Here is a 57,671-nt window from a genome sequence, read left to right as displayed (position 1 = left end):
TGTAAACGAAGAAGATCTAGCTTCGGTAACGGTTGATGATTCAGGATCTTTTACATTTCTGACTAAAGCTGGTGCGTCAGGTGAAGTGACAGCTTTGGTAACGCAAGATGGCTATGTGTCGAAAAGCTTTTTAGTTGATCTTGATGCAGTTCCGGAAGGAGACGCAAAAGATATTCCTCTAACCTTTGGTCTTGTGTCACTTACTGAGACTCAAGGTGTCGTAGCAAAAACAACACCAGCTACTGTAGCGAGCAGCACAACAGAAGTTATCTCAGCGGGTGCTACTGAAGGCAGTGCCGGGGCTGACCTTTCAGTGCCTGTGGGTACTTCACTACAAGACGCGGATGGAAATGTTATTGAAGGTGAAGTTGCAATTAGTGTCTTAGCGGCAGATTCGACCAATACAAATACTGGCTTAATTATTCCTGAAGGTCTAAATTCAGCTGACTCTGACACGGTAGCCGATGTACAGGGTGTTACGAGTATTACGATGACGGCTGGTGATACTAAGGTTAAACAATTCACAACACCTATCGATGTATCTATCGCGTTACCTGCTGATAGCGGTCTTAACGCTGGTGAAACACTGAATGTTTCTTCTTACAATGAAGATACGGGCGTTTGGAGTAGCGAATCACAACCGGCGACTGTTGTGATGAATGATGACGGCTCTCACAAAGCAACTTTTAAAACAGATCACCTGACCTTCTTTACAGTGAGCAAATCTGCGGATAAATGTACTGACGGTATAGCGGTAAGCATTAATAGTGGAACGGTTCCCGCTGGTGGCTTAAGCATCACATTAAGCTCAGCCGATGGCTCTGCAGGTAGTTACATCCGCGGTGGCCAAACTAGCAAAACAGTTATTCCAGCGTCAGTCACAAGTCGCTATGGCATTAGCGAAGATGCAACAGCTAACGTAAGATTATTCGACCGCTCGGGACGTGATTGGTTCACAGCGACAGATGTTCCTATTTGTGGAACCATTCCTGTGACTTTAGGTAGCCCAGTAACATTGATCGAGAAAACACTAGTTCTAGATGGGACATGTGCGCAAAAGCAAGACGTTTCTGTAGACCTTTCTGGCTCAATCGTTACATATGCTAAAGAAGGCAAAGCAGCGTCAATTGCTCAGGCTCTTGGAGAGTCTAAGTTCAGACTTGATGGTCTAGAAGATGGCGCTAGTTATAGAATTCGCACAACAATCCGTGGCGCGAAAACTGCTCAGGGCGGTCAATCTTCAGCATTTAATACAACAGTTACTAATGATGATGCTGATATAACTCAACCGGTTTCGTTAACTTGTCGTGAAGTTCCGGTAACTGGTACTGACTAATTATTTTTAATAATTAAGCAGTATTTGAACACCACCCACTTGGGTGGTGTTCTTTTTTCTGGAGCAGATAAACTGAGTATGAACTCGCATCTGTTATAGATAAAGTGGTATGTACAAACGCCAAACAATAACAAGTGAATTGAGGTCACGTTACATTGAAATCTCATTTGGGCCGTAGAGCCTTTTCAGCTATGGAACTTCACAGTCTCTATAATGGCTATATCTACTCAGATGAAAAGCAAAAGCGAGAGCAACCTAAACACTGGCATTTTTGGGTTCCACTTATCTGTTATTTTACAGGTGCCTATAGTGATGAAGTGGGCTCCCTACTGCTAAATGATATTGTCACACATCAGCATATTCGCTGTTTTCAATTTTCGACCCACGGCAAGCTTCAGCCAAGGTTTGTGCCCATTCATCCCGCACTTTGGCACGCAGGATTAGAAGATTTCATTAATTTCGTCAGCTCACAAAAACAAACACGTTTGTTGTTTGACCTACCTTCAAAAACAGGGCGATATAGTGAAAAAGTCAGGATCTGGTTTTCTGGGGAAGGAGAGCGCCTGGGGTATTTGCAAAAGTGTGGTTTGCCAAATGTAGATAACCAAGGCGTTAAAACGGCTATTAGTAGTTTGCGACTAAACTTTGAGCAACAGTTGCATATCGCTGCGATACAAGCACAGTACCGAGTCGCGTTGCCCTATTTACTTGGGTTAAAGATAGAAGGGGAGAAAGCGACTTCTCCCGATTTTATAAAACTTAAGCAGCTTGTTTCACAGGTACGAGTGATAAATCCAAACGCAAGTTGGCAACGTTTTATTGAACGGCATAATTAACCTTAGTGCAAAGGTTAATACCGATAAGCGTAGGGTAGAACCCGTATAGCGCGGTGCACTTACGGGATAACATGGAAATCTACTTCAGATCCAAATTTAGCTGCTGATAGTCCCGTAAAAATGCGCTGAATGCCTCGCCTAGCACTTTGTCTCTGGCTGCATATTCAACAATCGCTTTAAGATAACCAAGTTTATCGCCACAATCGTGAGAACGTCCGCTCATATGAAATGCTTCAACGGTTTCTTCTTCCATGAGCATATCGATGGCATCGGTCAATTGAATTTCGCCGCCAGCACCGAGTGGAGTGCGCTTTAGCAGGGGCCAAATTTGCTTTGATAAAACATACCTACCCACCACTGCAAGGTTGGATGGTGCATCTTCTATATCTGGTTTTTCTACCATGTGCTTGATTGGCGCACTTTCACCTGGATTTAACTTTGAGCCGTTGATATCAGCAATGCCGTACTTGTTTACATCTTGTTGCGGCACGGGTTCAAGCATAATTTGACTCGCCTTGCTTTCTTTAAAGCGCTTGATCATTGCAGCTAAGTTTTCAGAGGCTTGATCTGCGGTGTATTCATCCAAGATAACATCCGGCAGTACGACTACAAAGTCGTTGTCGCCCACAATAGGTTTGGCACACAGTACAGCGTGGCCTAAGCCCTTAGCTTCGCCTTGGCGAACATGCATAATGGTCACATCATCAGGGCAAATCGAGCGAACTTCGTCCAGTAGTTTACGCTTAACCCGTTTCTCAAGGGTTGCTTCTAACTCAAAGCTCGTATCAAAATGGTTTTCTATTGCGTTTTTCGACGAGTGGGTGACTAATACAATTTCTTTAATACCCGCCGCAACACATTCTTTTACTATGTATTGGATTAACGGTTTATCAACCAAAGGCAGCATTTCTTTAGGAATAGCTTTGGTCATAGGAAGCATGCGCGTGCCAAGGCCCGCTACAGGAATAACTGCTTTCATAAAAAGTCCATATTTTGACTAGGTCCGAATAACTGTGAACATTGTAACTGTTGAAGGCGAAGATGAAAATGTTGAATTACTAGATTATACCTTGGCTAAATTAACTCTCATTGATGAGAAAATCATAGTACTTAGGTGGTTTTAAATTCAATTTTAATCTGGTTCTCTTGCAAGTTTGCATGGCAAGGCGGATAGCTACGGGTTGTTTTATATTTTCTATCGAAAATATGAATTTCTACTCCAGAATGCAGCGCTTTGTTGGCTGAGAGCTTAGCGGTTTCTAATAGCTCATGCAGTGTTTGTTCTAGCTCCGCTAAGCGCTTTTCGAATTGTTCGGCCTGTTGGCAATGGTGTTGCTGTGTCGCGCCGATTTTTGCGACCAGTAGCTTCTTCTTTTCTTGATCTTTTACCAAATCCGCTTTTTCAATTGCTTGTTGAAGCTGGTCGAGTTGTTTGTAAACACCGGCGAGATCTTCTACAACTTTGTCATTTTCCGCTGTTATTTCAGCGCCTGATTTGGCCAAATATACGTGCATCTTTGCACCAGATTCACTGCCAACTTCACCTGCCACGACCATGACAGCGTCTAATACAGTGCCACCTATAAGTTTGCCGTTCGGATGTTCACCGGTGCCAACCTGAATAAGGTTTTTGGCTTTTAAGTCACAGTGGTTGCTTTGCTTGGAAATAAAAATATTGGTGGCTTCAACATAGGTGTATTGACCATGTGCAATTTCCACATCACCTTCTGCGATGATCTTGCAGGTCAGGCCATGATCGTTGTTACTGTGGTCAAGATGGCCGATAACTCCGCCTTTTACTTCAATATTCCCACCAGCAATGACTTCGCCAGACTCAACGGTTCCCATGACCGTTATGTCGCCTTTTGCTTTGACACGCATACCAGGTTCCACATTGTGCGTGACAACAACACTGCCATTAAAATCAATATGTCCGCTTTTAACTGAAACGTCGGCAATCGTAAATACATCATCCACGCGCATACCGTGCGTTACCTCGGAAGGACAACCAGACATAGTCGCAATCAGTTCCAATGGGTTGTTGGGATTGATTTCCGTGCCTTCACCTGCAACTAGAGAAAAGCTGTCACCTGCTTTGGCAGCAATTACTTCACCCGTGACGGTGTAGCCCTCTTTACCGGGTGTGGCAGGTTTTTGAGTGACCAGCAAATCACCAGGAGCTACGCTTGCAAGTTTACCAAAATCCCGCATATCAACCGTACCATCTTCGCGAAGCCTTGGCTGTTTTAAGCGTTCTTTCAGCGTTTGTACATGATGGTGCAATGAGGATGGTTTGCCATCTATCGGGTTACGACCAACCGCCACTATACCTGAAGTTTCACTACCCGGAGTCAGTTCAAACTGCTTGCGTAAGATCTCTTCTAGATAAGTCTGTTTGTAACCACGACTGACACCAGCTTTGACGAGAGCTTTTTTAGCGTCTTCGAGTGATATTTTTTTACCACCTTTGGCGGTGATTAAGTGTCCGGTAGCTTGCATTTTGTCGTCACTGAGCGTTACGGTAAATTCAGCATCCACCTTTTTGGCGACTACAATTTGCATTTCAGGGAAGTCACTATCAAAATACGCAGCAATAGAATCGTGATCGATTTCACAGTCGGCATAAGGGGATTGTTCTAGCGCTTCCACAATAAATGCGGCGCTTGGCGGCTGATGTGTTTTCACATCCATTAAAATATTGCCATTGTGCGCGAGTTTGAACACTCAGTTATACCCTTAAGAAACCTAATGCTGTTAGTATCAGCTTGCAAAATAAACACCAATTGGTCAAGTGCTTAGCGTCATATTTATTATTCTAAAACAACTTATAGTTTGTTTTCTCGAGCCAATGCTTGTTCAAATAGTGTAGTGATTGCAGCAGGAAATGTCTTCTTATGTGTGGATATCGCGTAAAAGAATTCATCTATTCCCTCTAAGTCTTGGTACTTACACAAAACCCCTTGTGTGATTTCATCTTTAACTACGACGCTAGGTAATACCGCCAATGCACCGCTATCTCGGGCTAACAGTCGCATCATCGCCATATCGTCCACCTCTGCCATGATGTTAGGAAAGTATTGATAGCGAGCACAAAGGGCATTAAATGCAGTACGTTGATCAGAATGGGTTGGTGGTAGGATCCAGCGCACCTGTTCATAGCCGCTCGGAAAATCGGTGGTAGGTTTGAGTTCTGGTGGACCTACAATGGCGAGAGGTTGCTTGGCAACTAACTGACACTGCCAATACCTGTCAGACGAATCAAAGTTAACGGTGCGATTGGTTAATACTAAATCTAATTCGTGGTTAGTCAGTCCGTTGAGTAACTCGCCAATGCTGGCGGACTTCAACTTAAACTGTACATCGTCGTTTGTCATTAAAGGGGCAATAAATGCTTCAACAAAGTTACGTGACAAGGTGGTGAGTACGCCAATTGATAAACGTGTAGTTGATGTAACCCCTTTGCTGAGCAGGGCTTCTAGCTCTTGGCCTTTGGAGAAAATATCTTCTGCGTAGTTTAATACTTGCTTGCCTTGCTCTGTAAGCACCAGCTTTCTGCCCACTCGTTCAAAAAGTACGGTGTCTATGTTGTGTTCAAGCTGTTTGATCTGTGCAGACAATGCGGATTGAGAGATATGCAGAGCCTGTGCGGTTTGGGTCAAATTGCCTGTTTTAGCCACTCGCCAAAAATAGTAGAGATGATGATAATTCAAACGGCCCATATTCATATGTAAAATAGAACGAATGCATTGATTATATCTATTTTAATTCACTTTTAAAGGTTGCGATAATCAGTTCAGCATTTGAACCAGGAGAAAGTCATGTTAAACAGTGTTGTGCTTGCGTTACTTTTACAGTTTCTCTTTGCCGCGTTTGTATTTTCGCGGCCGTCATTAAAGCCCACGCAGTATCGCTCCAGAAGTAGTGTTTTTACGCTGACTGTGGTTGTAACGCTCATCGGTGCATGGGGGCTTTGGAGTGTCTATGGTGATCTATCCGGTGGTATCTTTACCGTTAACTTTTTTAGATTATCCATCGTCTCGTTAGTTGCCTTTATGGCAATCGTATTAGCCCGCTTTTCTATCGCTTATCTTGCAGGTGAGAGACGTCAAGGAGTTTACTTCCAATCGCTTTTTCTTACCTTATCCTGTGTACTTTTAGTATTACTGAGTAACCACTTAGCCATATTCTGGATTGGTTGGGTCGCGATTAGTTTGAGCTTTCATCGACTGCTGGTGTTTTATCCTGACAGACCAAGAGCAGTACTTGCAGCACATAAAAAGTTTATTTTGGCACGAGTTGCTGAGATAGCATTGTTAGTCGCGTTCATCTGTTTGTACTCAACTCACAATACGTTCAACGTTCAGCAGATTGTGGCGCACTACAGTGCAGGGGCTAATACAGTTGTCGGGGTAGAGCAATTAGCTGCTGTGTTACTGGCTGTTGCAGCTTTAATTAAATGTGCTCAACTTCCCGTACATGGTTGGTTGATTCAAGTTGTCGAATCACCAACGCCAGTAAGTGCGTTACTTCATGCCGGCATAATAAACTTAGGGGGCTTTTTAATCATGCTATTTGGCCCTCTTGTACTACAGGTCGCTGTAGCCAAAGCCTTGTTGTTAATTGTTGCGGGTTTAACGGCCGTATTAGCGGCGCTTATCATGACCACCCGAATTAGTTTAAAAGTGCGCTTGGCTTGGTCAACCAGTGCGCAAATGGGGTTAATGCTGGTGGAATGTGCACTAGGGTTGTTTGAACTGGCCTTGTTACATCTACTCGCGCACTCTGCATACAAAGCGCATGCGTTTTTGACATCTAGTCAGTGGATCTATGAGGATTTGTCACGTCGTCTTGCAATGCAAACAACACCATCTTTACTTAGTTGGATTGTGGCATTGGGTTTGTCTGCAATATTAGTTTCCAGTGCAGTGTTTGTCAGCGACTATCAAGGACCAATGAGTATTTGGGTTTTACTCGCAGGTGCTGTATTGCTCTGGTCTGTTTTTAAGTTCTCTGGCTGTTCAGTTATTGTGGGGGTAGCCAATACTGTTTTTGCTGCTGCTATTGTTGGTGTTTACTTACTGCAAAAAACACTACTTTCAAATTTTGTTACGTTACCTGAGTTTTTCATCGCACCTACTTGGGGGCTGGCGGATAGCTGGGTATTGGTGTTAATCCTCGGTCTAATGGTGCTGAGTTATTTCCTCTATTATCGCCCCGACTTCGCATGGACACAGAAGCTATCAAGACTGCTTTATGCGGGTTTCTACCTTGATGAATGGTTTACTCGCGCAACCTTGATTATTTGGCCGGTGCAGTTACCTGTTCAGCAAAAAATCAAAACCTTTAAGCGCCAACTTATAACTCAGAAGAAGGAGTGCTAATAATGCATGCAAAACAACATCATGTTGAATCATCTCTTACTAGCACACAAGATGGTCAGCTCCTGCAAGCAGAATCTAACATCGCGCCGACGTGGCCTTTAGATCAACTCATCGCTGTTAATCCATTTTGGGGAATGCGACATCAAGCTTTTGGACTAGTGTCCGCCAAATTGTCGGCCTTGGCGAAGGTAAATATGCTGATGTCGAGCCATTGGTATCTGGACTTATGGCAGCTGGGGGAAATTTCTGAGTCAGGCTTGCTAGCTGCATTAGCCTTACATAAGCAGGAGGAATCGCCTGAGTCATTTTTGAATGAGCTTAGGCGCTCAAGTCAATTGGAAAAGTCGCACTGGCATACCTTAGCTGAGTTAAATGACCGGTACCGCTCACGTCACAAAATGTTGTGGCAAGATGAAATAACACATCAAATCAGCCAGTTTTGTGCCGCACATTATCAGCGAGTTCAACCTGTGTTACAGCAAACTCAGCAAGATAATAATTTAGGTTTGTATCAACATTGGTTACAAACCGTGTCAGCGGATAGAGGCATAGCCATAGTGATGGGGGAAGCAGATCTGCGTCGATATTTTAATGCCCTTCCACAAAACCCAGAGCAGCTATTGGCTGTGGCTATTAATGAGTTACAGATCAATGAAGATATCCTGACCGACTATGTACACTTATTATTGCTCGATATTAACGGCTGGGCTTCTTGGGTTGCCTATGAAAAGTGGCAAGCGGATTTAGAAGGTAAGTCGCACAATGAGATGCGCGAACTGCTGACTATTCGTATGGCTTGGGAACTGGTTGTTTGGCGCTACACACAAGATAAAGACGCAAATCTATTTGCGCAGATTAAACATGTCTGGAACCTACAACAGCAACAGCTCGTTTCTTTGTATCAAGATCACGCAAAAAAACTCGAACCAAGACTGATAATGCAAACGGCGCTAGAGCTGAGTTATCAACAATCGCTAGCAAAAGCGCTTGCTAGCACTACTGACAGCGCATCCGAAGTGCCAGAGCTGCAAGCTGTCTTTTGTATTGATGTGCGTTCGGAGCCAATTCGTAGAGCACTGGAGGCACAACACAAGGATATTGAAACGCTAGGTTATGCTGGATTTTTTGGGCTGCCTATTCAATATCAACCCAAAGACAGTAGTTATTGTCGTCCGCATTTGCCGGGCCTGCTAAAAGCGCCATTCACCGTCACCGAGTCTGACTCATCAACAACGTTATCAGCAAAGCGAGCACAAAAAGCGAAGTGGCATCATTGGTCGCATTCAGCTGCCGCGTCTTTTTCTATGGTTGAATCGTTTGGTGTGAGTTACTTCTATAAATTATTAGCAAGGACATTTTCACTGTCTCAACCTGTGCATCCAGTAGATAGCAACTTAGCGAACGGACAATGGCAACTTTATGATGCAGAGCGACCATTAACCACGGTTGAAAAGGCAGAATTAGTAGCGGGAATTCTGAGCAGTTTAGGGCTAAAGCAGTTTGCGAAAACCGTATTATTAGTCGGTCATGGTGCGCAAACCACCAATAACCTTCATGAAGCTGGGCTACATTGTGGTGCGTGTGGAGGGCAGTCAGGCGAGCTGAATGCCAAGGTGTTGGCACAACTATTAAATGACGTAGAAGTACGCAACGCGCTGAAAGAAAAAAATATTGAGATTCCAAAGCAGACTCAGTTTATTGCAGCGCTGCACAATACCACAACCGAAGAAATTAAGGTTTTTACCGAGCTAGATCCAACTAGCATGGCGTGGATAAGTGCTGCCAGTGCACAAGTAAGGCGAGAACGTGTAAAGGCACACAATCCTCAGCTTGCAAATGATACAGACAAAACACTTGCTGCACACTTTAACGCACAGGCTAGCGATTGGTCTCAAGTACGTCCTGAATGGGGATTAGCCAACAATGCTGCTTTTATTGTGGCTCCACGCTCAACCACTAAGCGGTTCACGCTTGAGGGCAGGGCATTTCTACATAATTACGACGCTGCACAAGACACCACCTTTACACTGCTTGAAGCTATTCTTACAGCACCAATGATCGTCACCAATTGGATCAACATGCAGTACAATGCCTCGGTTACTGAGCCCCTTAAATACGGCAGTGGTAATAAGGTGCTGCATAACGTTGTTGGCGGTCATATCGGGGTTTTTGAAGGTAATGGTGGGGACTTAAGAATAGGTTTGCCGAAACAGTCACTGCATGACGGTGAAAAATGGATGCATACACCGCAGCGATTGTCAGTTTTCATCCAAGCACCCACACAGGCGATAGAGCACATCATTAAAAAGCACGAATCTGTAAGCAGTTTAGTGAATAATCAGTGGTTGTATATGCTGGCAATTGATGCTGAGACAAAACTGATCTCTCGATATCAACATGGCCAATGGGTTGAAGTGAGTTAACTCCAAAAACGGTGACCAAGAGAGTTTCTCCGTCACCGCGTTCGATGACGTTACTTAACGATATGCAGCAAAGAGCTAAAGTTATCGCTCCAAAGCACTTCTTCTGCTTCGGCAATTAGCGATGGTTGATTATGTTTTTGAAGTGTTGGGTTTTGCAGCACAGATGGATCACGGGTAAGCAACACCCAATCCGCAGTGGTACCGTCATCAGCACTGGTGCCTTGACTAAAGTACATCATTTCCAGTTTGTGGGCATTGGCTGCCGCTTTTACTACCGGTAGTAAATCTAGATAGTTATTGGAGATATGCAGCGCTAATACGCCATCGTTTTGCAAATGTGCTAAGTACAGCTGAAATGACTCTATAGTGAGTAAATGCTTGGGAATAGCGTCACTTGAAAAGGCATCAATCACTAACACATTGTAGGCGGGTTGAGAGGTATCTCTGGCCGCAAGTGATAGTCTCCCGTCTCCCAAGATGATATTGGTGCTTGCTTTACCGTCACTAAGATAGCTGAAGTATTCTTTCGCCACCCGAGCAACATTGGGGTTAAGTTCGTAGTAGTCGATGCGATCTTTAACATCACCATACACCGACAGTGTACCCGCGCCGAGTCCTATAATTCCCATATTGAGGGCTTGTTTTGCTTTTAACTCGGTTAGCAGTAATCCGATCCCACTTTGATAACTGTAATAGGCAAGTGGAATATGCTTTTTGGTTGTATCTAGGCTTTGAGCGCCGTGCGAGGTCATGCCATCGATTAGGCGCCGTTCATGGATAGCTGCAGCATCGATATCTTTTACACTTAAGGTGCCATAAAAGTTTCGGCTGGTATGAATATCAAACTGAGAAAAAGTACTATTTAAATAGATAAATAAGCTAGTAAAAATACCTAAACCAGCCAAAATCCCGAGTTGCTTTATTCGTGCAAAGGACAACCAAGTCACGTTCTGAGTCGTCATGTGAGAGCCGATTAACGCCAACAACATGGTGGCAGCAATACCGAGTGGAAATTCAAAGTATTCGTTAAATACAGTCGGGGCGATGACCGAAACAAACAACCCCCCAAAAAAACCGCCCAGGGAAATATGTAAATAAAACTGCGTAAGGTGAGCTTCTTTCGGTGTTGATTTAGCCAATTCGCCATGACAAATCATGCAGCCACTTGCCAAGGTTATGGAGTAAATAACTAACTGACTATAAACGTCAAATAACGCATTGCTATGATATAAAAACGCAGTACATATCGCACTCAAGATAAAAAAGCTGGTGGTGATCCCGCGATGATAAAACGTTTTAAGGCTGAAACTTAAAATGTAGGTCAGGAGGTAAATCACTAAGGGCAGAATCCACAAAAAAGGCACGGGTGGAATGTTCTGTGTGATTGCATTGGTAATTGAAAGTAACAGCACGACACCGGTTGCCGACAGTGCAAGCCAGTAAAACTTTTGAGTCCATGCAGTGGGAGGTGTTGAATGACTGACTGTTTGCTCGGTAAGAGCCGCAGCCTTACTGTGTTTAAATACTAAAAACGTAATGCTCAATAGCAACACACTGTAAGCTAGAAATGAAACACTCCAGAGCAGCTTTTGGCTACTTATTGCTAGATTTGGCTCAAAGATAAATGGGTATGATAGAAGCCCAACTAGTGCGCCTACGTTGGAAACCGCATAAAAATAGTAACTTTCTCCGCTGTTTGCCGATTTCAATTGGCTATACCACTTTTGTAACATGGGTACGGAGGTGGCGAGCAATAAATAGGGCATACCAATGGCAAAAAACAGTGTGACTAAAATGCTTATAATTGGTGAGTCGGTATTATCGTTTAGCTGAAATACCTCTACCGAGACAGGTAAAAAAAGCAAACAAACGAACGTCAGTAAGGCATGAATAGTCAGCTGCTTTTTAATCGCCAATTTACTTAAGCTGTGTGAATACAAATATCCAACTAACAGAAAAGTCTGGAAAAAGAACATGCAGCTAGTCCAAACTGCGGCTGAGCCACCAAAAAAAGGCGTGGTAATTTTACCAACCAAAGGCTGGATCTGAAAAAGTAAAAATGCGCCGAGCAGGATCGTAAGCAAAAACAGCTGTTTCATAACAAATACAATAGTCCAAACAAAAACGCGCACAGCTTACCTGCTTTGTAAGCATCGAAGCAACTTGATAATAAGAAAGGCTTGTTTGGCGATTTGAGCTGCCCTCGGTGTATTGTCACAAAGCATGGGTGCAATTGCTATAAAACGGCAGTGGACAATTAGAGCAGATCAGGACTTCTGTTAACGAATAAATGCGGCAAGAAATTATATGAATCAACTTTTCAACCCAAAGTACTTTCTGAGAGAAGAATTCATTGTCTCGATTAAACTCCTGACGCTTGCTGCGGTTTTTTCGTCATCGATTTTTATAGGTTGCATAGAAAGTTTTATCTGTTCTTTATCCAGAAACAGGTAAGTTAAGGTCATGTCTATAAAAATTATAGAGAAGTAAAGCATGGCTCCAGAGGAGAAAGCAGTTGCGATAGAGAGTATGGCAAAACTTAGCTTTGATATGACAAAGTTCTTATTTGTTTTTGATGGTATGTAATATGTGACGTCTTTTGATAAACCACTAGAGCTCATTTTTTCAATAAAGTAAAACTTCTCATTATCACTAATTTCTGTAGCTTCTAGAATTTTTGCCATTCTAGATGAGCTTTCAGCAAAGTAACTACTAGCGGTTGCAGATAAAATTGTAAGAATAAAAGTTACTAAAAATAGTACGAAAGGGATCCAAATAACTTTTCTTCGCATTTTTAAGCTCGGATTATCAGGGAAATCCTTGATGAGGAGGTGATGTTTCTTCCATGTTTCAACTGCCCGAACAGGGTCGGAAAACTTGCCTAGCTTTTTGAAAAAATCTTTATTTCCTTGATATTCGGTTAAGATTCTTAGATTAGAAGATTCGATATATGATTTGGAAACATTATCCATATCACCTGGTAGAGATATTAATATTTCAGCAGCTTTTTGCTTAGCATCGTCCTTTTTATGTTTTCTCGAAAACCATAAAGGTAGAATTATCGCAAGAATAGCGGTCGAAATAGTTAGGGTTTGTACTAGTTCATTAAACGTCATTGATTGTAAATTCCATCTTTAAAGGCAATTTAATCATCTCTTAAGGACTTAATACAGCCGACTATTAGCCTCAAGACTTTGTGTATATATTAAATAGTTTTAATTGCTTGTTAAATAATAGGGGGAAATGACTTGATTAATTTTTTCCTCACATCAAAAATATGCTTGTTATAAATTTCATCTAATATACTCATTTTATGACTCAAGTAACGCTTCAAATGATCATCTTGAAACTTAAGCTCTAACTAGCCTACTTTTAGTAAGTATGTTGACTTGTTTAACTGTTAAATTTGGCATTTTCCACCTCTTGTACTTACCAGTATTTGGAGACTAGCAGTGAAAAATACTCACCACAATACTCACCAGTTGGATGAAACAGAATGAAAAAATACGGAACCATAAAAACAAAACCCCGCTATAAAGCGAGGTTTTTCAATGGGTTGTGAATATTTTTGAGCGCTAGTGAACATTACTCAATATTCTGGATCTGCTCTCTCATTTGCTCAATCAACACTTTTAACTCGACCGCTGCATTGGTGATGTCGGTGTTGATAGACTTTGAGGCTAGGGTGTTTGACTCGCGGTTAAACTCTTGCATCATAAAGTCTAGGCGTCGGCCACAGGCACCGCCTTTTTTGAGGATTTTATGGGTTTCTTTAACGTGTGACTTTAAGCGGTCTAGTTCTTCAGCGACATCTTGCTTTTGAGCAAGGTAAATGAGCTCTTGTTCTAAGCGGCTTTCATCAATGTCGGTTTTTAACTCTTCTAGTTTTTGTGAAAGCTTTTCACGTTGCCACTTGTTCACTTCTGGCATGTAACCTTCAACAATTGCGACTTGCTCGACTATTGAATCTAGACGCGTGGTGATCATGTCTTCTAGGTTTGCGCCTTCGCTAGCGCGGGCCGCTTTGAAGTCTTCTACTAATTCATCAAAACCGGTAAGTAGGGAGCTATTTACAGTGTCTAAATCTACTTCTTCTGCTTCCATCACGCCTGGCCAACGCAGAATATCAACAGGGTTAATATCACCACCGCTTTGGCTTTGCACCCACTTTGCGCTTTCGATGAGTTGCTTGGCTAGTGTGTCGTTCACATTGAGCTGACCAACGTGCGCGGGGTTCGCGGTAAACTTTAGGTAAACTTCCACCTTGCCGCGTTGTAGATGTTTGCGCAGGCGTTCACGTATTACTGGCTCTAGGCCTCTAAATTGTTCCGGTGCGCGGATGAAGGTTTCAAGATAACGCTGGTTAACTGAGCGGATCTCCCAAACCCCTGTGCCCCAATCACCTTTAACTTCTTTTCGGGCGTAGGCGGTCATACTGTGGATCATATAAAGTCCCTAAATTGGCTTGTTGTAACTGGGCCATTATAGCTGATAAAAAATTCAGCTCTAGGGGAATTTTATTTTTGCCGTAATCGCGTGGCATAGTGACAGCGATCCCTTTATAATATTGAAAATTTTTTTGATGGAGAAGGTGGATGCGTCCAAGCGAGAGAACTGCAAATCAGATCAGGCCTGTTACATTTACACGTAACTACACAATGCATGCTGAAGGGTCAGTGTTGGTAGAATTTGGAAATACCAAAGTATTGTGTACCGCTTCAGTTGAGGCTGGAGTACCGCGCTTTATGAAAGGTCAAGGTAAGGGCTGGATCACAGCAGAATATGGCATGCTTCCGCGTTCTACACATACGCGCAATAACCGCGAAGCTGCAAAGGGTAAACAAGGCGGCCGTACGATGGAAATTCAGCGCCTTATCGCACGTGCATTAAGAGCAGCCGTTGACCTAAAAGCACTTGGTGAAAATACCATTACGATTGATTGCGACGTAATTCAAGCCGATGGTGGTACGCGTACCGCTTCTATCAGTGGTGCTTGTGTGGCATTGGTTGACGCACTAACCCATATGCGCGCTAAGGGTATGATCAACTCCAATCCACTTAAATTTATGATTGCTGCCATTTCGGTGGGTGTTTATAAAGGTCAGCCAATTACCGATCTTGAATATCTAGAAGACTCTGAAGCCGAAACTGACATGAATGTGATCATGACAGAAACTGGCAAGTTGATTGAAGTGCAAGGTACAGCCGAAGGCGAACCGTTCTCTTTTGAAGAATTAGACGAGCTACTTGAGCTGGCAAAACACTCAATCCGCGAGATCATTGATCAGCAAAAACAAGCATTAGCCTAATTAACTCTGACAGGTAGAACATGAAACAGTATCAAAAAGATTTTATTGAATTTGCTCTAGAGAAGCAGGTACTCAAATTTGGTGAGTTTACGCTGAAATCAGGCAGAACCAGTCCGTACTTTTTCAATGCTGGCTTGTTTAACACTGGTCGTGATTTAGCGCGTCTAGGTCGCTTTTATGCGTCTGCATTAGAAGATGCGGGCATTGAATTTGATGTGTTGTTTGGTCCAGCTTACAAGGGGATTCCTATTGCCACAACAACCGCAGTGGCGCTTGCAGATCATCACGACAAAGATGTACCTTATTGCTTTAATCGTAAAGAGAAAAAGCAACACGGTGAGGGTGGCAACTTAGTGGGCTCTGCGCTTGAAGGCCGTATTATGCTGGTGGACGATGTGATCACCGCAGGTACTGCAATTCGTGAATCAATGGAGATCATTGCAGCAAATGGTGCTGATCTTGCTGGTGTATTGATTGCACTTGACCGCCAAGAAAAAGGCAAGGCTGAACTGTCTGCAATTCAAGAAGTTGAGCGTGACTTTAACACCAAAGTGGTGTCGATTGTTAAACTATCAGATCTTATCACTTACCTTGAGCAGCAAGGTGGTATGGATGAGCATTTGGAAGCGGTAAAAGCTTATCGAGATGCTTACGGTATAATGTAACGCTTATCGTTTTTGAAAAATACCAGTCATGTGACTGGTATTTTTTTGCCTACAAATTCAGTGTGATGATAAATAAAGACTCTATTCTTAATACGGTTATATGTTAATCCGCAACAGTATAAGGTAGCGCAGCAGAGCGGCTTGAATTATTACCTTTTAATAGCATATCAATTGAACAACAAAGTCAGCCGATTATCAGCTGAGTGTGTTAACCTAATTGCAAGATTATAAAGTAGAACAAGACTTATGCATGTACATATTTTAGGGATTTGTGGCACCTTTATGGGTGGTATCGCGGCGATAGCAAAATCACTCGGTCACAAAGTAACAGGCTCTGATCAAAACGTGTATCCACCAATGAGTACGCAGCTTGAATCTTTGGGGATCGAACTGACTCAAGGGTATGATCCTGAGCAGTTAGCATCAAATCCCGATGTGGTGATCATCGGTAACGCCATGAGTCGTGGCAACCCGTGCGTTGAATATGTGCTTGATAAAGGATTGCCTTATACTTCGGGCCCTGAGTGGTTGAAAAAACATGTATTACAAACTGCGTGGGTGCTCGCTGTTGCGGGTACACATGGTAAAACCACCACTGCAAGTATGCTCGCGTGGTTATTGGAGTACGCAGGGCTAAACCCGGGTTTTTTGATCGGTGGAATAGTGCAAAACTTTGGTATATCAGCGCGCACTTCAGATACCCCTTTTTTTGTGATTGAAGCAGACGAATACGACACGGCATTTTTTGATAAGCGCAGTAAGTTTGTTCATTACTTGCCACGCACTTTGATCCTCAATAATTTAGAATATGATCATGCTGATATCTTCCCGGATCTTAATGCCATTCAGACGCAGTTCCATCATTTAATCAGAACCTTACCCTCACAAGGTAAAGCGATTTATCCTGCACAAGATGAAGCACTTAATGATGTGATTGAACGTGGCTTTTGGAGTCAAAAAGAAACTCTAGGCGGTGATTGGAATTATCAGCTGTTAGCAGCCGATGGGTCGCATTTCACTGTACTGTTAAACGGTGAAACTCAAGGCGAAGTCCGTTGGCAAGCCATTGGCGAACATAATGTGAAAAACGCCATTATGGCGATTGCTGCGGCTCGTCACGTTGGTATTCCTGTATCGGTTAGTATCGAAGCGTTAGCGCAGTTTAAATCTCCAAAACGTCGGATGGAGTTAAAAGGTGTGGTAAATGGTGTCACCGTATATGATGACTTTGCCCATCACCCCACAGCGATAGAAACCACCCTTGCAGGGTTGCGTGCCAAAGTCGGAAACGAGCGTATCGTTGCGATTTTAGAGCCGCGTTCTAATACCATGAAACTAGGTGTTCACCAACAAACACTCATGGCTTCACTGGCGGTGGCTGACGAGGTGTTAGTATACGAACCTGAAGGATTAGCTTGGTCACTGAGCAGTGCCGCAGAACAGGCCGGCAGGCTGTGTTTTAACTCAATTGAAGAAATCATCTCGCAGGTGGTGACCAATCGCACCGATAAACAGCACGTATTAATAATGAGTAATGGTGGATTCGGTGGAATTCACGACAAATTATTAGCGGCATTGGAAAACTAATCGATGAACCAGCAAACCTTTAACGGAAAAATCACCCTCGCGTTTAGTGGGGCATCAGGTGCACCATACGGGCTGAGACTATTAGAAGTCTTAGTGTCGTTAAACTATCAAGTTTATGTGCTAATTTCGAGCGCGGCGCGCGTGGTGTTAGATACAGAATCAAACGTCAAGCTTTCGGGTAACGAAGAAAAAGCTTCTCAGCAGTTATCTGAGATGTTTTCTGCCAAGCCTGAACAAATTCAAGTGTTTGGCAAAGAGAATTGGTTTAGCCCGGTAGCGTCTGGTTCAGCGGCACCTAAACAAATGGTCGTTTGCCCGTGTAGCGCGGGTAGTGTTTCAGCCATTGCGATGGGCGCATCGGATAATCTACTTGAGCGTGCAGCAGACGTGGTGATCAAAGAACGCGGACAATTGATTTTAGTCCCAAGAGAAACGCCGTTCAGTTCAATTCATTTAGAGAACATGTTAAAGCTCAGCCAGCTTGGTGTGACGATTATGCCAGCGGCTCCTGGGTTTTATCATCAGCCACAAAGCATTGCAGACTTGGTCGATTTTATGGTGGCAAGAATATTAGATCATCTCAACATAGCGCACACTTTAGCGAAGCGTTGGGGATATGGAGAATAATAAAACGATGACAGTTGCATTAAATATCAAAGGGTTAACTAAGGTCTATAAAAACGGTGTGGAAGCCGTAAAGGGAATTGACCTTGAAGTTCAAGAGGGAGACTTTTTTGCATTGCTTGGACCGAATGGGGCGGGCAAATCAACGACCATAGGGGTGATCGCTTCGTTGGTAAACAAAACACAAGGCCAAGTTGAAGTGTTTGGACATAGCATCGACACGGATCTAGAAGCTGCCAAGTCACACTTGGGGTTAGTACCACAAGAGTTTAACTTTGGTCAGTTTGAGACGCTAAATCAGATCCTCGTGAACCAAGCAGGTTACTACGGTGTGCCGAGAAATATCGCCCATGAGCGTGCTGAAAAGTACCTAAAACAACTGGGACTATTTGATAAAAAAGACAAACAAGCACGCACCTTGTCAGGTGGTATGAAGCGCCGTTTGATGATAGCTCGTGCGCTTATGCACGAACCAAAACTGCTTATTTTGGATGAGCCAACCGCTGGCGTGGATATTGAATTGCGTCGCTCTATGTGGGACTTCCTGCGTGAAATAAATCAACAAGGCGTAACGATTATTCTTACTACGCACTACTTAGAGGAAGCCGAGCTGCTGTGCCGTAATATTGCCATTATCGACAAAGGTCAAATTGTAGAGCACACCACCATCAAAGCGTTGTTGGCTAAACTCGACAAAGAAACGTTCGTTCTGGATATGAAAGCGCCAATGCAACCGGCTACGCTCGACGGATATACCTTCAAGGTAATTGATGATCACACCATTGAAGTTGAAGTGGCAAAATCACAAGGTCTAAATGGTGTGTTTAATCAGCTGTCTGAACAAGGCAATCAAGTATTGAGTATGCGTAATAAGGCGAACCGATTGGAAGAGTTGTTTGTAGGGTTATTAGAGCAAGGGCGAGGTGCATAACGTGTTTAAATATGGCGTAGCGTTAAAAAGTATTTGGATTAAAGAGTGTATTCGTTTCTTACGTATTTGGGTACAAACTCTGGTGCCACCTGCGATCACCATGACCTTATATTTTGTGATCTTTGGTAGTTTGATAGGTTCTCGCATTGGTGAAATGGGGGGCTTTGGTTACATGGAGTTTATTGTGCCTGGTCTTATCATGATGTCGGTGATCACCAACTCTTACTCCAATGTGGCGTCTAGCTTTTATTCCACTAAATTTCAAAAAAGCATCGAGGAGCTGTTAGTCGCACCTGTCCCCAACTATATCATTGTGCTTGGCTATATGGGCGGTGGTATGGCGCGAGGCATGTTAGTTGGCTTAATCGTTACTTTGGTCAGCTTGTTCTTTGTTGATATTCAAATTCATAACCTTGCTGTGATTATTTTGACCGTGGTGCTGACCTCTGCAGTGTTTGCATTGGGTGGTTTGATCAACGCCGTGTATGCCAATAGTTTTGACGATATCAGCATTATTCCAACTTTTGTGTTAACCCCACTGACTTACTTAGGTGGCGTTTTCTATTCAATCAGCTTGTTACCTGAGTTTTGGCAAGGAGTTTCTCAAATCAATCCAATCATTTATATGGTTAACGCCTTTAGGTTTGGCTTTTTAGGTGTGTCCGACGTTGATATCTTCGTATCGTTTGGCGTGTTGTTAGTCTTTATCAGTGTGTTGTTCATGACAGCGCTCACGCTGATTAAGCGTGGTATTGGTTTAAGACACTGATCTCTTTCTTGCCATTGGTGAACAGGCAGGTTCACTAATGGCAAACTTCCCTCAGCAGTGTACTCTTGAAAGATAGCGGTTATAATACGCGCTTTTCAGTGGACAACAGGCAGCTACAGATTTTTAGTGGTGCTGCATTTGTCAGATTTAAGTGATTTCGAGAACGGTTATGACATCAGCAACTCGCGGTAATTTGTTTATTCTTTCAGCACCTTCAGGTGCAGGAAAGTCTAGTTTAATCAAAGCGCTTTTAGACAAACATCAAGATATTAAGGTGTCAGTGTCGCACACTACGCGCAATCCTCGTCCGGGTGAAGAAAATGGCGTTCATTATCACTTTGTATCGGTTGAGGAATTTAAACAACTAATTGATAAGGGTGATTTCTTCGAGTGGGCGCAGGTTTTTGAGAATTACTACGGCACTTCCAAGCAAGCAATTGAAACCCAGCTAAATGCTGGCATAGATGTATTTCTAGATATCGATTGGCAAGGTGCTCGTCAGGTTCGTGAATTAATGCCAGAAGTGAAAACTATCTTTATTTTGCCGCCTTCAACCGCTGAATTAGAAAAGCGTTTAAATGGTCGTGGTCAAGATTCTCAAGAAGTCATTGCTGGTCGTATGGCTGAGGCGAAATCAGAAAGCTCGCACTACAACGAGTTTGACTACTTATTAGTCAATGACGATTTTGACACCGCGTTAGCAGAGCTTGAGCATATTGTGATTGCGGCGCGATTAGAATTAAAGGCGCAACAGCAACGTCAACAAGGCCTGATTGAAGATTTGCTGAAGTAACTATCTTCTAATTTTTAACCATCCCTACTTGGCGAAAGGCGACACATGCAGTAAACTAGCCTCTTGCTTAATGAACTGAATTTTGGAGTGCTTCGATGGCTCGCGTAACTGTAGAAGATGCAGTAGATAAAATTGGTAACCGCTTTGATTTGATCTTAGTTGCAGCGCGTCGCGCTCGTCAGATCTCTGTAGGCGGTAAAGATCCTATGGTTGATGCTGAAAATGATAAGCCAACCGTAATTGCACTACGTGAAATTGAAAAAGGACTAGTGACGACTGATTCACTAGACACAATTGACCGTGAAGAGCAACAAAGCCAAGAAGCAGCAGAGCTTGCGGCTGTTGCAGCGATTGTAGGTGGTAACCGCTAAACATCGCGTTTAAGTTTGATGATAATGCCAGCGTAATGCTGGCATTATTGTTTTTGGCGTTTAGTAATATCAATCCTCAACATAGATCACGGTATTAAGACAATTGGTATTTAATTGAATTTGTCCCAAATTGAGACAAATTGTGGATTGGCTTACTTCGTGATTCATCGTATATTTTAATTAACAAGTTGTTATGGCGAGTAAGGCTTATAGAATCGCGAGTAACACGTGTTATCGACTGCGCTAATGAGGTATTGATGCAGTATTATGGTGCGCAGATCTGAGGTTCTAAATCGTCTGTTTTTGCATTGATGCAAAATAATGAATTAGGCACTTGCCGCATGTTAATTCTATGCTGATGTGGGTATCACATTGGTATATTGTCACTAAAACATTGGAGTGTGAATGTATCTGTTTGAAGGGCTGAAAAAGAAGATTTCCGAGTACTTGTCACCGGAGGATGTGGAGCTAGTGCAAAAAGCCTATGTGGTTGCACGCGAAGCACATGAAGGACAGACTCGTTCAAGTGGTGAGCCTTACATTACCCACCCAGTTGAAGTGACACAGATCTTAGCGGGCATGAAACTAGACCATGAAACCTTAATGGCCGCGTTGATGCACGATGTGATTGAAGACACCGATTTTAGCCAAGACGACCTTGCCGAAATCTTTGGTAATACAGTGGCAGAGTTGGTTGAAGGTGTTTCCAAACTAGATAAGTTGAGCTTCAAGGACAAAAAAGAATTTCAAGCAGAAAACTACCGTAAAATGATCATGGCAATGACGCAGGATATTCGCGTCATTCTTATCAAGCTGGCGGATAGAACACATAACATGCGTACGTTGGGCGCGTTACGTCCGGATAAACGTCGCCGAATCGCTAGAGAAACGCTTGAGATTTATGCGCCAATCGCTAACCGCCTAGGTATTCATGATATTAAAAACGAACTTGAAGATTTAGGTTTTCAAGCACTTTATCCCATGCGCTATCGAGCATTGAAATCGGAAGTCGCGAAGGCGCGTGGCAACCGTAAAGAAGTGATCAGTAATATCCAAACAGAGATAGAATCACGGTTAGAAGAGGCGGGGATACAGGGATCAGTTAAAGGTCGAGAAAAACACTTGTATAGCATTTACAAAAAGATGCTTAGCAAAGAATTGATGTTTAACGAAGTTATGGATATTTACGCCTTTAGGATCAATGTTGATAGCTTAGATACCTGCTATCGCGTCCTAGGCGTTGCACACAACCTTTACAAGCCTATCGAAACACGATTCAAAGACTATATTGCAGTGCCAAAAACCAACGGTTATCAGTCGTTACATACCTCACTCGTAGGACCTCATGGTATACCCGTAGAAATACAGATCCGTACGCATGATATGGATCATATGGCGGATAAAGGCGTTGCAGCACATTGGATGTACAAAAAAGCGGGTGATTCTGCGGGACATACCGCTCAGCAGCGCGCACGTCAATGGATGCAAAGTTTGCTTGAACTGCAGCAAAGTGCAGGTTCGTCGTTTGAATTTGTAGAGAACGTTAAAACAGAGCTGTTCCCAGAAGAAATTTACGTGTTTACGCCTGATGGTCGTATTGTTGAATTGCCAATGGGGGCAACAGCTGTAGATTTTGCCTATGCAGTGCACACCGACGTTGGTAATACCTGCGTTGGTGCAAGAGTTAATCGCAAACCTTACCCACTAAGTAAAGCACTCGATACTGGCCAAACTATCGAGGTAATCACCAGCTCTGGCGCGCATCCTAATGCGACTTGGCTTAACTTTGTGGTGACAGGTAAAGCGCGTCTTGGGATCCGTAATTACCTTAAAAGTCAGCAGGAAGAAGAGGCCATGCAGTTGGGTCGCAGATTATTGGACTCAGCACTTGGTGAACACAAACTGGATGATGTGCCACAGGCACAAATCGACAAGGTTCTAGAAGAAAATAACCTAAACACATTATTAGAGCTGTTAGTCGAAATCGGTTGCGGCAATATTATGAGTTTATTGGTCGCGAAGCGCTTATTGCAAGACGATAAAGCAATTGAAGATATTGCTAAGCGAGCCAAAGCTGCAATAATCGGTACGGAAGGTATGCTGGTTACTTATGCTAAATGTTGTCGTCCAGTACCAGGTGACGCGATTACTGCCTATGTAAGTCAGGGCAAGGGTCTGATGGTTCACCGCCAAGAGTGTAAAAATATACGAGGTTGGCAAAACGAACGGGCTAAGTATTTCGTAGTAAAGTGGGAAGACAATCCTGAAAAAGAATATATCGCAGCGATGCGGGTGGAAATCATTAACCATCAAGGCGCGTTGGCGAAATTAACCAATGTGGTGGCGAGTACTCAGGCGAATATTGTCGAAATTGCCACCGATGAGAAAGAAAGTAATTTGTACGTGATTGATCTGGGGATCACAGTGAAAAACCGTGTCCATGTTGCAGATATTATGCGCCGGATCCGAGTTATGCCAGATGTTCAACGCGTATATAGAAAGAAATAAAAAGGAATCACAATGAACAAAGCAATTATTTCAACAGACAAAGCGCCAGCGGCCATTGGCACTTATAACCAAGCGGTTAAAGTAGGCACTGCGGTGTATCTATCGGGTCAAATTCCATTGGTACCAGAAACCATGGAAGTGATCTCGCAAGATTTTGAAGAGCAAACTCATCAGGTGTTTAAAAATCTGATCGCGGTATGTGAAGCGGCAGGCGGTGAGCTACAAGATATGGTTAAAGTTAATATTTTCCTAACTGACCTAAGCCATTTCGCAAAAGTAAACGAGATCATGGCACAGTATTTTAGAACACCTTATCCTGCTCGTGCAGCGATTGGCGTTAAAGAGCTACCAAAAGCGGTGCAAATTGAGATTGATGGGATCATGGAATTGCCATCAACAAATTGATTATTTCTGCCTTGGGGCGAAAATTAAGCTAAATAATCTCAGCTTGAGGTTAAATAGGGAGCTTCGGCTCCTTTTTAAGTTCTAACCATTTATATAATAAAACATTAGACCACACGCTTTGTCTTAAGGCGTTAACCTTTCCTTGTTTATGTCCTCTGTTAGTTAATCCGTAATCTTAATTTGAGAGTGATACCAACCTGTTTACCATATGACGTATCTTGATACGAGAAAATATTGCTACTTTATCGATTAAAGTTTGCACTATTTGTTTCTGTAATGTAGCTTTTTGAATTGGTTGTATGTGAATAAAAGGAAATTTAAAATGAAATTAAAGGTTAGGAAGTTGAAAAGCCTAACTAACACTGCGGCATTGCAGCAGCATCAAACACCACAAATTGCTGGTGGAAAACATGTCGATATTTCTAACCGTGATCAATGTCGTTACAGCAAGCAAATTTTAGGCTGCACTGGTAGTGCGTGCCAAGAGTAATGTTTTTCTCGCTGAAAGTTTATTTGCACGCAGAGCTTTTCTGAGCGGAATTTTTAGTGAGTAAATCTAATTCGGATACGATGACATCGATATTTGTTGATATATAAGCATTACAAAAAACAACATGTTAAGGAAATTCAAAATGAAAGTAAGAGTTAAAAAACTGAAAAACTTAAATAGCGCAGCGGCTCTAAAACCTATGCAGACTCCACAAGTTGCAGGTGGTAAATATATAAAAATTAGTAATTACCAACAGTGTGTTGTAAGCAAAGATGTTTGGGGTTGCACTGGTGGTGCTTGCCAAGATACTTGAACAGTCAAAATTATTTAAAAGGAAATTCAAAATGAAAGTAAAAGTTAAAAAGCTAAAAAACCTAAATAGCGCCACGGCTCTAAAGCCTATGCAGACACCACAAATTGCAGGCGGAAAGCATATCGAAATTACTAACTATAGACAGTGTGTTATAAGCATGAATGTCTGGGGCTGTACAGGCGGAGCATGTGAAGACTAATTAAGTCTTTGACATTAAAACCCTCTGCTTAGAATTTACAATAAGCTGAGGGTTTTTAAATACAAAAACTAAAACATTGGATATAAGCTTAGATTTATCACAATTATCAGCAATGTGTTTTTAGTAAGGATGGTTGGTTGCTCGCCAAGATACCTGACAAGTCAAAATTATTTAAAAGGAAATTCAAAATGAAAGTAAAAGTTAAAAAGCTAAAAAACCTAAATAGCGCCACGGCTCTAAAGCCTATGCAGACACCACAAATTGCAGGCGGAAAGCATATCGAAATTACTAACTATAGACAGTGTGTTATAAGCATGAATGTCTGGGGCTGTACAGGCGGAGCATGTGAAGACTAATTAAGTCTTTGACATTAAAACCCTCCGCTTAGAATTTACAATAAGCTGAGGGTTTTTAAATACAAAAACTAAAACATTGGATATAAGCTTAGATTTATCACAATTATCAGCAATGTGTTTTTAGTAAGGATGGTTGGTGTTGCTCGCCAAGATACCTGACAAGTCAAAATTATCTAAAAGGAAATTCAAAATGAAAGTAAAAGTTAAAAAGCTAAAAAACCTAAATAGCGCCACGGCTCTAAAGCCTATGCAGACACCACAAGTTGCAGGCGGGATGCCCATAGAAATCACTAATTTCAGACAATGTATTTTAAGTCAGAACGTTTGGGGTTGTACAGCCTCAGCCTGCAAAGATTTTCCTGTATAGTGGTACATTGCTCTAGTTTAATGAAATAAACCCTCCGCTTAGAACTTACAATAAACTGAGGGTTTAAGTAATAACCTACGACATTAAAAATAAGTTCGTTTTATCACAGTAAGTCTTCTACTGAGCTTGTTACTTCTTCAGGCCAAACCCCAACCTGTACTTGACCAATATGCTGCTTTTGTAACAACAACATAGTCAATCGAGACTGACCGATACCACCGCCAATAGTTTGTGGTAGTTCGCCAGCAACCAATTGCTGGTGCCAATCTAAGCTTAACCTGTCTTCGTCATCAGTCAGTTTTAGCTGTTTAGCAAGTGAGTCTGGGCAGACTCGGATCCCCATTGATGAGATCTCAAAACCGTCTTCTAATACCGGGTTCCACACTAAAATATCACCGTTTAGTCCTTGATACTTATCGCAAGTAGGTGTGGACCAGTCGTCGTAATCTGGTGCTCTTACATCATGAATTTTACCATCGCCAAGCTCACCGCCAATACCGATTAAAAACACTGCTCCATACTCTTGAGCGATGGCTTTTTCGCGCTGTTTTGCAGTAAAGTCTGGGTACATGGTTCTAAGTTCTTCACTGTGTACAAAAGTAATTTTTTCAGGCAAAAATGGTGTAATTCCAAACTCATCTGCAACGACTTGCTCTGTGGTTTTGATCGCTTGATATAAGGTTTCGACGGTTTCTTTAAGCTTGCTTAGTGAACGCTCACTTTTTTCGCAGATCACTTTTTCCCAATCCCATTGATCAACATAGACAGAATGAATCGGTGAGAGTTTATCTTCGTCGGGTCTTAACGCTTTCATGTGCGTGTATAAGCCTTCACCAATTGCAAAACCATATTGTCCTAAAGTTTTACGCTTCCATTTTGCCAAAGAGTGAACCACTTCAAATTGCGCATCTGGCAAAGTTTTTACTTTCACCTGTACCGCTTTTTCATGACCACTTAAGTTGTCCTGAATGCCGTCACCCACTTTGGCTAAAATCGGTGCTTGTACTTCAACCAATCCTAAACGCTCACTCAGCTGTTGTGAAAAAACCTGTTTAACACGTGCGATTTGTTTTTGTGTCTCTTGATACTTGCTCAACATAATTAGGTCCTCATTCCCAATACCGTTTGTTTGATGTGGTTATATTTAAAGAAATGGAGTTTTATTGCAATAACCCACAACAAAAACACCTTTACTTTGTTTTTTTATTTAAAAAAAGTCGTTAATATTTAAGGAATCAATAATTGTTAATGGTTTTTTGAATGAATAATTATCAGATCGACAATTTGGACCGCTCTATCCTTAACGCATTGATGGAAAATGCTCGAGTTCCCTATGCTGAACTTGCTAAACGCTTTACGGTGAGTGCGGGTACTATCCATGTGCGCATAGAGAAAATGAAGCATGCTGGCATTATCGAAGGCACTCAATTGAGCATCAATGCTAAGCAACTTGGCTACGATGTATGCTGTTTTATCGGTATTAACTTAAAACAAGCAGGGGATTATCCTGCCGCACTTGCTAAGTTAAAAACTTTTGAGGAAGTCGTTGAAGCCCATTACACCACCGGCAATTACAGTATTTTTATCAAGGTGATGACACGTTCTATTGATCACCTTCAAGATGTATTGATCAATAAGGTACAAAGCATTGATGCGGTACAATCTACTGAGACCCTGATTTCGCTACAGAACCCAATTCAGCGCACAGTTATGCCCTAGTCGGATTTTTGCTATAATCGCGGCAATTTTGTGAATTGAGTAGTAAATAGATGGCTGAAAATCGATACCATCGTGTAAAAAGCGTTTTAGATCGTCGCCAAACTGATTTAACAGTTTGCTTGGATGAGGTGCATAAGCATCATAATTTATCCGCCATTGTGCGTACTGCTGACGCCGTGGGTTGTCACTATGTACATGCAGTATGGCCACAACAACAAAGGCGTTTGACCAATAACACCTCGGGTGGCAGTAAAAACTGGGTCGAGACGCAAATGCATGAAGATATCGATATTGCTGTTGCAGCCATCCGAGAACAAAACCCAGGGATTCAGCTATTAGCTACCAACCTAAGTGATAAAGCGGTTGATTTTAGAGAAATAGACTACACCAAGCCTACCGCGGTTATCGTCGGTCAAGAGCGTACAGGGATCTCAGATAAAGCATTACAACATGCTGATAAACATATCGTTATTCCCATGGAAGGCATGGTACAGTCATTAAATGTATCCGTGGCGGCAGCACTGATTTTATATGAGGCGCAAAGACAAAGAACAGCCGCTGGTATGTACGAACGCAGCGATATGTTGGACTCACAAGTTAAGCATCGTTTATTGTTTGAAGGCTGTCATCCTATTATTGCTGAGCGTTGCAAGGTGAAAGGTCTGCCCTATCCTGAGCTGGATGAGCAAGGTGAAATTATTGCCGATGATACGTTTTGGGACATACTCAAGTACAGCAAAAAATAACGGCCAAAAAATAAAGGAATAACATGTCGACTCCAAATCTTGCCAGTTACCCAGTTACCGAGCTAAAAGGCGTTGGTCCAAAGGCGGCTGAGCGACTTGCGAAGTTAGGTATTCACTCCGTCCAAGACATGTTATTTCATCTACCGCTACGCTATGAAGACCGAGCGAAAACCTATCAAATCTGCGAACTTCAAGCACACCTTCACGTCAGCATAGAAGCTGAAATCGAGCGGGCGGATATTACTTTTGGTAAGCGTCGCATGCTGGTGTGTTATGTTAATGATGGTACCGGCCGTTTAGCGCTGCGCTTTTTTAACTTCAGTGCAGCGCAAAAAAACGCGATGCAAAGTGGCAAGGTGATCCGCTGTTTTGGTGAAGTTCGCCGTGGTCGTCATGGGTTTGAAATGGCACATCCAGAATACAGCATTAAAGATTGTTATTCTCAGCCGAGCGACCCAACGCTAGCAACCTTGACTCCAGTTTACCCAACTACCGAAGGCTTAAAACAACTCAGTATTCGTGCTATTGCAGAACAAGCCGTAACCCTATTAAAAAAATACGATGTGCCAGATTATTTACCTGTGCAATATCGGCCCTCAAAGCAAAGCTTGAAAGAGGCGCTGTTGATTTTGCATCAGCCACCGCATGATGTTGATGTTGCAGAATTTGAGTTGGGGACACACCCAGCATTGCAGCGTTTGGTATTTGAAGAACTGCTGGCGCAAAACCTCAGCTTGTTGGCATTAAGGCAAAAAGGACAATCGGTAAGAGCCGCATCGCTTTCACCTACCAATACACTTGAGCAAAAATTTCTTGAGACGTTACCCTTCGCTCCAACCAATGCGCAAAGCCGAGTGGTTGCAGAAATTAAGGGAGACTTACAGCAACCTTTTCCGATGATGCGATTGGTGCAAGGGGACGTGGGATCAGGTAAAACTCTGGTTGCAGCGCTGAGTGCGCTTTGTGCCATTGCTCAAGGCTATCAAGTAGCCTTGATGGCACCAACAGAAATTCTCTCCGAACAACACGCAATGAATTTTTTAAACTGGTTTCAGCCATTAGGTATTGAATCCGTGTGGTTGGGTGGTAAAACCAAAGAGCGAACGTCAGCATTGGAGCGGATCGCCAGCGGTGAAGCACAAATGGTCGTCGGTACACATGCGCTATTTCAAGAGCAAGTGCAGTTTGCCAATTTAGCTTTGATTATCATTGATGAGCAACATCGTTTTGGCGTACACCAGCGCCTTGCGCTCAGAGAAAAAGGTAAGTTTGACGATTGCTATCCCCATCAATTGGTGATGACCGCTACACCCATACCTCGAACTTTGGCGATGACCGCGTATGCGGATCTAGAAACTTCTATTATTGATGAGCTTCCACCAGGGCGCACACCGATTACCACTGTGGCAGTGCCAGATACTCGACGTCAGGAAGTGATCAATAAAGTTAAAACGGCTTGTGTTGATGATAAACGTCAAGTGTATTGGGTATGTACCTTAATTGATGAATCTGAAGTACTGCAATGCCAAGCCGCTGAAGATGCTGCTAAGGAGCTTGCTCTAGCGCTTCCTGAACTGACAATTGGGCTGGTGCATGGGCGAATGAAAGCACAAGAAAAACAAACCATTATGGATGAGTTTAAGCAAGGCAAAATCGACGTTTTGGTGGCAACGACGGTCATTGAGGTTGGTGTCGACGTGCCCAACGCCAGTCTCATTATCATTGAAAATCCAGAGCGTTTGGGGCTTGCGCAGTTACACCAACTACGAGGGCGAGTAGGTCGGGGCAGTATTGCATCACATTGTTTGTTGTTATATCACGCGCCGTTGTCTGTAACAGCGCAAAAGCGTTTGGGGGTACTCAGAGAAAGTAACGATGGTTTTGTGATAGCAGAACGCGACCTTGAGATCCGTGGTCCAGGTGAAGTACTTGGTACCAAACAAACCGGTCTTGCTGAACTTAAAGTTGCAGATTTAAGCCGAGATAAGTCTTTATTGCCTCAGGTTCGTAGTTTGGCTTTTACATTGTTGCGACAACATCCAGAAGTCATCACGCCGATAATTATGCGTTGGATGGGTGACAGATCCGAACTGGCAATGGCGTAAAAGGCGAGATTGCTGGTTGCACTGACACCTACCCTCAAATTCAGGTAGAATACCGACATCTAGCAATGATTGTATTTGACCATGACAGAAGCGAACTCACGTAGTATCACCACCAATCAGCAAGGGCTAAATGAAAAGCTTGATGAGATAGTGACTAAGCACCTTAATGCTGAATTTAAAAAACCCATAGCGGCACACACTCAACAAGCATTTGATCAAGTAAATGAGAAAGTCATTGCATTTAATGGTCCGATTATTCTTGATTCATGTTGTGGCGTCGGGGAGAGCACTGCCAACCTTGCTAAAATGCATCCTGAAGCGTTAGTGATAGGGATTGATAAGTCTGCGCATCGATTAGATAAGCATGATGTTGAATACAAGCAAACCGAACAAGGCCAATATATTCTGGCGCAAGCCGATCTTAATGACTTTTGGCGTTTAGCGTATCAAGCAAATTGGCAGCCAACGCATCATTATTTGTTATATCCAAACCCTTGGCCAAAGGCAAAGCATATTCAAAGACGTTGGCATGGCAGCGCAGTTTTTCCATTTATCGTGAAACTAGGTGGGATATTAGAAGTGCGTAGCAATTGGTCTATTTATGTTGAAGAATTTGCGCGTGCCTTGGAACTAGCTGGCGTCAAGGCGAGCGCTGAACCTTACAGCAGTGAACAAGCTATCACACCGTTTGAACGTAAGTATTGGGCCAGTGGCCAATCAAGTACCCGACTTATTGTCGAGCTAAGTCGCAGCTAAGATATTGTAGGCTGTTGTCCAGCCCCGGTTTTAGCTAAAACTGGGGCCGCTTAAGCAAATAATCACAAGTGGCCTTTTGCTTTGCCAATCCAAGGTCCAGAAAGTCGAGTAGCACCAGCACGAGTCATTAAGTCAGCCTGAGCTTTGCTGCTGATGCAATTTACCACTAACGATAAGTTATTGTGCCGACATTGAATCGCTAAGTATTCGATAGAACGCACTAAATCACCATCGTCTTCCAGTAAACTACAAATGTTGCTTTCTAAACAAATGGCATCGATCGGTAGTTTTAAAATACGGTGTACGGTTAAAAAGCCACTATTTACTCCCGCGACTGCAATTTGAGCGCCTTTTGCCTTAAGCGAATTGATCAGCTGATGCATTTCACCGAAGTGTTTTAGTACGTCACTTTCCGAAAACTCTAGTGTGATTTGTTGTGGTTGTGGATAGCGACGCAGAATTTGCACCAAGTCTTCAAAAAATTCAGCATCGTTCAAATCACTGTAATCAAGGCGCATTACCCAGCTATGTGCAGTTTTTCTAAATTGAGCCGCACACAAATTTAGCAACCTCATACGCAGCAGTGTGCGTAGTCTAGGTTGTTTAATTACTGTGGGGAGCTCATCGGTTTGAATAATCGCACCTTGCTCATCTACTATGCTTGCACTACAAAAATACTGTATGTCGCTGTCATCTATTGTGGAACGTCTAGGCGTAAAATAGGGCAATACTCTGTCTGACTCACAGGCTTGTTGCAGTAGCCTAGTTAGCTGGAGATTTTCAGTCTGTTGCTGTGGATTGTGGTGTAACTTAATGTCAAAGTGACATAATAATTCGCTGTGTTCTTGTGCCTGACGTAGTGCTAAAAATGCGTTTTCTAACAACAACGCAGGATTGCCTTTCGCGACACCACTACATAAATTTACGTACAAATACGGAATGTCATAAATCGGTTTAGTGATTGGAAATCCTTGTACTAAATTAGCTAAATAATGCGAGCCATTTTCTGTATCGGTAATGATTGCGACCTTAGAGGTCGTCAGTCGAAATACCCGATGATGGCCCAAAAAGCCTGCAAAATACCGCATCACCTTTGACATTACCTTGTCTCCAACGGATGTGCCGTAAAAGCTAATAATGTCCTCGACCTCTTTGACACTCACTATCGCTAAGCTTAAACGCTGAGTGGATGTATTTTTTAGTTCTTGCTCCAGAGCTATTCGGTTAGCAAAACCCGTTCTAGGATCGGTGGTTAAGCTCTTACGATAATAAATGACATAGCAACTGATGATCAGCAAAAACGTAAGTAAGAAGAAGCTAGCATTGGTCGCCGCTTCAATTGCACTTTTATTAAGGCGTTGATTGAGGTCTCGAACGGTGATGTCGGCACCTGCAATATAAGTTGAACCATCAGGCAAAACATACGGGATAAATACACTGATAAAATGCCCCCATTTATCGTGGGCGACTTCAAATACCGGTTCAGTGGAATGAAATGCACTTTTAAGGATCAGAGATGCTTCTGGATAGATATCATGCAGGTGCGTGATCCGCTGCAACTGAATATCGGTTTTGGTGTAACTTGAAGCAGTAAAGCGCACATGTGGTGGATCCAGTACCATAGTGTAAACATATTCAATATCCAATGCTTGTGCGAGTTCAGTCAGTTGGCGGCTCTTTTGTTGAAATTCCTTGGTTGAAATCGAATGAATGTTTTGCTGATAGTTTTCCCCAACGATGACATTGGTGCTTTTTGCGGCATTGATCAGTTGGTTATTGATACGTGCCATGATTTCATCACGGGTTTCGTAATAACTTACAATCACATAACCTGAAAGGGTTGCTAAAAATATCAACGAGGCGAGGACCAGCCAAGTGATAGGCAGATGCGTTGAAAACCTCGGTTTTGAAATTGTGTGAGCAAATGCCGATTGGCTGTTGGTACTTGCTGACTTTTGTTCTGAGATGACCCTTGAGCTCATGATATTCCTTATCGACAAAGCTACGATGCTTCCTAAATATCAATAGTTTAGTGTAGTAGGCTAGGGTTTGTCACTCATATTTAACCACCAGTGTTAAAATTTGTTAATAGCGAAAGTTTTTTTGCATTCTAATTTGCATTATTGCGATTTGTTTTTTTGTCAGTTTTTGGAAATAATGTAACGAAAAGTCACTGAATTTTATTTCCAGCTTCATCAAAATGTCACCTTTTATGGAAAATTACGGCAACAAGTGAAGACAATTCCGCTGCTATGCAGTAAAGTTAGCCATTTCTAATATTCAATCTCAGGCACAATGATGATGTGCCAGTTGCAAACTAGGTAGTATTAATGGGCCCAAAGCGTTGTGCAGTCGCTTCTGAAGAAAGTTTGATGCGTATATTTACCGTCCCAGAGGCACCGGATTCAACTTTAAGCAGAATCGAGCAGGAAATCTCGAGCAATCTCGCTGGTTTTCTTAATGAAAATATTGCGGCTGTGGAAAAGCCTTTGCATGAGATTGAAAAAGACTTTCAATCTGCAGTGATCCCAGAAGCTCCTATGTTTGTGTCAGACTATGCGCAAGACATTATGGAGCAATTGGTTGCACATTCTGTACACACCGCCTCCCCCAGTTTTATTGGTCATATGACTTCAGCTCTGCCACATTTTGTGTTGCCGTTATCTAAGCTAATGGTGGGCTTAAATCAAAACTTAGTAAAGATTGAAACTTCGAAGGCATTTACCCCTCTCGAGCGTCAGGTTTTGGGCATGATCCACCACCTTGCTTATGGAGAGAATGAAGCTTTTTACGATAAGTGGATGCACAGCGCACAAACTTCTTTGGGGGCATTTTGTTCTGGTGGAACGGTGGCTAATATCACCGCCCTTTGGATTGCTAGAAACCGCTTATTAAAACCAGATGGGGATTTTAAAGGCATTGGTACACAAGGTTTAGTTGCTGCAATGCTGCATTATGGTTATCGAGGCTTGGCAGTATTGGTTTCTGAACGAGGTCACTATTCGCTTGGTAAAGCAGCTGATGTGTTGGGGATTGGCCGAGAGAATTTTATTTCAATAAAAACCTGTGCCAACAATAAAGTTGATATCGATGCAATGAGAGAAAAGGCGCTAGAGCTAGAGTCTAAAGGTATCAAAGTTCTGGCCTTGGTAGGTGTCGCTGGCACCACGGAGACAGGCAATATCGATCCGTTAGACAAAATGGCTGATCTTGCCGAAGAACTTGGCTGCCATTTCCACGTGGATGCGGCTTGGGGAGGAGCGACCTTATTATCAAGTACGTATCGCAAACTGCTAAACGGTGTTGAGCGTGCAGATTCCATTACCATCGATGCACACAAACAAATGTATGTGCCGATGGGCGCAGGCATGGTGTTATTTAAAGATCCAGCGGCATCTGACGCCATTGAACATCATGCGGAATATATTTTACGTAAAGGTTCCAAAGATCTAGGTAGTCACACTTTAGAAGGCAGCCGTCCGGGAATGGCGATGCTGGTCCACGCTTGTTTACGAGTTATTGGCCGGCAAGGCTATGAAATGCTGATTGACAAGGGGATTGAAAAGGCACGTTATTTTGCGTCTTTAATCGAAGCTCAACCAGACTTTGAGTTGGTCTCTAAACCGGAATTATGTATTCTCACGTACCGTTTTGTGCCAGAACAGTTAAAAGCGGTTATCGCCAACGCGAATGATGAAGAGAAAATTGAGATTTATGCTGCCTTGAATCGCTTAACCGCGAGTGTGCAAAAACGGCAGCGGGAAACTGGACGCTCTTTTGTATCGCGCACGCGTCTAACGCCTGAGCAATACCAATATCAGCCAACCGTTGTATTTCGTGTGGTGTTGGCAAACCCACTAACTTCAGAAAACATGCTTAATGAAATTTTAGCTGAGCAGCGTGAGTTAGCGTTACAGGACTCTGTTTTCAAAAAGTATTTTAAGAAATACTTATAATAGTCTCCATATAAAAGAGGCAAATGAATATTGCCTCTTTTATATAAAACCGCTTAACTCCCACCGCAGAGCCGTTAGCTTGTCCAACGCTGTTATTGCAGCGTAAATTATTAATAACTTGTTGTTTTTCAATATACTCATTCTATAAATTATATTTCTGACTCCATATTTACTGCACTTTCTTTGGTTTAACTGAATCAAATCGCCGTCAATTCAGATTACTGAATACGCTTAGGTCCTACGCTGAATGAGATCGCAGCTAAAGCCGTTGCTTGAAACTGCAAAATATTTTCCTAACTTGATGAGGTTAAGTAGAGAAATCATTAACGTGATTTGTTTATTTTTTGCTACTATGCTTAAAAAGAAACCAAATATAACCAAATGTAATTTAGCGGCTGTTGTTATGTTGAAAGATTTTAGCCACCTGACTCAGCGTCTCAGAAGGCTGAGCTCGCAAGAGGTCGACGTGTCAGGTTCGTTTCAAAGCTTTCTTCTTGATATTTTAGAAGAGGGTAGAACCACTTTGGCAATCAGTCGTGTCTCAGTTTGGTTATTCGACGATATTGAAAACCCCACTCAATTACTTAACGTTGCCAATACCGACTGGCCATTAGAATCCACTGCTACATCGCTTCCTAAACTTAATTATGAGCAATTTCCAAGTTACTTTAATGCTATTAACAGTGGTGAAACCATTGCTGCCCATAATGCGATGTCTGATCCAAGAACCGTAGAGTTTCGAGACGCCTATCTTGTTCCAGAGGGCATTGTTACCATGCTTGACGCGGTGATTTTTAAAAACGGCATACCTCACGGTGTGTTATGTTGTGAAGGCAATGCAAGTATTCGTTCTTGGCATAAAGATGAAGTGGCGTACGCAGAAATGATAGCTGACTGCTGTAGCCGCCGTTTGCTGGTACATGAGTTATGGCTAGCTCAGACTACGCTGGCAGAAATGGCATATAAAGATCCATTAACAGGTCTCAAGAACCGCCGTTACCTTATGGAAAATGCACAAAAAGAAATGAGCCGTCATAATAGACTATCGCAGCAACTTTCGATGATTATGGTTGATCTCGATCACTTCAAGCTGATCAATGATAAACACGGTCATGATGTGGGTGATATTGTGTTGCAGTCTTTCTCCGAGTTGTGTGTCAGCGCATTGCGCTTAGAAGATTGTATGTGTCGACTTGGAGGTGAGGAATTTATTGTATTACTGCCAAATACTCAGTTAGGGGATGCGATGTTGATCGCAGAACGATTACGGGCTCGCATCGAAAAAAATACTATTTGTTTTAATGAGTTAAAGATAAACCTCACGGCCAGTTTTGGGGTTGTTGAAGTGAATCAGAATTTACCTTTTGGCAGCTCGTTAAAAACAGCGGATCACGCCGTTTATACAGCAAAGGCTTCTGGCCGAAACTGTGTTGTTACGCTTTAGCGGTTACCCATTATAAAGCTGAACAGCAATGCTATTTAATAGTTCTTGCTGCTCAATCGGCTTAGAGACATAACCATCAAATCCCGTGCGTCGATAAAGCGCTTTGTCATCTTCGAACGCATTCGCAGTTAGTGCGATAATGCGAATGTCGGTATTGATTTTTTTTAGCTGTTTACATGCTTCAATACCATCCATGTTAGGCATTTGAATATCCATTAAAATCAAATCAGGGCAATGTAACTGAGCCAGCTCAATCGCCTCTACACCATCGTTGGCTATCAACAGAGTAGCCCCAGTGTTGGCTAGCATCGTTTTAACAATAATTTGGTTTATATGGTTATCCTCAGCAATGAGGAAAGTGCGATCTGAAAAGTCGTAATTGTGCTCATTTTCGTGGGGAGTAACTGATTCTTTTTCGCCTACAACCAGAGGGAGAAAGATGGTAAATACGCTGCCTTGGCCGGGCTTACTTTCTACCTCAATAGTGCCGCTCATGAGTTCTACCAAAGAGTGTGTGATAGATAGCCCAAGTCCGGTGCCACCAAATTTTCTGGTAGTTGATTTATCTGCCTGTTCAAAGCGAGCGAATAAGCGTTTTATTACTTCTTTAGGCATGCCGATACCTGTATCTGAAACTTGCAGTTCAATTCCTGCTGGTTGTAACGACTCAGTGATTTCGACACTTACTTCTCCCGCCTCCGTGAACTTGATGGCATTGGATAATAAGTTAAGCAAAACTTGCCTGATCCTTAATTCATCGCCAAACCGGTATTCGTTAGCCAAAGATAATGTAAAAGTCAGCGTCAGGTTTTTCTCCTTCGCCATGACGGTAAACTCAGAGCGTAAATTTTCAATCAGCCTTTTAATATTAAAATTGCGTTTTTCTAGTGATAAACGGCCAGCTTCAATTTTCGAAAAGTCTAAAATATCGTTAATAATGGTGTTAAGTGCCTTAACTGAGTATATGGCCTTAGAAACTAGGTCAGCGCCTTGTGGGGAAACTTTTTCGGACTTTAATAACTGTAAAGCGCCGTACAGCCCATTCATCGGCGTTCTGATTTCATGGCTCATATTGGCCAAAAACGCTGATTTAGCGCGACTGGCTTGTTCTGCCGCATCTTTGGCTTCGGAAAGCACTCTTTCGTGCTCTATTTGTACCGTTAGGTCGTCAGCCATCCCTAAAAAGCCTTTGATATTTCCTTTGTCATCGCTCCACGCGGTGACACTTAACTTTACTTGGATTTGTTCACCCGACTTGGTGAGGTAAGTCCATTGATTAGAGTCACTCAGTCCCATACGGGCCTTGGTTACAAATACCTCAAAACCGGGATCAATGTCGAGACCAAGCTCTTCCGAAAGTGCCTCTGCACGCGCTACGACCTCGCTTTCTACATGAAAAATTTGTGGCGTTTGTTTTCCTACTACTTCTTCAGCGGAGTAACCGAGTAATTTTTCGGCGGCAGGGTTAAATGAGGTAATTAACCCTTGTTCATTGGTTGAAATAATTGCCAGTGCCGATGCGTCAATGATGCTCTTTTGAAATAAGTTCGCTTTGGTGATCTCTTGAGTTCGTTTGGCGACTTCATATTCCAACAATGCATTGGTTTCAATCAGGGTGCGGGCTTTTTCAGCCGCAAGTTGTAGTTTTTGATTTTTAATCTCAGACTGGCGTGCAATGATCATATGTATAGACAGTATGAGCATAGCAAGCGCCCCAGAAAGCAATGTGTAAAGTCCCATCATAGCGGCAGGAGGGGAAAGCTTCAGTTCCTCGACAAATCTTTCACTGGCAATCAAAGATAGTTGCCACTCACGACCCAGTAAGGTAATTGTTTTATCTAAATAATAATGACTAGCTGGATATTCAGAAGTGAAATTAAAAAAGTGGATTGCCTGCTTATCACGTCCATCGGTTACATCAATAATGTCTAGCGACACATCGTTTTTTAGGCCACTAATTGACGATAAAACTTCATCAATGACTAATGGTGAATAGCTCCATCCCCGAAGTTGTTTTAATCTTGCTTCTTTGATAGTTGGTGTTTTACCTTCATACACCGACCAGAGGATTAAAAAGCCTCGTTTGGCTTTTTTATTTGCCTGCACCAAGGTGATAGGACCTGTCAGTCGTGGTTCATTATATACCGCGGAACCGTGTGCAGCCGCTCGGCGCATCTTTTCAGAGCCTATATCCAAACCGACGGCTTCACGGTTGCTTTTTTCTGGCTCTATAAACTGAATAATGAAACGGCTTTTATCATGGACTTCTAGTTTTTTGACGGTAAATTGCCCATCAGGCCGTTGAAGTTGCATACTTTCAATAAAGCTAGCTTCCTCATTGGGGGAAACGAGCTTAATAAAACCAATCCCTCGCGACCCGGGAAACTCTTGATTGAAGTTATGTGAAGCCATGTATCTCTGCATGGCAAAATAATCAAAGCGTTCAACGCCGTGGGCTGCCACGGCTCCTTTCAGACCTAAAATACCGTTCTGATAAAGTCGCATACGCTCTTGTACACCTTCAGAGATATGTTCTAGGCGTTTATTTAAAGCGTTAATAATAAACTCATGCTGCTGGGACTGTTCTTGTTTTACTAAGTAAAAACCGTAAGTCACACCACCTAAAAATACCATTATTGGTAACAAAACAAGTGTTTTAAAATGACTTTTTAAGTAATGAACCGCAGTGCCTTTGGCATTCATAATGTGGCAATTCGCTTTTTAGTTATCAGTTAAGTATATATTTAACAGCGTAATTGCTTTTGTATGGCAACTTGTTGCTGTTAACTGGACTCTATAAGTAACAGTTCTGTTAGTATTTTTGTCAAGAAAGTCGCTGTCTTTTCTGGAGTTTCTGGTAAAGCTTTGATTGTAACTGCATAGCCTTCTAAGAAAGGAATAAGAAAAGTAATGACGCAGTTTACGCCTTGTTCGCTGTTAGCTACCGGGCGAAGCTTTTCTGACAACACTTCTGCTACCTGTAAATAATACTGTTTCAGATAGTCTGCTATGACTTCGCTGCGCGTCGCAATTGCCCAATATTCTCTAAACATACTGCAGATCTCAGATACGGCCTGACGGTGACTTAAAAACTCTGTCAACATGGCGTGTAGCTCTGTTTCGATGGTTTGCTGCGATTGCAAAGGGGGCATTGCGCGGAGATCATGCAAACAATGTTGAAAATATCGTTCAGCCATTGCTTTAAGTAGTTGATCTTTAGTCTTAAAATAATATTGCACATTACTCAATGACATATCACTGTTCGCAGCGACTTGTCGCATGCTTAGGCCTTGATCTCCGACGCTTTTTAATAACGCCAAAGCGGTATCGATGATTTTCTCTACCTTTTTGTTTTTATTCACTTTTTATTCCACCTGCAACTTTTTTCAGTCTGTTTCGAAATATTACTGTTGACATCCTAGGTCGGGTGACCTAATTTGTAAATAGGTCAGATGACCTAATTTGAAATCCATTTATTAAGGACAGCAGTAATGAAAGTCATGAACTTAGTTTTTCACCCCAATTTAGCAAGCTCTAACGCTAACCGTATTTGGAAGCAGCAACTAGAGGCGTCAGGTAAGTTATCGACTAGCCGTGATATGTATGCCGAGTATCCTGATTTTGTGTTTGATGTTGAAAAAGAACAACAGCTATTACTTGAGCATGACCGCATTATTTTTCAATTTCCACTTTATTGGTACTCCGTACCACCGCTATTAAAAAAGTGGCTAGACGACATCTTGGCTTATGGATTTGCCTTTGGTGAGCAAGGTGACAAACTGAAAGACAAAGATCTACAGGTTTTGGTTTCGGTAGGAGGGCGTGCGCAGTTTTATTCAGGCTTTGATTTGTTTGCCAGTATTCCTGAGCTGATGAAAATGTTCCAAATGACCGCGAACCTAACGCAAATGAACTACTTACATCCAGTCTGGATGTGCGGTGCGACAGAAGCCAGCGAACAGCAACTATCTTCGTTTATAGACCAGTTTATTCCCACCATGGACGACCCGAGACGTTCAGATCCAAAACAGTTTTTGTATGAAGAAGTGGGATTGAGTTTGGGGTAGCTGTATCTGATTCTATGCCCACGTCTGTATATAGGCTCGCAATTGCGAGTCATCTTTTTATCTTTTTATTTGCGTTGTGTTAACAGTAATGTGTCAATACGTCATTCGCTTGGTGCAAAATATACGTCAAGAAACGGGATAGCGTAATGAGCAAAAAGTAACAATAACAAAATGCCCAATGCTGGGTAAATGCAATAAATTAAGGAAAAGAGTGTGGCAGCAACGATATTAGATTTAATCCATCAGCAAGCATCTCAACCAAGTAAACTAGCTCTAGTTGATGCAAAACAGCACATAGACTTTTGCACTTTGCTGAAAACTTCGCAGTCTATCGCTGCAGAATTAATAGCTCAGAATATACCCCCAAACAGTCTTATTGCGGTTTGCATGGATCGCAGTTGGCAATTGATTGCGACATTGCTTGGGGTGATGCGTGCAGGCTGTGCTTACGTGCCTATCGATCCTGCTTACCCTTCCGATAGGGTGGACTATATGATAAAGCATTCAGGCGCCAACGTAGCGATTGTCGATCAGAATAATGTTGCGCTATTAGATGGCAAAGTAAGTAAGCTTATCCACTATCATCATGCATGCGAAACTCAAGGACAGGTTTTGTACGAAGTTAAGCCAGATTCACTTGCCTATGTCATTTATACCTCAGGTTCTACAGGTCAACCAAAAGGCGTCGCAGTGCAGCACAGCAGTGTTTATGCTATGTCACAAGCGATGCATACATTGCTCGCAGAACATGAGCTACAAGGTGTGTTGGCCGCAACCTCAGTCTGTTTTGATCCATCAGTGATGGAAATATTCGGAACCTTGGCTTTGGGTGGGGTAGTGGTTATTGCAAAAAATATTCTGGAGTATCCGACTCTGCCTTGTATTGAAAAAGTACGAACTTGTATTGCGGTGCCCTCTGCTATTCAAACCTTAAGTAATGTTCATCAGCTTCCTGATACTCTTAAATGTGTGGTATTTGGCGGGGAAGTGTTAAAGCCCGCGTTGTTGAAGCAGTTAAGAGCTAAACATAAAAATTTGCGTATGATTAATGTGTATGGCCCGACTGAAGATACGGTGTTTTCTACGGCAATCGATGTGACTAATCACACGGATGCTATTTCTATAGGCAAACCAGTACAACATACCCGAGCGTATGTTTTAGATGACGAGTTGCGCCCAGTAACCAAAGGACAAGCTGCACAGTTATATCTTGCCGGAAGCAAGCTTGCACAAGGATATTTACACGACGCAGTGCTAACACAATCACGGTTTGTTGAGCTATCTCCAAATGAAAATGTACCAGAGGAGCGTCTATACAAAACGGGAGATCTTTGTCGATGGAATGATGCTGGCGAACTTGAATTTCTTGGCCGTGTGGACCAACAAGTTAAAGTACGAGGTTATCGAATTGAACTAGAGGAAGTTGAGTCAGCATTAGAAATGTTACCAGACGTCGATTTCGCTGCAGTGGCAGTAAAGGAGGTTGGTGTTGGGCACAACTTATTGGTTGCTTACTTAGTTGCTCCGGATAACCCAAATGAAGAGTCGATCCGTGATGCTTTAAACGTACGTTTGCCTGCATATATGGTTCCTAGTGTTTTCGTCTTTCTGTCAGAACTGCCTCGGCTTCCAAATGGTAAACTAGCACGCGATTTGTTACCAGAATCCCATCACAACACGGATGCTAAAACTACAATAGACAGTGAGAATTTGCCTGTCACCATTGCAAGTTATACTGAGGTGATCCAGATGGAACTGGCTAGCTTATTAAATTTGCCACTACCTCTGTCTAAAGCGATAGATACGCCATTTATTAATTTAGGGTTGGATTCATTGACGTCACTTGAATTGGCAAGCCGACTCAGCGAGAAGCTTGGATTGAGCGTGTCAGTAAGTACGGTACTTAAATACACAACGACCAACAAGTTAGCTGCGTATTTGCTTGAGCAGAGGGATGGTCATGTGCAAGATAAAAGGAATACGGAAAATGTAGCTCAGCATAACAACGCGTTGTCAGACTTCCAAAAAGATATTCAGTCGAGCCATCCACCTTTTCAGGCCGCAAAAATCTCTGCGTGGTCAGCGGAAGATAAAAGTCAGTTAGTAAAAGCCATGATGGACATGGTCAATGATAATCGCTGTAACCCATACAGTAAGGTACTTCGCACTGGCAGCGCGAGTAAAGGTATTGTGACAGATGCTCACAATCAGGACTGTCGAGAGGCAATTATTTGGACGACAAATCTATATTTGGGCCTTAATCGTGATGAGCGTGTGATAGCTGCGGCTTCTGAGGCGTTGAACGCGTTAGGAACCGGAATGGGGACGTCGGCGGCAGCCTCTGGGTTGACCGATTTACACCTCACCTTTGAACAAGAGTTTGCACAATTAGTAGGAAAACAACAGGCCTGTTTATTTCCAACCGGATATACCGCAAATGTTGGTGCTGTCGCGGGCCTGCTTAGTCGCAATGATGTCGTTATTGTTGATCAGTTGTGTCATGCCTCAATCGTTGATGGAGCCAAAGTCTCAGATGCGAAAATACGCTCATTCAAACATAACGATATCGTTGACTTAGAGCTGTTGCTAGCCTCAGAAGCATCTCCCTATAGAACCATATTAGTGGTGATAGAAGGGGTTTATAGTATGGGAGAGGGAGCAGCCCCGGTCGCCGATATTGTACGTGTAGCGAAGAAATATAATGCGTTGATTTTAGTCGATGAGGCTCACTCCTTTGGCTTTTATGGCGAAAATGGTGCGGGAATTTGTGCACAACAGGGCGTAACTGAGCAGGTAGATTTTATTATGACTACATTGAGTAAATCATTGGGAAGTTTAGGTGGGGTGGTCGCCGCTAAGCAAGAGTATATTGATTTACTTAAGTCGTCAGCTCGAGCCTATATTTTCCAAGCTTCAGTTAGTCCAGCTGATATTGCCGCTGCGTTAGCGTCACTGAGAACTTTACGCTCAGATGAGTCTATAAGGGCGCGTTTATGGGATACAGCTAGGTACATGCGGCAGCAGTTTGAAGCCGCTGGTTACGATCTCGGTACGGGAGATGGCCCTATTGTAACGCCACATTTTAGTGATAAAGATACCTTGTATGCAATCGTTCAAAAGCTTTATGAGCGGGGAGTTCAAGCTTCAGCAGTGACCTATCCAATCGTTGAGCATGGGCGAGGAAGATTGAGGTTTATATGCTCCGCAGCTCACAATCGAGAAGATGTTGATAATACACTACTAGCATTGAAAGCTGCTGAACAAGACGTTTTGTGTGAAAACGAATGTCTGCCGACGGCTCATGAAGAGCACATCACCTCTGTTGATATAAGTACTTGGTTTGAGCGCTTTTATGAGCGTTTACAAACGACTGTATCAGGACAATCAGCACCTTCCCCAGAATTAACATGTGAGATAGCGGTTGCCGGCAGTACAGCGCGTTTTACTGTCACCTACCAAAGCGGTAAATTAGCTAAAATTGCTCCACAAGGTGGAGCACTACCGAGCTGTTTGCTTGTTCTGTACAGTAGCAAAGCGGAATCGGCACTGTGTCGACAAGATTTAGCAGCGCTAATGCACTGTATTTGTTTAGGAGAGTGCGAGCTTTCAGGCGATAGCGAGGTGTTCGTATGGTTGACAGCTCGGTTAGCTGAATGCCTTTAATCCAAAACCAAGATGGGCTCTAACTGAGTCCATCTTGGTCACTTTGAGCTAAGCTTAAATAGGTTATTCTCTTATGCTATATATCTTTAGCGGATTCCCCGCAACTGGAAAGACAACTCTCGCCAAACAGCTGGCTGTGACGCTAAAAGCCACTTATCTTCGGATTGATAGTATTGAACAAACACTGCGAGATAATGGCCTCACTGATTTGTACGATGAGGGCTATAAGGTGGCTTTCTCGTTGGCGCTAGACAATTTAAACAATGGGATGGATGTGGTGGCTGATTCGACCAATCCAGTGGAAGCATCCAGAACTGCTTGGATAAACGTTGCTAAACAAGCGAAGGTCGATTTTGTTAATGTTGAGGTCATTTGTTCTGACAAAAAAGAGCACAAAACCCGTGTAGAAACACGACAGACAGATATTGCAAACTTGCGCTTACCGATTTGGCAAAGCGTGATCACCAGAGAATATCAGCCGTGGCGTTCTTCGCGTATTGTGATAGATACCGCAGGAAAAACACCAGAACAAAGCATACTTGAGTTGTTACAACGACTGGAAAACCACGTTCTCACTATTTAATGCTCAAGGAAATAGTGAGCCGATATCTTGTTGGCTCAGTTCATCTAAGGCGTTATTTTTTTACACCAGCCGCAGGGTTTCCAACATCATTCAAGTCAACCAGGTCCCAAGATAACCCTTGATTTCTATACAGGCGTTTATTTAAAGCCGGGTAATCCGCGACGTCATGCTCAAGGCGTTGACCAACAACAAGACATTTCAATGTGGTGTTACTATTATTCGTCAGCTTATGTGCTTTACCACCCGCACGATAGCCAATAAAGTCTCCTGCTCTAACTGGAAAAGTCTCGGTTCCAATGGTTGCTAGCGCTTGGCCTTCAAGAATAAACACACATTCATCTTCGTGATAATGCTTGTGCAGTTCGGTTGACTCGAAGCCGGGTTCAATTTCAATCAGGTGAACACCAAACCCGGTGATACCAGTCAAATCACCCAGAGACTTGTTTGTTCGACGTGCGTTGGTATTAAGATAGTGGGTTTTATTAATGCCTTTATAGGCTTCTATTTCTTCTTTTGTGACAAGGTACTTGTCCATATATCTTCCTTAATTTGGCTCAGCTAAACATCGTGTAATCATATCGGTTTATCGAGTGCACAAGCATAACACGCTCTTACATGTCTAAGTAACGTTTAGGAGAGGTGCCAGTAAAGTGTTTAAAGTCATGAATAAAATGAGATTGATCGGTATAGCCAAGCCAGAGTGCAAGTTCGGCGGTATCAGTATTCCCAGATTCCAACAGCGCGAGTACCTGATGCATTCTATATTTTCTAATTAGCCATTTAGGGGGGAATCCGACATGATGTTTCAAATACCGTTGAATGGCTCGACTTGAAAGACCTGACCTTTCAGCCAGTTGGTCAACTCGTGTAAGTTGCTGGTTGCTTTTAATCATCTCAACAAGTTGTTGTGCTAACTGTTGACCTTGCGATAGTGGCCTGCACATTGGCTTTAGCATCTGTCTTAAATATTCAATAATGTCGTTGTCTGTCTGTGCATGAACCAGCTGATTTTGTAATTGCTCCGCAAATGGAAAAAACACCGATGCCTCAAAACTGTTATCTACCAACTCATTGAGTTGGATATTTGTAGTTGAAAACTTGCTTGCTAGCAAAAACTTTACGCCAATAACTCGGCCAGTTCCGCGCATTACATAGCGGTAGGCTTTACTGACTGGGCCGAGAACAGTGAACTTATTGTTATCTAATACCAGATGAACATTGGGATCTGGCAAATTGTATTGTTCATGGATTTGCCCTTCGGGTAACTCCCACTCAACAATCCAGAACTGTTCGACCAAGTGAACTAGTTCGTCTGTAGGAATATAGCGGCGGAGTTGATAAAACTGTTGGCTGTGAGTGTGATGCAGCACACCTTGAATTGAAGTTTGATTGGCTTGATAGGGCTTTTCCATGATAAGTCGCAGTGGCGCATTTTTACAATACTGTATGTGAGCGTCATGATAATGTTAAGACCTATTTGCAACAATCAATGATAAGAGACGCTATGAAACTTACAGGCACACTGCAAATTCAGAATTGGCAAGAGTCAGCAATACCAGAGCTGACGGAGCAAGCCAGTATTAAAACCGCATTGGTTAAACAAAGTTACAGTGGAGATATCAAAGGCACAAGCACAATCAAATATCAGCTGTGTTATGACAATGGTGGTAATGCGCGATTTAATGGCTTTGAAGTCATTGACGCGATGATAAATGACACAACTTTTCAGCTTACATTGATGCATGATGGAAAGTTTAAACAAGGTACTGCAAGCAGCCAGTTTACGGTAATTTCTAGCACGCCTTCAGGGCCATGGTTAAATGCAAAAGGAGAGTTTCACTCAACCGAAGGTGGGCAAGCAAATTACCTCATCCATGGTGCTGAATAAGTTGAACGTTATCTGACTCAGGTAATAAGCACTAAAATAGGCTTTGAGCCAATTGACTTTTGACTGACATAACTCAATTGGTTGCCTTCTCATCATGAGCCAAGTAATCCAGCAACTTTCTAACCAAACCCTGTTCAGGTATGTTATTAGGCCACACGGCATAAAGAGGGATAGGTTCAACGTGCCAATCAGGGCAGAGGTGTACTAAATTTCCTGTTGCGATGTCATCTGCGACAAGGTAGTCAGGTGGGGTGGCAACGCCTATCCCTAGTGCGCAGAACTCGACCATAGCAGCAATGCTATTCACGCTAAAATTGCTTGGATACTCCAGCTGATGGCGTTGACCTTGGTCGTTATATAAATCTCGACGATTAGGCATCATTGCCATACTGATCCAGTTCCACCGAGCAATATCGCAGGGATCACGGGGTGTTGGCTGCGATAAATAATAACGACTAGCGCATACCATTAGCCGTTTTATTTCACCGATCCGTTTGGATTTCAAGGTACTGTCTGGCATGACTCTCGCTCTAATGGCGAAATCGACACCTTCACTGATCAAATCGCTGCGCTCGTCTTTATATTGTAAATTCAAATGTAACGCTGGGTGTAACAAACTAAATTCGGCGAGTTGTTTACTCAATGGGGCTTTAATTAGCGCTGTGGACAAGGTGATGGTGAGCTCACCGCTTAGCTGTGTTTTATTATCGGTGATTTTATCGAGCCCTGATTGCGCAGCTTCGAGCATAGTGAGCGCATGCTGATAAAGCGCTGTGCCTTCACTTGTTAAAGACAGATTTCTGGTCGAGCGATACAGTAAGGCTACTCCTAGTTTTTTTTCTAAGCCGCTAACTTGGTAGCTCACCACCGATGGAGACAGCATTAGTGAATGGGCTGCTTTTCTAAACGACCCCTGTTTTACCGTCTCGGCAAAAATGGCTAACGCCCGCAATTCATCAATCATAAATTGATAGTTAAAGTTATTAGAATAGTGATTTCTAATTGTGCTATCTAGTTTTGTTTATGTCTAGTTGTACATAATCAGACTTCAACACGATTGGAGTAAATATATGTCGGTTATTATTGCAATGAGCTTATTTGCGTTATCTATGTCTATTTCGCCGGGACCTGTCAACTTAATCACGTTAACGACTGGGTTGAACTTTGGCACTAGGCGGGCAATGCCTTTTGTATCAGGTGCAACGATTGGATTTACTCTGTTGCTGTATTTATTGGGGTTGAGTTATTACCTGTTAGTAGAGCAGTTTAGTACTTTGATTGTGATATTAGGCGCACTGGGTAATGGCTTTATCTTTTATATGGGAGTTAAGTTTATACGCAGCAAGCCGCAATTAACTATAGAAGAACGTGAATTACCCAGTTTTATACAAGGTGTTTTATTACAATGGCTTAATCCCAAAGCTTGGATTGCGTGTGTTGCGGGAATTACCGCATTTAGTTTGTCTCAATCTCATCAGCAGCTCTTATTGTTTGTGATGATTTATTTTGTCATTTGTTACTCATCTATCACTGCATGGGCGCTGTTTGGAGACAAAGCCAGTGTACTGGTGAAATCTCCACAACATGTAAAAGTGTTCAACCAAGTGATGGGGTTTAGCCTGATGGTGATAGCGATATATTTAGCGACAGAGCTGTTTTTACTGTCGTTTGGATAAGCCAAGCGTCATACGAGAAGGTCGAGTTTAAAGTGACAACTGCGCTCTGAAATACCAATTTAACATCGCTTTAGCGCCTCCGTCAGAGCAGACCAGTCAATTTTCAAATATATGTTTGAATGAATGAGACTCTCACTTAGCCTTAGGGGATCGTTATGTTGTTCATATCTGTGCTGTTGGCGTTAACTTCTCTACTCTTGGTCATAAATAAGCCTTTCAAAGAGACTATCAATCAATATGGTGAAACGTATTTAATTCAGGTTTATATTCCGTTAGACAGTGTACCTGCGGGAAAACTTGCACTTTACTGCGCATTATTCGCAGTTACTTGTGCCGTATGTATCACCTATATACTCGATGTGACTACCGCAGAAACCGAAGATATGATGGTGTATTGGGTCATCATTAGTGTTACAGGTGTATTATTTGCTTTGATCAGCAATGCGTTTTTTGCTGTCTATTTGGCCAAAAAGCTGATCGAGCATTTGGATAAGGCTGCACTAAAGTACGAAGGTATTTGCAAACCTTTCTCAGCCAGAGTAGGAGTAATGGTTGGCATTGCATCATTTTATTTGTTTTTGTATGACATGATGATGCGTATACCTGCTTTAAAAAATGGAATCGACAATTACTTTTTGTTTTTAGGAGACGCATTACACTACGTTGCTATCTGGTAATGTAGTGGGGCAGTCAGCGTCCTTTTGTTGGGCCGGGGTCGCGTTATTAAATAGTGCCGTCACGACTGCCACATATAGAATGAGGAAGATTTCTGTTTAGCCATTGGTTGTAGGAGATCTTCCTACTCAGAATGCCTAATTTCAGCCTTTAGTTGATGTTCTCATTCAGTATTAAGTAATCAACAGTTTGCATTGCATTGTCTCGATGTTTATTTGCGCTGTTAAGATTGCACAGAGCAATGATTGAAGCGAGATTTTGTATGAGTTAAGGGGAAGGAGTGGGCGCTGATAGAGCTTGTACCTAAGGGCAAAGTGCAAGAGCTGACTCCAATTGCTTTTTGTAGATTTATTGAAGGTGCAACTGACTAAGTAAAATAGCCCAGGCAAAACACAAAAAAATGGCACTACACCAAAGGAGTTTTTCTTGAGCTCTGTGATTTGTAATCCACTTTGACTTTGAAATGACGTACTGAATAAGCATCATAAGTGGGATAGTAAAGCAGATAAGTCCGTAAAAGAGATAACTTAGTGTTGCCGTCCACCAGAAGTGTGAGCTCGTTACGTCCGTTTCATTCACCATACCAACCATGGGTACAGGGAACTGATATACATAAATAAATACAAGTGTTAGAAGCCAACAGAACAAGGGGATACAAAACAACTTTAACATATACACAGCATCCTAAACCTCGGCTTCTAAATGTTGTAACGGTTTATACTACTATTTTAGACTTCTAGTTTTACTAACATTCCATTTATGGCGCCTGCCTGAAAGAATATACGCACTCTTTAGCCATGTAATAATAACCACCTTCCCCGTTAGGGAATTCCCAAACTTCACATGAATATACATAATATCCATAATCAAGCCAACGGTCTACCACTCCGGTTTGCCCGCCCCACCCATCTTCACTCCCTGAGACTTGGCGTCTCAATGCAGGATCAGTAACCTTCTCTCCTCCTGTCACTTCATCTGGGTCAGTGGAGTAACCTGAATCATCAAAGTTAGGATCACAAATCGAAAACTCTACAGGCGTTGCAGCGCAGAAAGCTTCTAAAGCCTTTTTTGAACGTAAAACAGCTTGATAGTAGACAGTTGCAAGAATTCCATAACTTCCTGGTTCAAACTTTTGATCCGGTCCTAAGTTGTAATAGGCTTCTGCTTCTGACATCATACTGTGATAAAACGCATCGTCACACACTCCCTTAGGGGAGCCACTGTCGTAACACATATCGTGTTCGCGGCAAGAATACGGAAATACTTCTGGACTACTAGAGCACCAATCTTGACCATGTGGCCTCGTGGATGTTTCAACTTTTATAGTGCCTTGGTTGTTTTTAGAATGAGTGCCTATTTCAATGCTTACCTGCTCAAACATATATTGAAAAAATACGTCAAAAAAATCTTTCTCTGATGCAGAGAGCTTCCTAAAGTCATAGTGTCCAGCATTAACCCTCTTTATGGCAAAAGCTTTTTTTGATTTCGGCATCACCACATATTTTTTTGAAAGTCCACTTTCAAAACAATCTTGGCTAGGTTTTTCTCCTAAAACACAAAAGTTTATATCTTGAATGCTTAAATTATTATTAATCTCAATTACATCATTTAAAAGTGTCGATTTAGCCTTTGAAACTAAAAAATGATGAGGAATAAGCTCATAGCCTAATGCAGATGAGCTAAGCAGAAACGTAAAAACTAATATACATAATCTATACATAAAACCTCCTTATTGTGAAGGTTGTAATGTAAACAGAAAGTATTTTTGTTGTAAAGTGATTTGGCATTTCTGTTGTAACGAACCAATGGGGTCAAGTCTTGTTGCTTGCCTTTTTAAGCTTCCAATCATTAGATATTAATACCACTAAAGTGCTAATCAAACATCGAAAGACACTGCGCTAATGCCGACCTACAGATGGTGAGTTTGAGGTAAAAAACGCGAGGGGGGAATCCACTCGCGTTTAGCATTTGATTTTTATTGGTTTTAAAATCAAACACTTACTTCATAGTAACAAATTCCTCTGATCCAGTCGGGTGTATTGCCACAACTGAATCAAAGTCGGCTTTGGTGGCGCCCATTTTCATTGCAACGCCAAAACCTTGGATCATTTCATCGACGGCGAATCCAATGCCGTGTAAGCCAACTACTTTTTCTTCAGGGCCTGCGCATACGAGTTTCATTTTGCACGGTTGGCGATGTTGAGTGACGGCGGTGTACATGGCGGCAAAGGTTGAGGTGTATACCTTGATATTGTCTTCGCCATATTCTTTGATTGCTTGTGGTTCGGTTAAGCCAATAGTACCTATGGGTGGGTGACTGAATACCACGGTTGGCACTAGGTTGTAGTCCATTTTGGCGTTTGGCATGTCAGGGTTGAATAACCGTTCGGCGAGCATTCGGCCTGCTTTTACCGCAACGGGTGTTAATTCAATGCCGCCGTCCATAATATCGCCCAGAGCATAAATGCCCGGAACATTGGTGTTTTGGTATTCGTCTACTTTGATATGACCAGATGGCGTAACGTCAACGTCAGTGGCTGCAAGGTTAATTAAGTCAGTGACTGGCTCTCGGCCGATTGCCCAAATCAGTTTATCTACGGTATAAGACTCGCCGTTTTCAAGGTGTAAGGTGACCGAGCCGTCGGCCTCTTTGGTGACGGATTTTGGCGTGGCATTGGTGTGTAGCGTTGGGCCTTCTTTTGCCATTACTTCGGTGAGTGTTTCCACCACCATGGGGTCGAAGCTTCTTAGTGGTGCGTGTTTACGCACAAACAAATGGGTTTCTGTTCCAAGGCTTTGTAATACACCCGCAAGTTCTACGGCGATGTAACCTGCACCAACCACTGCGACACGACGAGGTTGTTCGTTCAGCTCAAAAAAGCCGTTTGAGTCAATGCCGTACTCTGCGCCGGGAATGTTTGGAATGGTTGGGCGACCACCAACGGTGATATTAATATGGTCTGCGGTGTACTGTTCACCGTTGACTTCAATGGTGTTGTTGTCGACGAACTTCGCAAAACCGTTGATAACGGTAACGCCATTGCTGGCTAGGTAATTGTTATAGCCTTGATGAATGCGGCCAATATAGGCTTCGCGGCTTTCGATTAATTTGGCCCAATCAAAGTTTTTAAGCTCAACGTCAAAACCATAGTCAGGTGCGTAGAGTTTAATAGCTTCAGCGACTTGTGCGCCATGCCACATTACTTTTTTAGGTACGCAGCCTACGTTAACACAAGTACCGCCTAAATGTTTTGCTTCTACTAACGCTACTTTAGCGCCGCGCATTGCCGCTCTGTTTGCTGAAGCAATACCGCCGCTGCCACCACCAATGGCAATGTAGTCAAAATGTTGAGCCATAAAATTTCCTCGCCGATTTTTTTATACTTTACTTATCTAAACTGAATTCAGATTACAATGCTAATCACAATAGATAAAAAGTGAGCTAGATACTTGTAAATGAGGTCAATCACCCTTATTTCAACCTAAATAGAATAAGCAGACAAAGAGAGCGCCCATGAGTAACCCATTAATCGGGCTGGAAGGATTGCCCCCATTTTCACACATTAAACCTGAGCACATTGTTGAAGCATTAAAAGCCGCCATCCAGCATTGCCGCGATACCGTCGATCAAGTGTTAGCGCAATCGCAGTTTACTTGGGAAAATTTTGTACTTCCGCTAGAAGAAGCTGACGATAAATTGTCTCGCATGTGGTCACCTGTTTCTCACATGCATTCGGTAGTGAATAATGAAGCGCTGCGCAAAGCATACGATGAGTGTTTACCGCTTATTTCTGAATACTCTACCTATATGGGCCAGCATCAAGGCCTGTTTCAAGCTTATCAATCATTGAAAGATTCTGAAGATTTTGAGCAGTTACGCCAAGAGCAAAAAACGTCAATTAATAATGCACTAAGAGATTTTCAGTTGTCAGGTATTGCCCTAGATGCAGACAAACAAAAGCGTTATGGTGAGATCTCCGCGCGTTTATCAGAATTAGCTGCAAAGTACGGCAATAATGTGATGGATGCCACGCAAGCTTGGACGAAACAAGTCACTGACGAATCGCAGCTAGCAGGCTTACCTGAGTCAGCATTGGCACTTGCCAAACATACCGCCGAAGCTAAAGGGCTTGAAGGTTGGGTATTTACGTTAGATATTCCTTCTTACCTGCCAGTAATGACTTATGCCGATAGCCAAGCGCTGCGTGAAGAAGCGTATCGCGCATTCGTTACGCGTGCTTCCGATCAAGGTCCAAATGCTGGTGAGTTTGATAACAGTGCATTGATGCAAGAGTCGCTCAAGCTTAGGCACGAGCTAGCACAATTACTGGGCTTTGCTAATTATGCTGAAAAGTCATTGGCAACTAAAATGGCGCAAACGCCAGAACAGGTATTTGAATTTTTAAATGACTTGGCGGCGAAATCAAAACCGCAAGCAGAGCAAGAAGTAGAGGAGCTGCGTGCATTTGCTGAAAAAGAATTCGGCGTAGCAGAGCTACAACCTTGGGATTATGCCTATTACAGTGAAAAGCTCAAACAAGCTAAGTATGCCATTTCCGATGAACTGCTTCGTCCATATTTTCCTGAGTACAAAGTGTTAGCGGGGTTGTTTGAAACCGTTAATCGCTTATTTGGCATTACCGTGACTGAAGAGCAAGAATTTGATACCTATCATCCAGATGTGCGCTTTTTCTCAATTCACGATGAGCAAGGCAAGTTACGTGGTCAGTTTTACTTAGATCTATATGCTCGTGAGCACAAACGTGGCGGTGCATGGATGGATGACTGCATGGGCCGTAAAGTGCGTGCCAATGGCGAGTTACAAACGCCTGTGGCTTATCTGGTTTGTAACTTTAATAAGGCGGTGGGTGATAAACCTGCGCTCTTTACCCACAATGAAGTAACCACCTTGTTCCATGAGTTTGGTCATGGTATTCACCATATGCTGACGCAAATTGAAGCCGCGCCTGTAGCGGGTATTAATGGCGTTGCATGGGATGCGGTGGAACTGCCAAGTCAGTTTTTAGAAAACTGGTGCTATGAAGAAGAAGCGCTGAACTTTATCTCAGGTCACTACGAAACCGGTGAGCCGTTACCTAAAGACATGCTCGACAAGTTATTGGCAGCGAAGAACTTCCAATCAGCGATGCAAATGATGCGTCAGTTAGAGTTTTCACTGTTTGATTTCCATATTCATGCTGACTACGACCCAAGTAAGCCATGTGAAATTCAAGCCATACTCAATGCCGTTAGAGCCAAAACAGCGGTTATTAAGGCGCCTGAGTTCAATCGCTTCCAGCATAGCTTTAGTCACATTTTTGCTGGTGGTTATAGTGCGGGCTATTACTCGTATAAGTGGGCAGAAGTGCTATCGGCAGATGCGTATTCACGCTTTGAAGAAGAGGGGATCTTTAACCCTCAAACCGGTCGAGACTTTATGCACAACATTCTTGAAAAAGGCGGTTCGGAAGAACCCATGGTGTTGTTCACACGCTTTAGAGGACGTGAACCTCAAGTTGACGCATTACTGCGCCACAGTGGTATTGCTGCCTAATTCTATCTCCAAGTAATGAAGCATACTAGCCTCAACATCTGTTGAGGCTTTTTATGCTATCCGTAGTTGAGGTTATTCTAGCTCAAGGTTTTAAATGCCTGAGTGAGGCCTTCAATCGTGAGCGGAAACATTCGTTTTTGCATCAACTCATCAATGAGTTCAATAGAATGGTAATAGCGCCAATGGCTTTGCGGCTGCGGGTTAAGCCAAGCCACTTTTTCAAAGTGATTCGTCAGCCGGTTTAACCAGGTGGCGCCTGACTCTTGATTCCAATGCTCGACACTGCCACCGGGGTAGGTGATTTCATACGGTCCCATGGTTGCGTCGCCGACAAAGATCAAACGATAATCCGAGCCATAACGATGGATCAATTGGTAGGTATCGATGAGTTCTGAGTCTCTACGGGCGTTGTCTGGCCAAACATGTTCATACACGCAATTGTGAAAGTAAAAGAACTCTAAGTGCTTGAACTCACTATGTGCAGCGCTAAATAGCTGTTCGCAGATCTGAATATGATCATCCATTGAACCGCCAATATCAAACAGCATCAGCACCTTGACCGAGTTGTGGCGCTCCGGTGCCATTTTGACATCTAACAAACCGCCCTGCTTGGCGGTTGCTCGGATCGTTTCGTTGAGATCGAGCTGATCGCTGGCACCACTTTTTGCAAATTTACGCAAATGTTTTAGCGCTAGTTTGATATTTCGGCTGCTGATCTCGGTATTGGCATCTAGATTACGATACTGGCGTTTATCCCATACTTTTACAGCCTTACGATGGCGACTACCATCTTGACCAATACGAACGCCTTCAGGGTTGTATCCATAGGCACCAAATGGTGAGGTGCCACCTGTGCCGACCCATTTGTTGCCACCGGCATGACGCTTTTGTTGTTCGGCTAGCCGTTGTTTAAGGGTTTCAATAAGTTTATCGAGTCCACCAAGTGCTTTTAGTTTGGCTTTTTCTTCTTCGCTGAGCAGTTTTTCAAACTCTTTGCGCAACCAGTCTGCGGGTAATTGTTGTTGCTGAAGTTGTGAAAACAGATCGATAGACTCAACCCCATCAAAATAATGCGCAAAGGCCCGGTCAAATTTATCGAATTGGGTTTCGTCTTTAACGAAAATAGTTTTCGCTAAAAAGTAAAACTGTTCAATGTCGGCAAAGCACACTGCTTTATCTAATGCGTTCAAGCAATCCAGTAGCTCGCGCAAGCTGGCTTTGATACCGTAGCGTCGCAGCGTCAGTAAAAATTCAACTAGCATCGCTATCTACGGCTTAAAAACGCCAACTTTTCAACCAAAGTGACGTCTTGTTCATTTTTAAGTAGTGCGCCAAACAATGGCATCAAGCCACCCGTATTAGACTTGTCATGCAATGCATCAGGAGAAATATCTTCCGCCATCAGCAACTTAAGCCAGTCTAATAATTCGCTAGTACTCGGCTTTTTCTTGAGATTGGGCGTTTCACGCAGGTCAAAAAAGCTTTCCAGCGCGTTTTTAACTAGGTTAGCTTTGATGTTCGGATAATGTACATCGATGATTTGCGACATTTCCTCTTTTGAGGGGAAATCAATGTAGTGAAAGAAGCAGCGACGCAAAAAAGCATCGGGCAGCTCTTTTTCATTATTTGAAGTAATGATCACAATCGGGCGAACTTTGGCCTTAACTTGTTCACCGGTTTCGTATACATGAAACTCCATTTTATCTAGCTCCAATAGCAGGTCGTTTGGAAACTCGATATCGGCTTTATCAATTTCATCAATCAGCAGCACGGGTCTTTTTTCGTCAATGAAGGCTTCCCAAAGCTTGCCTTTAACAATGTAGTTGCTGACGTCATGCACTTTAGGATCGCCTAGCTGACTATCACGCAGTCGTGATACTGCGTCATACTCGTACAAACCTTGCTGAGCCTTGGTGGTGGATTTAATGTGCCATTGGATCAAGCGGGTATCCAAACTACGCGCCAACTCCTCAGCAAGCATGGTTTTCCCCGTGCCGGGCTCGCCTTTAATAAGTAGTGGCTTTTCTAAAATGATAGCGGCATTAACGGCTTGTTGTAGTGCCGCAGAAGCAATGTATTGATCGGTACCTTTAAACATCTGATAACGTCTCTGTGGTCTGATGAGATAAAGGCATGATGCCATATTCCGGTTTTACCGAGCAACAGGTTAGTAAGTATTAGTCTTTACAAGACTTTAAACGAGTGATGGGATTTCAGTATAAATATCAAAAGCCAGTGCTTTAAAGCTACTGGCATAAATCGTATTTTAGATGGATTTTTGGTTAGAGCGCGCTATGAACTCGTTTTGCTCTCAAGCTTTCTGAGTTGTTTGATTGCAAATCCATCAACTGTCATTATGAACAAAATCACCATCATCAAATACGTTAATCCTGAAACCAGTGTGGGGTAAATGTCATATAGCCACCTGATAGAGAAGGCTAAGTCCGAAGATAACCCAACTAAATCAGGATGTCTTACAAGGTGTTCTGCTATCATACCTAGGCAAAGTATACCTACTAAACCATATATAAAGGCTATTGCAGTTTGCTCTTTAGCTGAATTGTTATTATTAAACACCTCTAATCTAAGTGAAGTGATGCGTCTTAGCCAGTTTATAACGGAAACTCTGTAATTAATTAGAATCACTGTTGCGAAACAAAGTCCAAAGTAAGTACTTTGAGATACGATCAAGTCCCAAGGCAAAAAAGGTTTAATAGAAAGCTCAATCAGCTTTTCTGCTAATAATACAGCCGCTAGATATACACGGTGGCCATCTGTTCGATTAGCCAAAACGAGCAAAACCAGAATTATCAAATAAAGCAATTCGGTGTGTGTAAGTCTTGGGCCATTTAAAAAGTTCAGTAAACTATCCATGATACTTCCTTGATTCAGAGTGAGGCATTTGTAAATTTTTAGTTGTTATGGTGATTAATCTTCAAAAAACTCATAACGCTTCACTGTCATGTGGTACAAAATTCGTAGCTGTGCTGCCAGTTAATATTACAGCAGATTGAATACTGATAGATTGCGGGTCCCCACCTCTATCCCCACCGCCAGCTACCCCGCCGCCGCCGCTTATAAAGGAACATTGTAAAGTGGTTATTTCTTTCTCGCGTAACATGTTTTTTTTGTTATGCATCATGGCTTAGTTATCTCCATCATCTAGCTGCTCTAAA

52 protein-coding genes (2 of these 52 running past the window's edge) are annotated in these 57,671 nt (G+C 42.7%); 32 read left to right on the top strand and 20 right to left on the bottom strand.

Annotation, left to right across the window (positions count from 1 at the left end; genetic code table 11):
• Both ACSLBF_RS14875 and ACSLBF_RS14870 read left to right on the top strand, forming a co-directional pair.
• Positions 1-1,336: the 3' portion of a hypothetical protein gene (locus ACSLBF_RS14875; protein WP_440054140.1), read on the top strand. 299 nt of this gene lie to the left of the window's left edge; only the last 1,336 of its 1,635 coding nucleotides appear in the window; its start codon lies beyond the left edge, outside the window; its stop codon occupies positions 1,334-1,336.
• A 191-nt stretch (positions 1,337-1,527) separates the two neighbouring features.
• On the top strand, positions 1,528-2,172 hold the full coding sequence (locus ACSLBF_RS14870) for a hypothetical protein (protein WP_440054139.1): 645 nt from the start codon (positions 1,528-1,530) through the stop codon (positions 2,170-2,172).
• Between the two features lie 79 nt (positions 2,173-2,251).
• On the opposite strand, the gene galU is transcribed toward ACSLBF_RS14870, so the two are convergent.
• The 3 genes from galU to ACSLBF_RS14855 all read right to left on the bottom strand — a co-directional run bounded on the left by galU (position 2,252) and on the right by ACSLBF_RS14855 (position 5,891).
• The gene (gene galU, locus ACSLBF_RS14865; protein ID WP_440054138.1) at positions 2,252-3,151 is read right to left on the bottom strand and encodes a UTP--glucose-1-phosphate uridylyltransferase GalU; all 900 of its coding nucleotides are present in this window, start codon (positions 3,149-3,151) and stop codon (positions 2,252-2,254) included.
• A 131-nt stretch (positions 3,152-3,282) separates the two neighbouring features.
• Entirely contained in the window at positions 3,283-4,896 is a 1,614-nt protein-coding gene (locus ACSLBF_RS14860; protein ID WP_440054137.1) for a DUF342 domain-containing protein, read from the bottom strand.
• A 101-nt stretch (positions 4,897-4,997) separates the two neighbouring features.
• On the bottom strand, positions 4,998-5,891 hold the full coding sequence (locus ACSLBF_RS14855) for a LysR family transcriptional regulator (protein WP_440054136.1): 894 nt from the start codon (positions 5,889-5,891) through the stop codon (positions 4,998-5,000).
• A 99-nt stretch (positions 5,892-5,990) separates the two neighbouring features.
• Between ACSLBF_RS14855 and ACSLBF_RS14850 the strand changes: the two genes are divergently transcribed.
• Together ACSLBF_RS14850 and ACSLBF_RS14845 are read left to right on the top strand one after the other, a co-directional pair.
• Positions 5,991-7,553 carry an NADH-quinone oxidoreductase subunit L gene (locus ACSLBF_RS14850; RefSeq protein ID WP_440054135.1) on the top strand — a complete coding sequence of 521 codons (1,563 nt, stop codon included), beginning with the start codon at positions 5,991-5,993 and terminating at the stop codon, positions 7,551-7,553.
• Between the two features lie 2 nt (positions 7,554-7,555).
• A complete protein-coding gene (locus tag ACSLBF_RS14845; protein ID WP_440054134.1) occupies positions 7,556-9,976 on the top strand; it encodes a YbcC family protein in 2,421 nt (806 codons plus the stop codon).
• A gap of 50 nt (positions 9,977-10,026) precedes the next feature.
• Here the strand turns inward: ACSLBF_RS14845 and ACSLBF_RS14840 are convergent, their stop codons facing one another.
• The 3 genes from ACSLBF_RS14840 to ACSLBF_RS14830 all read right to left on the bottom strand — a co-directional run bounded on the left by ACSLBF_RS14840 (position 10,027) and on the right by ACSLBF_RS14830 (position 14,422).
• The gene (locus tag ACSLBF_RS14840) at positions 10,027-12,075 is read right to left on the bottom strand and encodes a fused MFS/spermidine synthase (RefSeq protein WP_440054133.1); all 2,049 of its coding nucleotides are present in this window, start codon (positions 12,073-12,075) and stop codon (positions 10,027-10,029) included.
• A gap of 213 nt (positions 12,076-12,288) precedes the next feature.
• Positions 12,289-13,092 carry a hypothetical protein gene (locus tag ACSLBF_RS14835; protein WP_440054132.1) on the bottom strand — a complete coding sequence of 268 codons (804 nt, stop codon included), beginning with the start codon at positions 13,090-13,092 and terminating at the stop codon, positions 12,289-12,291.
• A gap of 469 nt (positions 13,093-13,561) precedes the next feature.
• On the bottom strand, positions 13,562-14,422 hold the full coding sequence (locus tag ACSLBF_RS14830; RefSeq protein WP_440054131.1) for a YicC/YloC family endoribonuclease: 861 nt from the start codon (positions 14,420-14,422) through the stop codon (positions 13,562-13,564).
• 149 nt (positions 14,423-14,571) lie between these two features.
• On the opposite strand from ACSLBF_RS14830, the gene rph reads away from it, so the two are divergent.
• From rph to ACSLBF_RS14755, 15 genes are all read left to right on the top strand, one after another.
• Positions 14,572-15,285, top strand: a complete 714-nt coding sequence (gene rph, locus ACSLBF_RS14825) for a ribonuclease PH (RefSeq protein ID WP_440054130.1) — start codon at positions 14,572-14,574, stop codon at positions 15,283-15,285.
• Between the two features lie 20 nt (positions 15,286-15,305).
• Positions 15,306-15,950, top strand: coding sequence for an orotate phosphoribosyltransferase (gene pyrE / locus ACSLBF_RS14820; RefSeq protein ID WP_440054129.1), 645 nt, complete (start codon positions 15,306-15,308; stop codon positions 15,948-15,950).
• Positions 15,951-16,196: 246 nt separating this feature from the next.
• A complete protein-coding gene (mpl, locus tag ACSLBF_RS14815; protein ID WP_440054128.1) occupies positions 16,197-17,537 on the top strand; it encodes a UDP-N-acetylmuramate:L-alanyl-gamma-D-glutamyl-meso-diaminopimelate ligase in 1,341 nt (446 codons plus the stop codon).
• Positions 17,538-17,540: 3 nt separating this feature from the next.
• Positions 17,541-18,164: a flavin prenyltransferase UbiX gene (locus ACSLBF_RS14810; protein WP_440054127.1), complete on the top strand. Its 624-nt coding sequence runs from the start codon at positions 17,541-17,543 to the stop codon at positions 18,162-18,164.
• A 7-nt stretch (positions 18,165-18,171) separates the two neighbouring features.
• Positions 18,172-19,092: an ABC transporter ATP-binding protein gene (locus ACSLBF_RS14805; RefSeq protein ID WP_440054126.1), complete on the top strand. Its 921-nt coding sequence runs from the start codon at positions 18,172-18,174 to the stop codon at positions 19,090-19,092.
• A gap of 1 nt (position 19,093) precedes the next feature.
• A complete protein-coding gene (locus tag ACSLBF_RS14800; protein WP_440054125.1) occupies positions 19,094-19,861 on the top strand; it encodes an ABC transporter permease in 768 nt (255 codons plus the stop codon).
• A 169-nt stretch (positions 19,862-20,030) separates the two neighbouring features.
• Positions 20,031-20,654 carry a guanylate kinase gene (gene gmk / locus ACSLBF_RS14795; protein WP_440054124.1) on the top strand — a complete coding sequence of 208 codons (624 nt, stop codon included), beginning with the start codon at positions 20,031-20,033 and terminating at the stop codon, positions 20,652-20,654.
• A 95-nt stretch (positions 20,655-20,749) separates the two neighbouring features.
• Positions 20,750-21,025 carry a DNA-directed RNA polymerase subunit omega gene (gene rpoZ / locus ACSLBF_RS14790; RefSeq protein WP_440054123.1) on the top strand — a complete coding sequence of 92 codons (276 nt, stop codon included), beginning with the start codon at positions 20,750-20,752 and terminating at the stop codon, positions 21,023-21,025.
• A gap of 405 nt (positions 21,026-21,430) precedes the next feature.
• Positions 21,431-23,533: a bifunctional GTP diphosphokinase/guanosine-3',5'-bis pyrophosphate 3'-pyrophosphohydrolase gene (spoT, locus tag ACSLBF_RS14785; RefSeq protein WP_440054122.1), complete on the top strand. Its 2,103-nt coding sequence runs from the start codon at positions 21,431-21,433 to the stop codon at positions 23,531-23,533.
• Positions 23,534-23,545: 12 nt separating this feature from the next.
• Positions 23,546-23,938 (top strand): RidA family protein, encoded by a 393-nt coding sequence (locus ACSLBF_RS14780; protein WP_440054121.1) that lies wholly within the window; start codon positions 23,546-23,548, stop codon positions 23,936-23,938.
• A gap of 322 nt (positions 23,939-24,260) precedes the next feature.
• Positions 24,261-24,428, top strand: coding sequence for a hypothetical protein (locus tag ACSLBF_RS14775; RefSeq protein ID WP_440054120.1), 168 nt, complete (start codon positions 24,261-24,263; stop codon positions 24,426-24,428).
• A gap of 142 nt (positions 24,429-24,570) precedes the next feature.
• Positions 24,571-24,741, top strand: a complete 171-nt coding sequence (locus ACSLBF_RS14770) for a hypothetical protein (protein WP_440054119.1) — start codon at positions 24,571-24,573, stop codon at positions 24,739-24,741.
• 31 nt (positions 24,742-24,772) lie between these two features.
• Positions 24,773-24,940 carry a hypothetical protein gene (locus ACSLBF_RS14765; RefSeq protein WP_440054118.1) on the top strand — a complete coding sequence of 56 codons (168 nt, stop codon included), beginning with the start codon at positions 24,773-24,775 and terminating at the stop codon, positions 24,938-24,940.
• A 188-nt stretch (positions 24,941-25,128) separates the two neighbouring features.
• On the top strand, positions 25,129-25,296 hold the full coding sequence (locus ACSLBF_RS14760) for a hypothetical protein (protein ID WP_440054118.1): 168 nt from the start codon (positions 25,129-25,131) through the stop codon (positions 25,294-25,296).
• Between the two features lie 190 nt (positions 25,297-25,486).
• A complete protein-coding gene (locus tag ACSLBF_RS14755; protein WP_440054117.1) occupies positions 25,487-25,663 on the top strand; it encodes a hypothetical protein in 177 nt (58 codons plus the stop codon).
• 103 nt (positions 25,664-25,766) lie between these two features.
• Here ACSLBF_RS14755 and asnA read toward each other — a convergent pair whose 3' ends face one another.
• Positions 25,767-26,762, bottom strand: coding sequence for an aspartate--ammonia ligase (gene asnA, locus ACSLBF_RS14750; protein WP_440054116.1), 996 nt, complete (start codon positions 26,760-26,762; stop codon positions 25,767-25,769).
• 161 nt (positions 26,763-26,923) lie between these two features.
• Between asnA and asnC the strand changes: the two genes are divergently transcribed.
• The 4 genes from asnC to trmB all read left to right on the top strand — a co-directional run bounded on the left by asnC (position 26,924) and on the right by trmB (position 30,989).
• Positions 26,924-27,382: a transcriptional regulator AsnC gene (asnC, locus tag ACSLBF_RS14745; protein ID WP_440054115.1), complete on the top strand. Its 459-nt coding sequence runs from the start codon at positions 26,924-26,926 to the stop codon at positions 27,380-27,382.
• 50 nt (positions 27,383-27,432) lie between these two features.
• The gene (trmH, locus tag ACSLBF_RS14740) at positions 27,433-28,128 is read left to right on the top strand and encodes a tRNA (guanosine(18)-2'-O)-methyltransferase TrmH (RefSeq protein WP_440054114.1); all 696 of its coding nucleotides are present in this window, start codon (positions 27,433-27,435) and stop codon (positions 28,126-28,128) included.
• A 23-nt stretch (positions 28,129-28,151) separates the two neighbouring features.
• A complete protein-coding gene (gene recG, locus ACSLBF_RS14735; protein WP_440054113.1) occupies positions 28,152-30,233 on the top strand; it encodes an ATP-dependent DNA helicase RecG in 2,082 nt (693 codons plus the stop codon).
• Positions 30,234-30,314: 81 nt separating this feature from the next.
• Positions 30,315-30,989, top strand: coding sequence for a tRNA (guanine(46)-N(7))-methyltransferase TrmB (trmB, locus tag ACSLBF_RS14730; RefSeq protein WP_440054112.1), 675 nt, complete (start codon positions 30,315-30,317; stop codon positions 30,987-30,989).
• A 62-nt stretch (positions 30,990-31,051) separates the two neighbouring features.
• Here trmB and ACSLBF_RS14725 read toward each other — a convergent pair whose 3' ends face one another.
• The gene (locus ACSLBF_RS14725) at positions 31,052-32,971 is read right to left on the bottom strand and encodes an EAL domain-containing protein (RefSeq protein WP_440054111.1); all 1,920 of its coding nucleotides are present in this window, start codon (positions 32,969-32,971) and stop codon (positions 31,052-31,054) included.
• A 348-nt stretch (positions 32,972-33,319) separates the two neighbouring features.
• Between ACSLBF_RS14725 and panP the strand changes: the two genes are divergently transcribed.
• Together panP and ACSLBF_RS14715 are read left to right on the top strand one after the other, a co-directional pair.
• The gene (gene panP, locus ACSLBF_RS14720; protein ID WP_440054110.1) at positions 33,320-34,945 is read left to right on the top strand and encodes a pyridoxal-dependent aspartate 1-decarboxylase PanP; all 1,626 of its coding nucleotides are present in this window, start codon (positions 33,320-33,322) and stop codon (positions 34,943-34,945) included.
• A gap of 466 nt (positions 34,946-35,411) precedes the next feature.
• On the top strand, positions 35,412-36,389 hold the full coding sequence (locus ACSLBF_RS14715) for a sensor domain-containing diguanylate cyclase (RefSeq protein WP_440054109.1): 978 nt from the start codon (positions 35,412-35,414) through the stop codon (positions 36,387-36,389).
• A gap of 3 nt (positions 36,390-36,392) precedes the next feature.
• Here ACSLBF_RS14715 and ACSLBF_RS14710 read toward each other — a convergent pair whose 3' ends face one another.
• Positions 36,393-39,092 carry a CHASE domain-containing protein gene (locus ACSLBF_RS14710; protein ID WP_440054108.1) on the bottom strand — a complete coding sequence of 900 codons (2,700 nt, stop codon included), beginning with the start codon at positions 39,090-39,092 and terminating at the stop codon, positions 36,393-36,395.
• An 80-nt stretch (positions 39,093-39,172) separates the two neighbouring features.
• Positions 39,173-39,751, bottom strand: a complete 579-nt coding sequence (locus ACSLBF_RS14705) for a TetR/AcrR family transcriptional regulator (RefSeq protein ID WP_440054107.1) — start codon at positions 39,749-39,751, stop codon at positions 39,173-39,175.
• Between the two features lie 129 nt (positions 39,752-39,880).
• Between ACSLBF_RS14705 and ACSLBF_RS14700 the strand changes: the two genes are divergently transcribed.
• The 3 genes from ACSLBF_RS14700 (at position 39,881) to ACSLBF_RS14690 (ending at position 44,702) form a co-directional block, all read left to right on the top strand.
• Complete coding sequence (locus ACSLBF_RS14700) at positions 39,881-40,456, top strand: NAD(P)H-dependent oxidoreductase (RefSeq protein WP_440054106.1); 576 nt, start codon at positions 39,881-39,883, stop codon at positions 40,454-40,456.
• Between the two features lie 213 nt (positions 40,457-40,669).
• Positions 40,670-44,119: an amino acid adenylation domain-containing protein gene (locus tag ACSLBF_RS14695; protein ID WP_440054105.1), complete on the top strand. Its 3,450-nt coding sequence runs from the start codon at positions 40,670-40,672 to the stop codon at positions 44,117-44,119.
• Positions 44,120-44,192: 73 nt separating this feature from the next.
• Positions 44,193-44,702 carry an AAA family ATPase gene (locus ACSLBF_RS14690; RefSeq protein ID WP_440054104.1) on the top strand — a complete coding sequence of 170 codons (510 nt, stop codon included), beginning with the start codon at positions 44,193-44,195 and terminating at the stop codon, positions 44,700-44,702.
• 52 nt (positions 44,703-44,754) lie between these two features.
• Here ACSLBF_RS14690 and ACSLBF_RS14685 read toward each other — a convergent pair whose 3' ends face one another.
• Positions 44,755-45,237, bottom strand: a complete 483-nt coding sequence (locus ACSLBF_RS14685; protein WP_440054103.1) for a cupin domain-containing protein — start codon at positions 45,235-45,237, stop codon at positions 44,755-44,757.
• A 76-nt stretch (positions 45,238-45,313) separates the two neighbouring features.
• Positions 45,314-46,114, bottom strand: a complete 801-nt coding sequence (locus ACSLBF_RS14680; RefSeq protein ID WP_440054102.1) for a helix-turn-helix domain-containing protein — start codon at positions 46,112-46,114, stop codon at positions 45,314-45,316.
• 92 nt (positions 46,115-46,206) lie between these two features.
• Here ACSLBF_RS14680 and ACSLBF_RS14675 point away from each other — a divergent pair, with 92 nt between their 5' ends.
• Positions 46,207-46,590, top strand: a complete 384-nt coding sequence (locus ACSLBF_RS14675; protein WP_440054101.1) for a DUF3224 domain-containing protein — start codon at positions 46,207-46,209, stop codon at positions 46,588-46,590.
• 73 nt (positions 46,591-46,663) lie between these two features.
• Here ACSLBF_RS14675 and ACSLBF_RS14670 read toward each other — a convergent pair whose 3' ends face one another.
• A complete protein-coding gene (locus ACSLBF_RS14670; protein ID WP_440054100.1) occupies positions 46,664-47,554 on the bottom strand; it encodes a LysR family transcriptional regulator in 891 nt (296 codons plus the stop codon).
• A 106-nt stretch (positions 47,555-47,660) separates the two neighbouring features.
• On the opposite strand from ACSLBF_RS14670, the gene ACSLBF_RS14665 reads away from it, so the two are divergent.
• The gene (locus ACSLBF_RS14665) at positions 47,661-48,266 is read left to right on the top strand and encodes a LysE family translocator (RefSeq protein ID WP_440054099.1); all 606 of its coding nucleotides are present in this window, start codon (positions 47,661-47,663) and stop codon (positions 48,264-48,266) included.
• A 155-nt stretch (positions 48,267-48,421) separates the two neighbouring features.
• Complete coding sequence (locus ACSLBF_RS14660) at positions 48,422-48,943, top strand: hypothetical protein (RefSeq protein ID WP_440054098.1); 522 nt, start codon at positions 48,422-48,424, stop codon at positions 48,941-48,943.
• 755 nt (positions 48,944-49,698) lie between these two features.
• Here ACSLBF_RS14660 and ACSLBF_RS14655 read toward each other — a convergent pair.
• Together ACSLBF_RS14655 and gorA are read right to left on the bottom strand one after the other, a co-directional pair.
• The gene (locus ACSLBF_RS14655; protein ID WP_440054097.1) at positions 49,699-50,661 is read right to left on the bottom strand and encodes a hypothetical protein; all 963 of its coding nucleotides are present in this window, start codon (positions 50,659-50,661) and stop codon (positions 49,699-49,701) included.
• A gap of 278 nt (positions 50,662-50,939) precedes the next feature.
• The gene (gorA, locus tag ACSLBF_RS14650; protein ID WP_440054096.1) at positions 50,940-52,298 is read right to left on the bottom strand and encodes a glutathione-disulfide reductase; all 1,359 of its coding nucleotides are present in this window, start codon (positions 52,296-52,298) and stop codon (positions 50,940-50,942) included.
• Positions 52,299-52,455: 157 nt separating this feature from the next.
• Between gorA and prlC the strand changes: the two genes are divergently transcribed.
• Positions 52,456-54,495 carry an oligopeptidase A gene (gene prlC, locus ACSLBF_RS14645; RefSeq protein ID WP_440054095.1) on the top strand — a complete coding sequence of 680 codons (2,040 nt, stop codon included), beginning with the start codon at positions 52,456-52,458 and terminating at the stop codon, positions 54,493-54,495.
• Between the two features lie 77 nt (positions 54,496-54,572).
• Here the strand turns inward: prlC and ACSLBF_RS14640 are convergent, their stop codons facing one another.
• The 5 genes from ACSLBF_RS14640 to ACSLBF_RS14620 all read right to left on the bottom strand — a co-directional run.
• Positions 54,573-55,757 (bottom strand): vWA domain-containing protein, encoded by a 1,185-nt coding sequence (locus tag ACSLBF_RS14640; RefSeq protein ID WP_440054094.1) that lies wholly within the window; start codon positions 55,755-55,757, stop codon positions 54,573-54,575.
• A 2-nt stretch (positions 55,758-55,759) separates the two neighbouring features.
• Complete coding sequence (locus ACSLBF_RS14635) at positions 55,760-56,593, bottom strand: AAA family ATPase (protein ID WP_440054093.1); 834 nt, start codon at positions 56,591-56,593, stop codon at positions 55,760-55,762.
• Positions 56,594-56,787: 194 nt separating this feature from the next.
• Positions 56,788-57,369: a hypothetical protein gene (locus tag ACSLBF_RS14630; RefSeq protein WP_440054092.1), complete on the bottom strand. Its 582-nt coding sequence runs from the start codon at positions 57,367-57,369 to the stop codon at positions 56,788-56,790.
• Between the two features lie 70 nt (positions 57,370-57,439).
• Positions 57,440-57,637 carry a hypothetical protein gene (locus ACSLBF_RS14625; protein ID WP_440054091.1) on the bottom strand — a complete coding sequence of 66 codons (198 nt, stop codon included), beginning with the start codon at positions 57,635-57,637 and terminating at the stop codon, positions 57,440-57,442.
• A 3-nt stretch (positions 57,638-57,640) separates the two neighbouring features.
• On the bottom strand, positions 57,641-57,671 hold the 3' end of the coding sequence (locus tag ACSLBF_RS14620) for a helix-turn-helix domain-containing protein (protein ID WP_440054090.1). Its footprint extends 347 nt past the window's final position; 31 of the gene's 378 nt are visible here — the last part of the coding sequence; the start codon falls outside the window, past its right edge — the gene reads right to left on this strand; the stop codon is at positions 57,641-57,643.

Origin of the sequence: Pseudoalteromonas sp. T1lg65 (assembly GCF_051930985.1) — a bacterium.
Classification (GTDB): domain Bacteria; phylum Pseudomonadota; class Gammaproteobacteria; order Enterobacterales; family Alteromonadaceae; genus Pseudoalteromonas.
The sequence above is the reverse complement of the archived record's forward strand: the minus strand, read 5'-3'. Positions and strand labels throughout refer to the sequence as shown.

Excerpts from the sequence above, each read along its gene's own strand:
- ACSLBF_RS14870 (WP_440054139.1), top strand. The coding sequence starts at position 1,528 with ATGGAACTTCACAGTCTCTATAATGGCTATATCTACTCAGATGAAAAG.
- galU (WP_440054138.1), bottom strand. The coding sequence starts at position 3,151 with ATGAAAGCAGTTATTCCTGTAGCGGGCCTTGGCACGCGCATGCTTCCT.
- ACSLBF_RS14855 (WP_440054136.1), bottom strand. The coding sequence starts at position 5,891 with ATGGGCCGTTTGAATTATCATCATCTCTACTATTTTTGGCGAGTGGCT.
- ACSLBF_RS14850 (WP_440054135.1), top strand. The coding sequence starts at position 5,991 with ATGTTAAACAGTGTTGTGCTTGCGTTACTTTTACAGTTTCTCTTTGCC.
- ACSLBF_RS14845 (WP_440054134.1), top strand. The coding sequence starts at position 7,556 with ATGCATGCAAAACAACATCATGTTGAATCATCTCTTACTAGCACACAA.
- ACSLBF_RS14840 (WP_440054133.1), bottom strand. The coding sequence starts at position 12,075 with ATGAAACAGCTGTTTTTGCTTACGATCCTGCTCGGCGCATTTTTACTT.
- ACSLBF_RS14835 (WP_440054132.1), bottom strand. The coding sequence starts at position 13,092 with ATGACGTTTAATGAACTAGTACAAACCCTAACTATTTCGACCGCTATT.
- ACSLBF_RS14830 (WP_440054131.1), bottom strand. The coding sequence starts at position 14,422 with ATGATCCACAGTATGACCGCCTACGCCCGAAAAGAAGTTAAAGGTGAT.
- rph (WP_440054130.1), top strand. The coding sequence starts at position 14,572 with ATGCGTCCAAGCGAGAGAACTGCAAATCAGATCAGGCCTGTTACATTT.
- pyrE (WP_440054129.1), top strand. The coding sequence starts at position 15,306 with ATGAAACAGTATCAAAAAGATTTTATTGAATTTGCTCTAGAGAAGCAG.
- mpl (WP_440054128.1), top strand. The coding sequence starts at position 16,197 with ATGCATGTACATATTTTAGGGATTTGTGGCACCTTTATGGGTGGTATC.
- ACSLBF_RS14810 (WP_440054127.1), top strand. The coding sequence starts at position 17,541 with ATGAACCAGCAAACCTTTAACGGAAAAATCACCCTCGCGTTTAGTGGG.
- ACSLBF_RS14805 (WP_440054126.1), top strand. The coding sequence starts at position 18,172 with ATGACAGTTGCATTAAATATCAAAGGGTTAACTAAGGTCTATAAAAAC.
- gmk (WP_440054124.1), top strand. The coding sequence starts at position 20,031 with ATGACATCAGCAACTCGCGGTAATTTGTTTATTCTTTCAGCACCTTCA.
- rpoZ (WP_440054123.1), top strand. The coding sequence starts at position 20,750 with ATGGCTCGCGTAACTGTAGAAGATGCAGTAGATAAAATTGGTAACCGC.
- spoT (WP_440054122.1), top strand. The coding sequence starts at position 21,431 with ATGTATCTGTTTGAAGGGCTGAAAAAGAAGATTTCCGAGTACTTGTCA.
- ACSLBF_RS14780 (WP_440054121.1), top strand. The coding sequence starts at position 23,546 with ATGAACAAAGCAATTATTTCAACAGACAAAGCGCCAGCGGCCATTGGC.
- ACSLBF_RS14775 (WP_440054120.1), top strand. The coding sequence starts at position 24,261 with ATGAAATTAAAGGTTAGGAAGTTGAAAAGCCTAACTAACACTGCGGCA.
- ACSLBF_RS14770 (WP_440054119.1), top strand. The coding sequence starts at position 24,571 with ATGAAAGTAAGAGTTAAAAAACTGAAAAACTTAAATAGCGCAGCGGCT.
- ACSLBF_RS14765 (WP_440054118.1), top strand. The coding sequence starts at position 24,773 with ATGAAAGTAAAAGTTAAAAAGCTAAAAAACCTAAATAGCGCCACGGCT.
- ACSLBF_RS14760 (WP_440054118.1), top strand. The coding sequence starts at position 25,129 with ATGAAAGTAAAAGTTAAAAAGCTAAAAAACCTAAATAGCGCCACGGCT.
- ACSLBF_RS14755 (WP_440054117.1), top strand. The coding sequence starts at position 25,487 with ATGAAAGTAAAAGTTAAAAAGCTAAAAAACCTAAATAGCGCCACGGCT.
- asnA (WP_440054116.1), bottom strand. The coding sequence starts at position 26,762 with ATGTTGAGCAAGTATCAAGAGACACAAAAACAAATCGCACGTGTTAAA.
- asnC (WP_440054115.1), top strand. The coding sequence starts at position 26,924 with ATGAATAATTATCAGATCGACAATTTGGACCGCTCTATCCTTAACGCA.
- trmH (WP_440054114.1), top strand. The coding sequence starts at position 27,433 with ATGGCTGAAAATCGATACCATCGTGTAAAAAGCGTTTTAGATCGTCGC.
- recG (WP_440054113.1), top strand. The coding sequence starts at position 28,152 with ATGTCGACTCCAAATCTTGCCAGTTACCCAGTTACCGAGCTAAAAGGC.
- trmB (WP_440054112.1), top strand. The coding sequence starts at position 30,315 with ATGACAGAAGCGAACTCACGTAGTATCACCACCAATCAGCAAGGGCTA.
- ACSLBF_RS14725 (WP_440054111.1), bottom strand. The coding sequence starts at position 32,971 with ATGAGCTCAAGGGTCATCTCAGAACAAAAGTCAGCAAGTACCAACAGC.
- panP (WP_440054110.1), top strand. The coding sequence starts at position 33,320 with ATGGGCCCAAAGCGTTGTGCAGTCGCTTCTGAAGAAAGTTTGATGCGT.
- ACSLBF_RS14710 (WP_440054108.1), bottom strand. The coding sequence starts at position 39,092 with ATGAATGCCAAAGGCACTGCGGTTCATTACTTAAAAAGTCATTTTAAA.
- ACSLBF_RS14700 (WP_440054106.1), top strand. The coding sequence starts at position 39,881 with ATGAAAGTCATGAACTTAGTTTTTCACCCCAATTTAGCAAGCTCTAAC.
- ACSLBF_RS14690 (WP_440054104.1), top strand. The coding sequence starts at position 44,193 with ATGCTATATATCTTTAGCGGATTCCCCGCAACTGGAAAGACAACTCTC.
- ACSLBF_RS14685 (WP_440054103.1), bottom strand. The coding sequence starts at position 45,237 with ATGGACAAGTACCTTGTCACAAAAGAAGAAATAGAAGCCTATAAAGGC.
- ACSLBF_RS14680 (WP_440054102.1), bottom strand. The coding sequence starts at position 46,114 with ATGGAAAAGCCCTATCAAGCCAATCAAACTTCAATTCAAGGTGTGCTG.
- ACSLBF_RS14675 (WP_440054101.1), top strand. The coding sequence starts at position 46,207 with ATGAAACTTACAGGCACACTGCAAATTCAGAATTGGCAAGAGTCAGCA.
- ACSLBF_RS14670 (WP_440054100.1), bottom strand. The coding sequence starts at position 47,554 with ATGATTGATGAATTGCGGGCGTTAGCCATTTTTGCCGAGACGGTAAAA.
- ACSLBF_RS14665 (WP_440054099.1), top strand. The coding sequence starts at position 47,661 with ATGTCGGTTATTATTGCAATGAGCTTATTTGCGTTATCTATGTCTATT.
- ACSLBF_RS14660 (WP_440054098.1), top strand. The coding sequence starts at position 48,422 with ATGTTGTTCATATCTGTGCTGTTGGCGTTAACTTCTCTACTCTTGGTC.
- ACSLBF_RS14655 (WP_440054097.1), bottom strand. The coding sequence starts at position 50,661 with ATGTATAGATTATGTATATTAGTTTTTACGTTTCTGCTTAGCTCATCT.
- gorA (WP_440054096.1), bottom strand. The coding sequence starts at position 52,298 with ATGGCTCAACATTTTGACTACATTGCCATTGGTGGTGGCAGCGGCGGT.
- prlC (WP_440054095.1), top strand. The coding sequence starts at position 52,456 with ATGAGTAACCCATTAATCGGGCTGGAAGGATTGCCCCCATTTTCACAC.
- ACSLBF_RS14640 (WP_440054094.1), bottom strand. The coding sequence starts at position 55,757 with ATGCTAGTTGAATTTTTACTGACGCTGCGACGCTACGGTATCAAAGCC.
- ACSLBF_RS14635 (WP_440054093.1), bottom strand. The coding sequence starts at position 56,593 with ATGTTTAAAGGTACCGATCAATACATTGCTTCTGCGGCACTACAACAA.
- ACSLBF_RS14630 (WP_440054092.1), bottom strand. The coding sequence starts at position 57,369 with ATGGATAGTTTACTGAACTTTTTAAATGGCCCAAGACTTACACACACC.
- ACSLBF_RS14625 (WP_440054091.1), bottom strand. The coding sequence starts at position 57,637 with ATGATGCATAACAAAAAAAACATGTTACGCGAGAAAGAAATAACCACT.